At 43.5% G+C, this 57671-nt stretch carries 48 protein-coding genes and 1 tRNA gene (1 of these 49 running past the window's edge); 16 read left to right on the top strand and 33 right to left on the bottom strand.

Annotation, left to right across the window (positions count from 1 at the left end):
* On the bottom strand, window positions 1-4362 hold the 5' portion of the coding sequence (gene gltB, locus GMA13_RS00250; protein WP_255882167.1) for a glutamate synthase large subunit. It extends 201 nt beyond the left edge of the window; 4362 of the gene's 4563 nt are visible here — the first part of the coding sequence; its start codon is at window positions 4360-4362; its stop codon lies beyond the left edge, outside the window.
* A gap of 369 nt (window positions 4363-4731) precedes the next feature.
* Complete coding sequence (locus GMA13_RS00245; RefSeq protein ID WP_255882166.1) at window positions 4732-6309, bottom strand: leucine-rich repeat protein; 1578 nt, start codon at window positions 6307-6309, stop codon at window positions 4732-4734.
* Between the two features lie 274 nt (window positions 6310-6583).
* On the opposite strand from GMA13_RS00245, the gene GMA13_RS00240 reads away from it, so the two are divergent.
* The 4 genes from GMA13_RS00240 to GMA13_RS00225 all read left to right on the top strand — a co-directional run bounded on the left by GMA13_RS00240 (window position 6584) and on the right by GMA13_RS00225 (window position 10897).
* A complete protein-coding gene (locus tag GMA13_RS00240; protein WP_255882165.1) occupies window positions 6584-6772 on the top strand; it encodes a helix-turn-helix domain-containing protein in 189 nt (62 codons plus the stop codon).
* 340 nt (window positions 6773-7112) lie between these two features.
* Window positions 7113-8483, top strand: coding sequence for a magnesium transporter (gene mgtE / locus GMA13_RS00235; RefSeq protein WP_255882163.1), 1371 nt, complete (start codon window positions 7113-7115; stop codon window positions 8481-8483).
* Window positions 8484-8624: 141 nt separating this feature from the next.
* Window positions 8625-10136 (top strand): DHHW family protein, encoded by a 1512-nt coding sequence (locus GMA13_RS00230; protein WP_255882162.1) that lies wholly within the window; start codon window positions 8625-8627, stop codon window positions 10134-10136.
* 263 nt (window positions 10137-10399) lie between these two features.
* Window positions 10400-10897: a flavodoxin domain-containing protein gene (locus GMA13_RS00225; RefSeq protein WP_255882161.1), complete on the top strand. Its 498-nt coding sequence runs from the start codon at window positions 10400-10402 to the stop codon at window positions 10895-10897.
* Window positions 10898-11054: 157 nt separating this feature from the next.
* Here GMA13_RS00225 and GMA13_RS00220 read toward each other — a convergent pair whose 3' ends face one another.
* The 6 genes from GMA13_RS00220 to GMA13_RS00195 form a co-directional block, all read right to left on the bottom strand.
* Window positions 11055-13115 (bottom strand): translation factor GTPase family protein, encoded by a 2061-nt coding sequence (locus GMA13_RS00220; RefSeq protein ID WP_255882160.1) that lies wholly within the window; start codon window positions 13113-13115, stop codon window positions 11055-11057.
* Between the two features lie 282 nt (window positions 13116-13397).
* Complete coding sequence (locus GMA13_RS00215) at window positions 13398-15029, bottom strand: DUF4340 domain-containing protein (RefSeq protein WP_255882159.1); 1632 nt, start codon at window positions 15027-15029, stop codon at window positions 13398-13400.
* The gene (locus tag GMA13_RS00210) at window positions 15029-16666 is read right to left on the bottom strand and encodes a GldG family protein (protein ID WP_255882158.1); all 1638 of its coding nucleotides are present in this window, start codon (window positions 16664-16666) and stop codon (window positions 15029-15031) included. Before GMA13_RS00210 ends, GMA13_RS00215 begins: the two co-directional genes overlap by 1 nt.
* Window positions 16667-16679: 13 nt before the next feature.
* Window positions 16680-17381, bottom strand: coding sequence for an ABC transporter permease (locus GMA13_RS00205; RefSeq protein WP_255882157.1), 702 nt, complete (start codon window positions 17379-17381; stop codon window positions 16680-16682).
* Window positions 17381-18346, bottom strand: a complete 966-nt coding sequence (locus GMA13_RS00200; RefSeq protein WP_255882156.1) for an ABC transporter ATP-binding protein — start codon at window positions 18344-18346, stop codon at window positions 17381-17383. The genes GMA13_RS00205 and GMA13_RS00200 overlap by 1 nt, the downstream gene beginning before the upstream one ends.
* A 218-nt stretch (window positions 18347-18564) precedes the next feature.
* On the bottom strand, window positions 18565-19230 hold the full coding sequence (locus GMA13_RS00195; protein ID WP_255882155.1) for a CpXC domain-containing protein: 666 nt from the start codon (window positions 19228-19230) through the stop codon (window positions 18565-18567).
* Window positions 19231-19417: 187 nt separating this feature from the next.
* Between GMA13_RS00195 and GMA13_RS00190 the strand changes: the two genes are divergently transcribed.
* Window positions 19418-19951, top strand: coding sequence for a hypothetical protein (locus tag GMA13_RS00190; RefSeq protein WP_255882154.1), 534 nt, complete (start codon window positions 19418-19420; stop codon window positions 19949-19951).
* Window positions 19952-20206: 255 nt separating this feature from the next.
* Here GMA13_RS00190 and rpsT read toward each other — a convergent pair whose 3' ends face one another.
* The 7 genes from rpsT to rsxC form a co-directional block, all read right to left on the bottom strand.
* The gene (gene rpsT / locus GMA13_RS00185) at window positions 20207-20467 is read right to left on the bottom strand and encodes a 30S ribosomal protein S20 (RefSeq protein WP_255882152.1); all 261 of its coding nucleotides are present in this window, start codon (window positions 20465-20467) and stop codon (window positions 20207-20209) included.
* Window positions 20468-20555: 88 nt separating this feature from the next.
* Window positions 20556-21341 (bottom strand): RnfABCDGE type electron transport complex subunit B, encoded by a 786-nt coding sequence (locus GMA13_RS00180; protein ID WP_255882151.1) that lies wholly within the window; start codon window positions 21339-21341, stop codon window positions 20556-20558.
* Between the two features lie 49 nt (window positions 21342-21390).
* Window positions 21391-21999: an electron transport complex protein RnfA gene (locus GMA13_RS00175; protein WP_255882150.1), complete on the bottom strand. Its 609-nt coding sequence runs from the start codon at window positions 21997-21999 to the stop codon at window positions 21391-21393.
* Window positions 21992-22672 (bottom strand): electron transport complex subunit RsxE, encoded by a 681-nt coding sequence (gene rsxE, locus GMA13_RS00170; RefSeq protein WP_255882149.1) that lies wholly within the window; start codon window positions 22670-22672, stop codon window positions 21992-21994. Before rsxE ends, GMA13_RS00175 begins: the two co-directional genes overlap by 8 nt.
* Window position 22673: 1 nt before the next feature.
* Window positions 22674-23246 carry an RnfABCDGE type electron transport complex subunit G gene (locus GMA13_RS00165; protein WP_255882148.1) on the bottom strand — a complete coding sequence of 191 codons (573 nt, stop codon included), beginning with the start codon at window positions 23244-23246 and terminating at the stop codon, window positions 22674-22676.
* Window positions 23233-24180, bottom strand: a complete 948-nt coding sequence (locus GMA13_RS00160; RefSeq protein WP_255882147.1) for an RnfABCDGE type electron transport complex subunit D — start codon at window positions 24178-24180, stop codon at window positions 23233-23235. Before GMA13_RS00160 ends, GMA13_RS00165 begins: the two co-directional genes overlap by 14 nt.
* Window positions 24181-24189: 9 nt before the next feature.
* On the bottom strand, window positions 24190-25533 hold the full coding sequence (rsxC, locus tag GMA13_RS00155) for an electron transport complex subunit RsxC (RefSeq protein ID WP_255882146.1): 1344 nt from the start codon (window positions 25531-25533) through the stop codon (window positions 24190-24192).
* A 192-nt stretch (window positions 25534-25725) separates the two neighbouring features.
* On the opposite strand from rsxC, the gene spoVAE reads away from it, so the two are divergent.
* Window positions 25726-26079, top strand: coding sequence for a stage V sporulation protein AE (gene spoVAE / locus GMA13_RS00150; RefSeq protein WP_255882145.1), 354 nt, complete (start codon window positions 25726-25728; stop codon window positions 26077-26079).
* 97 nt (window positions 26080-26176) lie between these two features.
* Here the strand turns inward: spoVAE and thrS are convergent, their stop codons facing one another.
* Window positions 26177-28120: a threonine--tRNA ligase gene (gene thrS, locus GMA13_RS00145; RefSeq protein WP_255882144.1), complete on the bottom strand. Its 1944-nt coding sequence runs from the start codon at window positions 28118-28120 to the stop codon at window positions 26177-26179.
* A 312-nt stretch (window positions 28121-28432) separates the two neighbouring features.
* Window positions 28433-29650 carry a hypothetical protein gene (locus tag GMA13_RS00140; RefSeq protein ID WP_255882143.1) on the bottom strand — a complete coding sequence of 406 codons (1218 nt, stop codon included), beginning with the start codon at window positions 29648-29650 and terminating at the stop codon, window positions 28433-28435.
* A gap of 230 nt (window positions 29651-29880) precedes the next feature.
* On the opposite strand from GMA13_RS00140, the gene GMA13_RS00135 reads away from it, so the two are divergent.
* Window positions 29881-30891 (top strand): hypothetical protein, encoded by a 1011-nt coding sequence (locus GMA13_RS00135; RefSeq protein WP_255882142.1) that lies wholly within the window; start codon window positions 29881-29883, stop codon window positions 30889-30891.
* On the opposite strand, the gene GMA13_RS00130 is transcribed toward GMA13_RS00135, so the two are convergent.
* The 5 genes from GMA13_RS00130 to GMA13_RS00110 form a co-directional block, all read right to left on the bottom strand.
* Entirely contained in the window at window positions 30888-31694 is an 807-nt protein-coding gene (locus GMA13_RS00130) for a Cof-type HAD-IIB family hydrolase (protein ID WP_255882140.1), read from the bottom strand. The genes GMA13_RS00135 and GMA13_RS00130 overlap by 4 nt on opposite strands.
* Before the next feature lie 235 nt (window positions 31695-31929).
* A complete protein-coding gene (gene rlmH / locus GMA13_RS00125; RefSeq protein WP_255882139.1) occupies window positions 31930-32412 on the bottom strand; it encodes a 23S rRNA (pseudouridine(1915)-N(3))-methyltransferase RlmH in 483 nt (160 codons plus the stop codon).
* 7 nt (window positions 32413-32419) lie between these two features.
* Window positions 32420-33211 carry an MBL fold metallo-hydrolase gene (locus GMA13_RS00120; RefSeq protein WP_255882138.1) on the bottom strand — a complete coding sequence of 264 codons (792 nt, stop codon included), beginning with the start codon at window positions 33209-33211 and terminating at the stop codon, window positions 32420-32422.
* Between the two features lie 79 nt (window positions 33212-33290).
* The gene (locus GMA13_RS00115) at window positions 33291-34574 is read right to left on the bottom strand and encodes a UDP-N-acetylglucosamine 1-carboxyvinyltransferase (protein WP_255882137.1); all 1284 of its coding nucleotides are present in this window, start codon (window positions 34572-34574) and stop codon (window positions 33291-33293) included.
* A 385-nt stretch (window positions 34575-34959) separates the two neighbouring features.
* Window positions 34960-36489 carry a YifB family Mg chelatase-like AAA ATPase gene (locus GMA13_RS00110; RefSeq protein ID WP_255882136.1) on the bottom strand — a complete coding sequence of 510 codons (1530 nt, stop codon included), beginning with the start codon at window positions 36487-36489 and terminating at the stop codon, window positions 34960-34962.
* A gap of 289 nt (window positions 36490-36778) precedes the next feature.
* On the opposite strand from GMA13_RS00110, the gene GMA13_RS00105 reads away from it, so the two are divergent.
* The 7 genes from GMA13_RS00105 (at window position 36779) to GMA13_RS00075 (ending at window position 42176) form a co-directional block, all read left to right on the top strand.
* Entirely contained in the window at window positions 36779-37372 is a 594-nt protein-coding gene (locus tag GMA13_RS00105) for a sigma-70 family RNA polymerase sigma factor (RefSeq protein WP_255882135.1), read from the top strand.
* A gap of 102 nt (window positions 37373-37474) precedes the next feature.
* Window positions 37475-37753, top strand: coding sequence for a zinc-ribbon domain containing protein (locus tag GMA13_RS00100; protein ID WP_255882134.1), 279 nt, complete (start codon window positions 37475-37477; stop codon window positions 37751-37753).
* Between the two features lie 186 nt (window positions 37754-37939).
* Window positions 37940-38143 (top strand): DUF1858 domain-containing protein, encoded by a 204-nt coding sequence (locus GMA13_RS00095; protein WP_255882132.1) that lies wholly within the window; start codon window positions 37940-37942, stop codon window positions 38141-38143.
* 69 nt (window positions 38144-38212) lie between these two features.
* Window positions 38213-38923, top strand: coding sequence for a class I SAM-dependent methyltransferase (locus GMA13_RS00090; protein ID WP_255882131.1), 711 nt, complete (start codon window positions 38213-38215; stop codon window positions 38921-38923).
* Complete coding sequence (locus tag GMA13_RS00085; protein WP_255882130.1) at window positions 38910-39659, top strand: Nif3-like dinuclear metal center hexameric protein; 750 nt, start codon at window positions 38910-38912, stop codon at window positions 39657-39659. The genes GMA13_RS00090 and GMA13_RS00085 overlap by 14 nt, the downstream gene beginning before the upstream one ends.
* Before the next feature lie 245 nt (window positions 39660-39904).
* Window positions 39905-40990, top strand: a complete 1086-nt coding sequence (gene serC / locus GMA13_RS00080) for a 3-phosphoserine/phosphohydroxythreonine transaminase (protein ID WP_255882129.1) — start codon at window positions 39905-39907, stop codon at window positions 40988-40990.
* Between the two features lie 25 nt (window positions 40991-41015).
* Window positions 41016-42176 (top strand): 3-phosphoglycerate dehydrogenase family protein, encoded by a 1161-nt coding sequence (locus tag GMA13_RS00075; RefSeq protein ID WP_255882128.1) that lies wholly within the window; start codon window positions 41016-41018, stop codon window positions 42174-42176.
* Between the two features lie 217 nt (window positions 42177-42393).
* Here GMA13_RS00075 and GMA13_RS00070 read toward each other — a convergent pair whose 3' ends face one another.
* The 8 genes from GMA13_RS00070 to GMA13_RS00030 form a co-directional block, all read right to left on the bottom strand.
* Window positions 42394-42669, bottom strand: coding sequence for a hypothetical protein (locus GMA13_RS00070; protein ID WP_255882127.1), 276 nt, complete (start codon window positions 42667-42669; stop codon window positions 42394-42396).
* A gap of 406 nt (window positions 42670-43075) precedes the next feature.
* Window positions 43076-45988 carry a preprotein translocase subunit SecA gene (secA, locus tag GMA13_RS00060; RefSeq protein ID WP_370687027.1) on the bottom strand — a complete coding sequence of 971 codons (2913 nt, stop codon included), beginning with the start codon at window positions 45986-45988 and terminating at the stop codon, window positions 43076-43078.
* A gap of 306 nt (window positions 45989-46294) precedes the next feature.
* Window positions 46295-47680: a penicillin-binding transpeptidase domain-containing protein gene (locus tag GMA13_RS00055; protein ID WP_255882126.1), complete on the bottom strand. Its 1386-nt coding sequence runs from the start codon at window positions 47678-47680 to the stop codon at window positions 46295-46297.
* 29 nt (window positions 47681-47709) lie between these two features.
* A complete protein-coding gene (locus tag GMA13_RS00050; RefSeq protein WP_255882125.1) occupies window positions 47710-49407 on the bottom strand; it encodes an FtsW/RodA/SpoVE family cell cycle protein in 1698 nt (565 codons plus the stop codon).
* Between the two features lie 137 nt (window positions 49408-49544).
* Window positions 49545-50084, bottom strand: a complete 540-nt coding sequence (locus tag GMA13_RS00045) for a biotin transporter BioY (RefSeq protein WP_255882124.1) — start codon at window positions 50082-50084, stop codon at window positions 49545-49547.
* A gap of 86 nt (window positions 50085-50170) precedes the next feature.
* Window positions 50171-51739: a putative ABC transporter permease gene (locus tag GMA13_RS00040; RefSeq protein WP_255882123.1), complete on the bottom strand. Its 1569-nt coding sequence runs from the start codon at window positions 51737-51739 to the stop codon at window positions 50171-50173.
* A gap of 66 nt (window positions 51740-51805) precedes the next feature.
* Window positions 51806-52645: a carboxylating nicotinate-nucleotide diphosphorylase gene (nadC, locus tag GMA13_RS00035; protein WP_255882122.1), complete on the bottom strand. Its 840-nt coding sequence runs from the start codon at window positions 52643-52645 to the stop codon at window positions 51806-51808.
* Window positions 52646-52666: 21 nt separating this feature from the next.
* A complete protein-coding gene (locus tag GMA13_RS00030) occupies window positions 52667-54118 on the bottom strand; it encodes an L-aspartate oxidase (protein WP_255882121.1) in 1452 nt (483 codons plus the stop codon).
* Window positions 54119-54471: 353 nt separating this feature from the next.
* Between GMA13_RS00030 and GMA13_RS00025 the strand changes: the two genes are divergently transcribed.
* The gene (locus GMA13_RS00025) at window positions 54472-54813 is read left to right on the top strand and encodes a DUF4190 domain-containing protein (protein ID WP_255882120.1); all 342 of its coding nucleotides are present in this window, start codon (window positions 54472-54474) and stop codon (window positions 54811-54813) included.
* A gap of 86 nt (window positions 54814-54899) precedes the next feature.
* Window positions 54900-55709: a prolipoprotein diacylglyceryl transferase gene (locus tag GMA13_RS00020; RefSeq protein ID WP_255882119.1), complete on the top strand. Its 810-nt coding sequence runs from the start codon at window positions 54900-54902 to the stop codon at window positions 55707-55709.
* A 66-nt stretch (window positions 55710-55775) separates the two neighbouring features.
* Here the strand turns inward: GMA13_RS00020 and GMA13_RS00015 are convergent.
* From GMA13_RS00015 to GMA13_RS00005, 3 genes are all read right to left on the bottom strand, one after another.
* A tRNA-Arg gene (locus GMA13_RS00015) sits at window positions 55776-55852 on the bottom strand.
* A gap of 83 nt (window positions 55853-55935) precedes the next feature.
* Complete coding sequence (locus GMA13_RS00010) at window positions 55936-56802, bottom strand: helix-turn-helix transcriptional regulator (protein WP_255882118.1); 867 nt, start codon at window positions 56800-56802, stop codon at window positions 55936-55938.
* Between the two features lie 172 nt (window positions 56803-56974).
* Window positions 56975-57457 (bottom strand): DNA-deoxyinosine glycosylase, encoded by a 483-nt coding sequence (locus GMA13_RS00005; RefSeq protein WP_255882117.1) that lies wholly within the window; start codon window positions 57455-57457, stop codon window positions 56975-56977.
* Window positions 57458-57671: the final 214 nt, after the last annotated feature.

Genomic DNA, 57671 nt, shown 5'->3' with positions numbered 1-57671 from the left:
GATTTCCTTAAGCTCTACAACGTCATACTTTTCCGTAACGCCGCTTATAGATACCATCTCTTTATTCATATTGCGGTAAAGACTTGAATCCTCATCAAGAACATAGGCTATACCGCCGCTCATACCTGCCGCAAAGTTTTTGCCTGTTTTGCCAAGCACAACAACACGACCGCCTGTCATATATTCACAGCCGTGGTCGCCTACACCCTCAACAACTGCAATAGCGCCCGAGTTTCTTACGCAGAATCTCTCGCCTGCAACGCCGCTGATGAACGCCTTACCGCTTGTTGCACCGTAAAGAGCAACATTGCCGATGATGATGTTCTCATCTCTCTTAAAGGTTGAACCCTTCGGCGGATAAACTATAAGCTTACCACCCGACAAGCCCTTGCCGAAGTAGTCGTTGCTTTCGCCGTCAAGCTCAAGGGTCAGACCCTTCGGAATAAATGCGCCAAAGCTCTGTCCGCCTGCACCGATACATTTAACAGTGAAGTAATCGTCCTCAAGTGTGTTATCGTGGAAACGCTTTGTAATCTCACTTCCGAAGATTGTGCCAACTGAACGGTCGGTGTTAGTAACCTCAATTTCAATGGCTCTCTTTGTCTTGTTCTTAAGGGCAGTTGCCATTTTCTTGAGAATTACTCTCTCGTCAACAGTTTTTTCAAGCTCAAAGTCATATTTATCCTCAGGGATAAAGGTTCTCGGAGCGTCTGTATTAACATACGGGTTGTTGAGGATACGGCTTAGGTCAAGCTTAGACTCCCTCGAATTCTCCTCTGCTTTCTTAACAACAAGAAGGTCAGATCTGCCGACAAGCTCGTCAACTGTTCTTATGCCAAGGCGAGCCATATACTCTCTTAGCTCCTGAGCGATGAAGTGCATAAAGTTGATTATATATTCCGGCTTGCCCTTGAATCTCTTTCTAAGCTCAGGGTTCTGCGTTGCAATACCAACAGGACAAGTGTCAAGGTTACATACCCTCATCATTACACAGCCCATTGTTACAAGCGGAGCGGTTGCAAAGCCATACTCTTCAGCGCCAAGCAAAGCCGCAACAAGAACATCTCTGCCTGTCATAAGCTTGCCGTCTGTTTCTATAACAACCTTTGAACGCAGACCGTTCATAATAAGCGTCTGGTGTGTTTCCGCAAGTCCAAGCTCCCAAGGAAGTCCTGCGTTGTAGATTGAGTTTCTCGGAGCAGCACCCGTACCGCCGTCACAACCTGAAATAAGCACAACGCCTGCACCTGCCTTGGCAACACCAGCGGCAACTGTTCCTACGCCTGCTTCTGAAACAAGCTTAACGGAAATTCTTGCGTCCTTGTTTGCATTTTTAAGGTCATAAATAAGCTGTGCCAAGTCCTCGATAGAGTAAATATCGTGGTGAGGAGGCGGTGAAATAAGGCTTACACCCGGAGTAGAGTGTCTTGTCTTTGCTATCCACGGATAAACCTTCTTACCGGGAAGATGTCCGCCCTCGCCCGGCTTTGCGCCCTGTGCCATTTTTATCTGAATTTCCTTTGCGCTTACAAGATATTCTGAAGTTACGCCGAAACGTCCGGACGCCACCTGCTTGATAGCACTGCATCTGTCAAGTCCGTCCTTGCCAACTGTCAGTCGCTCGGTGTCCTCGCCGCCTTCACCGGAGTTCGACTTACCTCCGATTTTATTCATGGCGATAGCCATTGTTTCGTGCGCCTCCTGCGAAATTGAGCCATAGGACATTGCGCCTGTCTTAAAGCGGCGGCAAATGCTCTCAACGCTTTCAACCTCATCAATCGGAATTCCGCCGTCCTCGGGGAATTTGAAGTCAAGCAGACTGCGCAGGTTCATATGCCTATCCTCACGGGTAATAGCCGCAGAATACTGCTTGAACATATCGTAATTGCACGTTTTTGTCGATTCCTGCAAAAGGTGAATTGTTTCAGGGTTGTAAAGGTGTTCCTCCTTGCCGCTTCTCAGCTTGTGGCTGCCGGTGCTGTCAACCTCCAAAACAACATTGAGTCCAAGTGGGTCAAATGCAGCTGCGTGAAGTCTTTCACTGCGGCTGGAAATATCGTCAAGCGTAATACCGCCGACACGGCTTACCGTGTTGGTGAAGTACTTGTCGATAACCTCCTTTGAAATTCCGATAGCCTCAAAAATTTTAGAGCCAAGGTATGACTGAATTGTTGAAATACCCATTTTTGAAGCAATCTTAACTATGCCGTGAAGTACGGAATCGTTGTAATCGTTAACCGCCGCATAGTAATCCTTGTCGAGTGCGCCTGTTTCAACAAGATTGCGGATTGTTTCCTGCGCAAGATACGGGTTGATAGCACAAGCACCGTAACCCAGCAGAGTTGCAAAATGATGAACCTCGCAAGGCTCTGCACTTTCAAGAATCATTGATACTGATGTTCTTTTCTTAGTAGAAACCAGGTGCTGCTGCAAAGCTGATACCGCAAGCAATGACGGAATAGCAACGTGGTACTCGTCAACGTCACGGTCAGACAGAATGATGATATTTGCACCCTCCTTATACTCCTTATCAACCTTAAGGAAAAGGTGTGCAATAGCCTTTTCAAGGCTTGTATTTTTATAATAGGTTATAGGAATAACCGCTGTCTTAAGACCCGGAACATTCATATTCTTAATTTTAAGCATATCAGTGTTTGTAAGAATCGGGTTGTGTATCTTAAGCACATGGCAGTTTTCCGGCTTTTCAACAAGTATATTACCGTCGCTGCCAAGATGCACGCTTGTATCGGTAACAATTTCCTCACGAATTGAGTCAAACGGGGGGTTTGTAACCTGTGCAAAAAGCTGCTTAAAGTAGTTGAACAACGGACCATCGACCTTAGAAAGCGGCGGAATCGGGCTGTCGGATCCCATTGCGGCAATTGGCTCGCTGCCGTTTTTCGCCATCGGCAGGATGCTTGTTCTGACTTGCTCATACGTGTAGCCGAATGCCTTTTGCAGTCTTACAAGCTGCTCGTTGTCAATATGAACAACGCCCTTGTTCGGAATTTTCAAATCCTTGAGATATACAAGGTTCTGGTCAAGCCACTCGCCGTAAGGCTGTCTGGTGGCGTAGTAATCCTTTAAATCGGCGTCGTCAATAAGCTCGCCCTTTGTTGTGTCAACCAAAAGCATTTTGCCCGGACGCAGACGCTCCTTAACAAGAACATCTTCGGGCGGTATATTAATACAGCCAACCTCAGACGAAAGAACAAGGAAGCCGTCCTTTGTGATGTAGTAACGGGAAGGTCTTAAGCCGTTGCGGTCAAGCACGGCACCCATAATATCACCGTCTGAGAAAATGATAGAAGCAGGGCCGTCCCAAGGCTCCATCATTGTTGCGTAGTACTGGTAAAAATCTCTTTTTGCCGTTGAAATAGTCTTGTTGTTTTTCCACGGCTCAGGAATTGTAATCATAACAGCAAGCGGCAAGGGCATACCTGCCATCATCATAAACTCAAGCGCATTATCAAGACGTGCCGAGTCAGAGCCGTTTGTATCAACAATTGGGAAGATTTTATCCATATCATCGTCAAGCAAGTCACAGGACACAGATTCCTCACGGGCAAGCATTCTGTCGGCGTTACCTGTGATTGTGTTAATCTCACCATTATGAACGATAATACGGTTCGGGTGAGCCTTCTGCCAGCTCGGGTTTGTGTTTGTGCTGAAGCGGCTGTGAACAGTTGCAATAGCAGATGTATATTTTTCGCTTTGCAAATCAAAGAAAAAGCGGCGAAGCTCTTTAACAAGGAACATACCCTTATATACAATGGTTCTGCTCGAAAGGGATACAACATATGTATTCTCGTTACTCTGCTCAAACACACGTCTGACAATATAAAGCTTTCTGTCAAACGGCAGTCCCTTTTCAACATTTGTCGGGCGCTTAATAAACGCCTGCATAATGCACGGCATACTGTCGAGCGCCTTTTGACCGATAACAGAGGGTTCAGTAGGCACATCTCGCCAGCCGAGGAATTCAAGTCCCTCCTTACGGGCGATTATCTCAAACAGCTTCATAGCCTGTCTTCTTTTAAGCTCGTTCTGCGGGAAGAAGAACATACCTATGCCGTAGTCCCTCTCCTGCCCTATGTCAAAGCCGAGCTTTGCTGTTTCTTCCTTGAAAAACTCATGAGAAATCTGCAAGAGTATACCTACGCCGTCGCCTGTTTTGCCCTCTGCATCCTTACCTGCACGGTGCTCCAGCGTTTCAACAATGCTCAGAGCATCATCAACAACTCGGCGTGATTTTATACCCTTGATGTTAACCACGGACCCTATTCCGCAGTTATCGTGCTCAAAGCGAGGGTCATAAAGACCCTGCTTGACAAACGGTTCCTGATTTCTGAAGTTATCCATCAGTGTCACCTACCCCTTTATCCTTGATATATATTCAATTAAAAATTGAAAATGTAAAACAAATTTACGTTAAATTGCCTTATTTGCTGCGGCTTAATCTAAGCTGCACTTAACATATTAATGCAGGGCAACTCGCCTAAGATAAACTTTATCATATACATATAGCCTTGTCAAGATTTTTATGCAACAAAATTATTAAAAGTTGCAGAATAAAGAGTTTTTAAGGGTTTTATCACCATTTTTCGCAACTTTTTGCAGGAAATATTTATCTCCTTGCAATTTCGTGCAAAAACAACAAAGCCGCCTGTGCCAAAAAACACAAGCGGCTCTGCCGTAAATTATTAAAAATCCGGTATAACAAATTTTGAATTAAACTGCCATTCCAAGAGCTGTCTTTTGCGCCATAATAGCGTCAAGCACGCTGATTTTGCCGTCGCCGTTCATATCAGCATTAGATGCAGCCTGTCCTGTAAGCTCCTTAATTGTCAAGGCGGTTTTCTGAATATCTATTGCATCAACCAAAGACACCACACCATCGCCCGTTACATCGCCGAAAACAGGCTCTGTGTAGCCCAAAAGCTCCTTTGCCTCATCAAGCATATCAAAATTCTGATATTTCTCAAGTTCCGCAACAACCTCCGCAGCATTTGTATCCGCTTTACTCATAGCATTTTCAAGAACCTCTGTTGTTACATTATCAGGAGCAATCATAAGATTCCATACAATAAAGTCAGCAACCATACCTGCTCCGCTTTCTGTCGGACAGAGAACATCGCCGACAACATTTCCTTCTGAGGTTATTGCCATATGCGGTCCGTTAACACCGCTCTTCCACGTTGTTTTATTTTGAGTCAAATTTGGGTCTATCGGGTTTTCAATCATTTCATTTGTATCTGTTATTGCTGTATCTCCGATGTTTTCGTCCGTCAGTACAACCTCATAGGTCTGTACGCCTGTGTCGATTGAGAAGATAACCAAATCATAAGAACCTTCAGGTATTTCGTAGCTCCACAGACCGTTTCCCTCGTCTTTCATTTTTTCTTCATCTGTCTGCCAGTCATAAAGCCATGACCCGTCTGAGCCGAAAACATGGCAGTATGCAGCCTTGGCATTTTTCCAAGGACATTCCCAATATATCTTTCCGCCACTGAAATATGGCTGAGGTCTGTCAGGTTTGATTGGTTCAGGGTTATCAATATAAACAAGATTGTCAATAGCTAAATATAACTCATCAAGCATTGCCCCATAATCCTCATCGGTTGCATTTTCGTCAGCAAGCAGCTGCTCCGCTTTTTCTACTACCGCAAGATAAGCGTCATAACTTTCTTTTGTATAAATTGAGTACCAGTATTCAAGAGGATACTCGTCATTCTGAGCGCAAATTTCTAACATACTCTCTAAAGCACTGCGATTGTCCTGAGGCAACTGGCTTAAGTCAAAAAGCATTAAGCCGTTGTTATTTGCGTATTCCTCAGCCGCTGTTTTCGGAAATCCCATAATGAGAAATTCCTCAAATACTATGTATTCTCCGTCTAACAAGGTATAACCAAAAGCTTTTTCACCAATGCTTACAACACTGTTCGGAATTACAGCATACCCTAACTGTTCGCAATCAACAAATGCATAACTGCCTATATTTGCAACATTCTCAGATATTACTACACCTGTTAAGCTGCCGGAGCCGGCAAAGGCTCTGTCGCCAATTCTTGTAACAATTTTCCCATCCAATTCATCGGGTATAACAACCTCCATATCGGTTCCCTCATATCCGATTATTTCGGCAGTGCCATCATCAAGTACGGTGTATTGGTAATCACCGCAGCTCTCGACTTCAACAACTTCAACATCTCCAACCGCACCAACGCTTGCCGTACCTGCGCAGATAACACTAAGCATCATCACCGCCGCAAGCAGCACAGACACAGCTTTTCTTATTTTTGTTCTCATAAAATCAACCTCCGTTATTTGATTTTTTAGCCCTCGTTTTCAAAATCTGCATAAAACATATAGAAATATTAAAAATATTTTCAACAATATTTTATTATGTAACACTATAAAAGTCAATAAAATAATAACCATCATCTTATATTTTTTCAGCTTATTTTTATCAGCATAACCACTTACAAGTATATTTTAGGACAATTAGTCCTAAATGCCAATAGGACAAATTGTACTATTTTATAATCGTATTGGTGATGATACTTAATTAAGGATTAAGGATTTGCGTGAGGACCATGACTTAACGCAAAAAAAGATTTCAAAAATTCTTATGTGTGACCGGTCGCTTTACTCAAAGTATGAAAGGGGCGAGCGTGAAATTCCGCTGAGCCTTCTTGTAAAGCTTGCCGACTACTATAACACAAGCCTTGACTACCTTGTCTGTCGCAGTGAAAACCCCAAAAAAATTTAGCTGCCGTTTCCGAAAAGGAGGCGGCTATTCACTGAGTATTTTACAAAAAACACACCTGTATTTTATTTGACTTTTTTGCATTTTAAGTATAAAATAGAATAGTAAATATAAAGTCGTAGGGAAACGGCTTTTTATTATTATCTTTTAATTTAGGCAGGTGAAAAAAATGGACGCAGGAGGCAGCGGTAATACGGCGCCATACCGAAGTTGCAGGCAAATTTACGGTGCGTCTGCACCATTTTTTTGCCTTGCTGTAAATTATACAGCATTTATTTAAATAAATAACGGTGTGGTGCTCAGCCTAATTATTACCCAATTTTGTGAATTAGGAGGATGCATCATGGAGCAAAACACAAGCACAAGAGCAGTCGCATCGCTTCAGTCGTCAATTGAGCGGCTGCTTGAAAACAAAAGATACGCCACGCTGAGGGATATTTTTATAACGCTTCAGCCTGTCGATATAGCCACTATGTTTGACGAAATGCCTGAGGAGAGCCTGCCGCTTTTGTTCAGGCTTCTGCCAAAGGAACTTGCTGCTGATACCTTTGTCGAAATGGATGACGAAGCACAGGAAATGCTTATACACGGCTTCAGCGACACAGAGCTTAAAGAGGTTGTCGATGAGCTTTATGTCGATGATGCCGTTGACCTTATTGAGGAAATGCCGGCTAACGTAGTTATGAGAATACTCAGGCAGGCAGACCCGGAGGTTCGCAAGAAGATAAACGAGGTTTTGAACTACCCCGAGGACAGCGCAGGCAGCATTATGACAACTGAGTTTGTCAGCCTGCGACCAACAATGACCGTAAGCGACTCTATAAAGAGAATACGCAGAACAGGCGTTGACAAGGAAACAATCTACACCTGCTATGTAATTGACGATAACCGCAAGCTTATCGGAATGATTTCCATTAAAACTCTTCTCCTGTCAGACGAGGACGAAATTATTACAGAAATTATGGAGCCGAATGTTATCTCCGTAAATACGCTTGATGACCAGGAGCAGGTTGCAAAAAAATTCAACAAATATGACTTTCTCGCTATCCCCGTTGTTGACGGTGAAAACCGCCTTGTCGGCATTGTAACTGTTGATGATGCTATTGACGTTATGCAGGAGGAAACAACAGAGGATATGGAAGTGATGGCGGCTATTACGCCGAGTGATAAGCCGTATATGAAAACAGGAGTTTTTGAAACCTACGCAAAGCGTATTCCCTGGCTGCTGATTCTTATGATTTCAGCAACCTTCACAGGCTGGATAATCTCCTCCTATGAGGACGCTCTTGCCGTTCAGGTTGCACTGACCGCCTTCATTCCTATGCTTATGGATACAGGCGGCAACTCCGGTAGTCAGGCATCGGTTACAATTATTCGTGGACTATCCCTTGACGAAATAAAATTCCGTGATATGCCCGGAGTTATTTTTAAAGAGTGCCGTGTTGCACTGCTGTGCGGCGTAACACTTGCTGTTGCAAACTTTGCAAAGCTTATGCTTATTGACCAAGTGGGCTTTTATGTTGCACTTGTCGTTTGCCTGACCCTGATATGTACCGTGTTGGTTGCAAAAATAATCGGCTGTACCTTACCTATGATTGCAAAAAAAATAGGCTTTGACCCTGCGGTTATGGCAAGCCCGTTCATCACAACGGCTGTCGACGCAATATCGCTTTTAATGTACTTTCAGATTGCTAAGATTTTTCTTGATATTTAATAGTAATGTTTATAGTTTACGTCCGAGGCTTCACCGCCTCGGACGATTTTTATCCGCACAAAACGGCGATTTTTGTTGAAAACAATAAGCGCATATTGTATAATAATCAAAAGCGATTTCAAAATAAAAGGAGGAATTATTGTGTCAGACTATAATCACCGCAGACGTGACGACAGAAATGACCGAAACTACGATGAACGGTATATAAAGCGTGAAGAACGCAGGCGCAAAGAACGTCTGAAAAAACGCCGCAGAAACAGAATAATTATTGTAACAGCCGCAATTGCAATTTTAGTGGCAATTGTACTCATATTAATATTTTCCATAAACAGCTGTCTTTCCTGTTCAGGCAGCTCATCAGCTACAAACGCAACCAAGCCTACCTCAGCCGCTACCGAACCCCCAACCGAAAAGGCATCAAACTCATCTGTTAAAGAAATTGCCGACAATGGCAAGGAGGGTCAGCTTGATGAAAAAAGCTCGCTGTATTTTTGGGACAACAAGGCTTTTGAGCTTTTCTACGGCAGCAATAACACAGCAAAAAATTATGCCGACACTATAAACAGCCTCAAGGAAACGCTCGGCAGCGATATTACCGTTTACAATATGGTTGTGCCTAACCACAGCGAATTCGGCTTATGTCCGAGAGAGGCAAACAAGGTCAAAACAGAGCAGGGCGTAACCTCTCAGCGTGACAACACAACAGCCGTTTATAAGAACCTATCAAAAGATATCAAGCCGGTTGACGTTTACGATTCACTCAATTCTCACAAGACTGAGTACATCTATTTCAACACAGACCACCACTGGACAGGACTTGGCTCATACTATGCATACACAACCTTTGCAAAGGCGGCGGGAATTACACCGCTTCAGCTTACCGCAATGCAGAAAAGCACAATTGAGAACTTCTTAGGCTCTTTCTATACAAGCTCACAGTCAGATATTCTCAAGGCTAACCCAGACTACGTTGACTATTACACTTTTTCGGGTTATTACATCTGCAAGCTTTTTACACAGGGCAACAGCGACGCTATTGACGTTGGAATGTATAACGAAAATATTGAGTCCGACAGCAGTGCCTACGAAGTATTCCTTTGGGGCGACAACCCTTTAACTGTCATCGACAATCCCGACATCGCATCAGGCAACAAAATCGCTCTCGTTAAGGACTCCTACGGCAGCGCATTTGCTCCTTATCTTGCATACAATTATGACGAGGTTCACGTTATCGACTTCCGCTACTTTGACGGCAATCTTGCAGAATACTGCAATGCAAACGGAATAAAAAACGTACTCTTCCTTAACAGCATAATGTCAGCTAATGACAGCACCCAGCTCACTGCAATGAAAACACTTATCTCAAACAGCGGCACAGGCAGCTATAACACAGACTCAACCTCCACTATCGGCGGGGCTGATTCATCTGACTATCAGACAACAAACAGTTCAGATGAAACCTACGATGATTCCTCAACCAACGAAAACACAGATGGCAATTACTCCGGTGATAGTTCCGGTAATGATTACACAGACGATGAGTATTCATATAATGACGATTCCGGCTATGACAACTCAAGCGAAGATTACTCGTATAACGATGACTCCGGCAACGACTACTCCGGTGATGATTACTCTTACACAAATGAGTAATTGGTTGAGATTATACCGTATGAAATTACAAATCATATAAGCTCAGCTCTGTTCGGATAATTAAAGCTGATACAAAGCACTGATTAAAGGCTGCTCACCGCATTTGCGGCAGCAGCCTTTTGAATATCTTGACAGTTTTCTTGAATTTTAAATATATACGTTTTTTACTTTTTCCCTGTTGCTTTTCAGCCGATAAAATTGTAAAATATAATGGTACAAACATACACATATGACTATAAACAAATTTGAAATGGGGATTTATGATGTCCGTTCTTATTGTTTACGGAACAAAAACAGGCACATCTGAAAAATGCGCCAAATACATAGCAGACAAGCTGGGCGAACCCGTTACCTTGGTTAACGCACGTGACGGAATTAAAATTGAGCTTTCTCCGTACAGCACGGTAATCATTGGCGGTAGCGTCAGAATGGGGCACATCACCGCCGCTGTCAGTAAATTTATTGAAGAGGAGGAGGAAAATCTTCTCACAAAAAAAGTTGCACTGTTTATGTGCTGCGGCTTTACCGACGAGGAAAACATCAACCGCCAGCTTGAAATAAACTTTACTCCTGCTCTTAAGGAACACGCACTGTGCGTTAAGTGCTTCGGCGGCGAGCTTCATCCCGACGGCACAAACAAGATTGACAAGCTTGTTGCAAAGATGGCGTTCAAGGCAGACGGAGATATTGATTTAACTCCTGAGCTTGATTATAACGCAATGAACGAGCTTGTTGCTGCGGTTAAGGCTTCACTTGCCTAAACCATTATATAACAAATATAACACAATTTCACTGCAATGCCGTTAAGCTTACGGCATTGCTTTTTTTGCCCCAAAATGAAAGCAGCACAGGTCAAAAGGCCTGTGCTGTCAAAGGAGAGAAAATGAAAAAACGGTTTATCAAAAAATAGTTAGAATCTTATTCAGACTTTGCACTCTCTATAATCTTCTGCGCAATGTGAGCAGGTACGTCTTCATAGCGAACAAAATCAAATGTGAATGAGCCTCTGCCCTGAGTTACTTGGCGGATATACGTAGCAAAATCGTGCATCTCAGCCATAGGTACCTCTGCCTCAACAATCTGCATACCACCCTCAGCAGGATTCATTCCCAATACTCTGCCTCGGCGCTTGTTTACCTCGCCCATAATATCGCCCATATTACCGTCCGGCACAACTGCCTTTAGCGTTCCGATAGGCTCAAGCAATGTCGGGTTAGCGTTTGGCAAGCCGTTCTTGTATGCTATTGAAGCCGCAGTCTTAAATGACATTTCTGACGAGTCAACCGGATGATATGAACCGTCATAAAGCGTAGCCTTAATGCCCACTACCGGGTAGCCTGCAAGTACACCCTTTTTAATGGACTCACGCAGACCCTTTTCAACCGCCGGGAAATATCCCTTTGGCACTGCTCCGCCGACAACTCTCTCGGCAAACTCAAGGTCCTCGCAATCGAACGGCTCAAACTCAATCCAAACATCGCCAAACTGTCCGTGACCGCCCGACTGCTTCTTGTGTCTGCCTTGTGCCTGAACCTTCTTGCGGATTGTTTCACGGTAGGCAACCTTCGGCTCCTCAAGAAGAACGTCTACTCCGTACTTTGTCTTAACCTTAGCTACAAGCACATCAAGATGCTGCTCGCCAAGACCCGAAACTATCATTTGCTTTGTTTCCTTGTTGTTTGTCAGTGTGATTGTCGGGTCCTCTTCCATTATCTTCATAACCGCCTGAGCTACCTTATCCTCCTCACCCTTCGTCTTCGGGTAGATAGCCATAGAATAACACGGCGTTGGGTAATCAATCTTTTCAAGAACAACCTTTCTTGCAGGTGAACAAAGCGTATCGCCTGTCTTAGTGTTTTGCAGCTTTGCAACAGCGCCAATGTCGCCGGCGCCGACATACGGCACTTCCTCCTGCTTTTTGCCCTTTATTATAAGAACTTTATTTATGCGCTCCGACTCTCCTGTGCGCATATTCACAAGCGGCAGCTCAGGTGACACCTTGCCGCTGATAACCTTGAAATAAGAAAGTTTGCCGACAAACGGGTCAGCCACAGTCTTGAACACAAGCGCAGCTGTTGCAGCATTATCATTTACCGCAAGCTCCACAGGCTCACCGTTCGGGTCAAGCGCAAGCTCAGAGCTCTTGTCAGCCGCATTTGGTGCAAGCCATATAATTCCGTTTAATAGCTGATCAATACCAAAGGTATTTTGTGCGTCACCACAAAATACAGGGCTGATTGTGCCGTTTTTAATACCATGGCTTACTCCGACAATAATCTCTTCCGGCGTAAACTCCTCACCGCTGAAATATTTTTCAAACATTTCATCGCTTGTTTCTGCAACAGCCTCATTAATAGCTGTTCTGAGTCCTTCAAGGCGATCTCCCATATCAGGCATTGCTGTTTGAGTCATCTTTCCGTTTTCATACAGATAAGCCTTGTACTCAAGAAGGTTTATGTAGCAATTAGCCTGACCGTCAACTATATAAGGAACTACAACGGGGCAAACAGACGGACCGAACTGAGCCTTAAGTGTTTCAAAAACACGGTAGAATCTTGCGCTTTCGTCACAAAGTCCGTTTACAAAGAACACCTTTGTCAACCCTGCGTCAGTAGCTGCCTTAACAGCCTTTTCAGTGCCTACGTTTACTCCGCTTTTGCCGGAAACTACAATCATTGCGGTGTCAGCCGCACGCATACCCTCTCTGAGTCCTCCCTCAAAATCAAAGAGTCCGGGAGTATCTATTAAATTAATCTTGTAGTTTTTCCATTCCAGTGGTGCAACAGCCGTTACAATAGACGCCTTTCTTTTTATTTCCTCCGGGTCACAGTCAAGTACCGTGTTGCCGTCGCTGATTTTTCCAAGCCTGTCGTTTGCACCTGCAACATACAGCATCGCCTCGGCTACTGAAGTTTTACCTGAGCCGGAATGACCTGCTATTGCAATGTTAAGTATTTTTTTTGCTTCATACTGCTTCAATATCAGCAGCTCCTTTCGAAAATGCCGAGTATATTTTCGTTGATTTTATCGAATTATGGCATTTTTTACAATTACTTATTTAATTGCAATGTAATTGTAGCATAATTACACATAGTATGCAATCAATTTTTGTATAATAAAAGCATTTTCACCTATTTTACTAAACAGACAAGCATTATATTGTATATTTTGCACACAGTAATCTCAAGCTTTTTAACATACTGCGCATAAAAAAGCGGCAAAGCGAAAAAACGCCTTGCCGCTGATAATTGTAATATTAAATTATATCGGGGTAACAGTGCCGCCGCCTGCAAGCTTCTTAGCGTCTTCAATAATCTTGCTTGTGTAGGTTTCAAACACGTAAGTGTCGGATTTACCGTTAACCTGTGCAAGCATCTTTCTGTTTTCGGCTGAATAATAGTTTACAGTGTCGGAGGCTTTCCCGTTGTTGTAGTTATACTTAACAGTCAAAACCGCCTTGCCGCTTGGTTTTACGTTGCTTGCGTCACCGTTGCGCTGAACACTTGTGAGATTGTCAAAGAATGTGCTGAACTTGCTCTCGGCAATGCTCTTGCCGCCGCAGGTAATTTTCGTGCTTGTGGTTTCATTGCCGTCATCATCGGTCTTTGTCACCTTTTCAAGCCCAAACTTATATGTCTTGCCGTCTGCCGTAACCTCTATTGAAGAAAGCCTGTCCTGAATCGGCTTAAGCACATATTCATATTTCAGATCTTCATAGTCAATTGTGGCCCACGGAACGCTTGTGTCTGCAATCTGATATAGAATCTTTGTATCGTGGTTATAAATATACACATTGCCGCTGTTGTCCGGCGCAGAAGCTGAAAGCTTGTAGCTTGCACCGTCTGCATATGTTGCTTCAACAGTTGCAGCAGGCTTGCTAACACCATACTTTGACAGTTGATCGTCGCTCGGATGATATGCTGTAACGCTCGTTGCAGCAAGACCTCTTATAGAGCCCTTAACCGAGTCTCCGTTAACAACATTTGCAAAGCAGTTGTCCGGCGCCGTAATCTTATAATATGCGGCGCAGGTTTCGTCATCATTCGGCACCATAGTAACCTTTTCCGGGAAGTTTGCTCCGCTTAAAGTAAGAGTCTTGAGCGTTGCCGCCTCCTCAGTAGTAGTCTTATCAGTAATATCTTTGCTGAGAAAATCAAGGGTACTGAACATAAATGTATTTACCAAATCCTTCTCGGCAAGGTAAACCTCTTTCTTATCGGAATACTTAATGTATGTGCCTAAATCGTCGGGAGCATCATTGCCTATGTCCATTTGAACAACAGTGCCGTCTGTAAAGGTTGTTTTAACCTTTGCTCTCGGCTTGTCAAGACCATAATCAGAAAGATTCTCACCCTTTATGTCGATTATCGCAGTAGTTTCCATATTTGAAGCCTGGTTAGCAACACTGCTTGCAGCGCCCGTTTGCAGCTCGGCGTCTTCAAAGCCGACAAGAGTGTATATCGTATCCTGCGTCTGTTCAATTTCTTTTCCGTCTGCGTCAGTCGTTTTTTCAACCGGAGTTTCACTCAAAATTGTATATGTACCGGACTCGTTCTCAATATCAATCTGCTTTACAAGAAGCGGACCCTGATTAGTGATTTCAACAACACCGTCCACATAGATTTTGCCGTATTTATCCCTTTGAACGCCCTCGTCGTTTTCAATCTTGTTGCCCTTTGAGTCTACTGCATATTCCCTGCCGTTGGCATCGGTTGGATATGTTGCCTCAACCGGGTTTTGAGCATTCGGGTCAGAGCAGGTCGGCATAAGGAAAAGAACAGCCATCAAGCCGCCAACAAGCAGAACAACCGCCGCAATCACAGCGATAAGCATTTTAGTATTTTTTGAAATGCCCTTTTTATTATTCTTATTTTTCTTCTCGCCTTTAGCCATTATCTATGCCTCCTGCGGATCCAAATTACAAGTCCGAGCACAATAACTATTGCCGGAATAAGGTACATAAACAGCGAGCCGAGAACCAGAATCTGATCCGACATAATTCCAAGCTGAGCACTCTGCGTGTTCTTGCCTTCAATAACAAAGCCTGTATCCTGTCTGTTTGTGAGCTTGTTGAAAAGATTTACAAAATACTCGCCGTTTACATAGGTTGAGGAATTGAGAAGCGGTGAATAGAATGACATCTCGCTGCCCCAAACGGTAACTGTTGATTTTGCTTCATCCCCTGTTCTCACGCTTACTGCACCGGCATTAAAGCTGCCCTCAATGTGCTGGGTCGGATCCCAATCATCAGCTGCGTCAAAGCTGCGCAGTGCCGCACTTTGCGATGTTGTCGCAATAGCGGTGGCCTTTGCCCCATCATTGATAATAACAGGTCTTGTGTATGCACCCATCAGATATTTATTTGTATTCTTAATGTCATTTGTGTATTCATTGCCGCTGTAATCGAATATTGAGTAGTAATACTCGCCTCTGAACGGCATATATGCGCTGTCTGTTTCTGCAACAACACCCTGTCCAAGGCTTAACCCCCACTCCTCAAGTATAGAGTCAATGTTCGGCGCGTCAAGCTTTGTGTATGTGGGAACGTAGAAAAGGTTCTTTCCGTATTTTCCGTCATTGCTGAGGAAATCAGTAATGCGCTTTGCAGCTTCATCTGTCAGGTCTGAAATAGGCTGATACAAAATAGCCATATTGCTGTCCTGAGGTATATCCTCTGTGAGCAGGTTTATCTCACTTACATCGTAGTTATTGCTCTTTAAAAGTGCTGTAAAGCCTGACAGGTTACCCTGTGAGCTTGCGCTGAAGCCGCCCAAAACTGTAACCTTTGTCTGATCGTCAGATGTAACATAATATATCGCAGATGTAACTGCACTTTCAACATTTGACGACTGGACATAAGTGCTGCCTGTTGTAGCGTCTGTACCAAGCGTGAACAAATCAGACGCAACGTCAAGATATTTATATCTGTCGCCGCAGCTTACTATATAGCTGAAGCTTGAGAGATGTTCATTAGGGTATTTGTTTACGAAGGTCGGGTTTGACTGCAAATCCAGATACTCTATTGAAATCTTATCGTTTTCAACAGGGTATTTTTTAAGCAAAGCGTTAGCCTTAAGGAAGTTTTCGTCCGCCTGTGTATATGCATCTTCTTTGCCGAGCACGGTAATAGTAACATCCTTGTCAACGCTTCTTGCAAGCTCTTTTGAGCTGTCAGAAAGCTCATACAGGTTTTGTCCGGACATATCAATTGACATCATCGGCACCTTTGCCTGCAATACATTTACTATAATGTTGATAACTATCACGCCGACTATAACAAGGCAGGTCAGTATAATTGCAAAGCCGCCCTTTTTAAATTTGCGTGATGAGAAAGGATTCTTTTTCTTCGGCTTTTTCGGTTTTTTAGTATCAGAGCTTGCCTCGTTGTCATCTGTATTTTCTTCAATCACCTTTTCATCAAAGGTTCCGGCTTCAAGGGCACTTGCGGCTTCCTCAGAGATTTTGCTCTCCTCATTTTCAACAGCAGAGGTGTTCTCATTCAAATTCTCTTTTTCGTCTTTATAATTCATCCTAATCCCCTCCTCAGCTCCAACGCTTTCTGTCGATTACTCTTGTTGTGAGGAACAAGAACAATCCGATTACGCTTAAAAAGTATATTGCGTCAGCAATATTAAAAATTCCTGAATAGAAGTTCTGGTAACGTGTCATAAACGAAATCCAGCTGATAATTGCTGTAACAAAATCAACACCAATAGCGGCGGAGATATTGTCGAGCATACTGATAAAGAAGCCTGTGGCTATACCTGCAACAGCGGCAATAACCTGACTCTCTGTAAGAGATGAAATAAATACGCCGATTGCAATTATAGAGCTTCCAAGCAGGAACATACCGATAAGGTTGCAAAGTATAATTCCCCACTGCGGAGCAGTAAAGCAGGCAACAACAAGTGTCATCGGTATGTAAATAGCCATACAGCAAAGATAAATTATTTCAGCCGAAATAAACTTGCCGAGAACTATCTGCCAAACGCTTATCGGAGCGGTCAGTAAAGCCTGGTCTGTTTTCTGCCTTTTCTCATCGCTTAAAAGCTTCATAGTAAGCATCGGCAGAACGCACAGCGTTACCATAAACATTGATGAAAATACAATAATCAAATTCGAGCTGTCATAATACAGCATATTCCAGAAGAACATACCCGAAAACAGAAAGAACACCGCCATTACAACATAAGCAATTGCCGACGTAAAGTAGGCGCTTACCTCCCTTTTAATTATAGCACCCATTAACGCTTACCTCCTTTTCTGCTTACAGAAGCGACAGGCTCTGTAACCCTTAAGAACGCCTCTTCAAGCGAGAGCTCGTTGCTTCTCATTAAAACAATCGGGCTGTTGTTTTTAGCCATAGCATAAAAAATACCCTTGCTTGGGTCATTATCTTTATCCGTTGTAATTACATATTCATAGCAGCCGTCTTCAGACACCTGTGCACCCTTTTCAACTCTGACAACACCCTCAACCGCCTTTAATGCGCTCATAACGCCTGACGGAGAGCCGATAACCCTGAGTAAAAGACTGCTTGAGCTTGACAGAGTGTCTGAAAGCGAGCTTGTCTTGCTGTCGGCAACAAGCTTACCCTGATTTATAATAATAACTCTGTCGCAGGTTGCCTGAACCTCAGACAAAACGTGCGAGGACAAAATTACAGTGTGCTTTTTGCCAAGCCCCTTTATAAGGTTACGCATCTCGATAATCTGCTTTGGGTCAAGTCCGACAGTCGGTTCGTCAAGGATAAGCACCGGAGGATTGCCCAAAAGTGCCTGAGCAAGTCCAACTCTCTGCTTATAACCCTTAGAAAGGTTTTTAATAAGCCTGTTCTGCACGTCCTTAATTTTAACAACCGCACAAACCTCGTCGATATGCTCCTTTTTCGGCAGCCTTACCTTTTTAAGATTGAACATAAACTCAAGGTATTTTCTTACCGTCATATCAATATAAAGCGGCGGTATTTCAGGCAGATATCCTATTTTAGACTTAGCGCCTGTCGGGTCGTCAAGAATTTCACAGCCGTCAACCGTTACTGTGCCGGAGGTAGATGAAATATAACCCGTTATAATATTCATTGTGGTCGATTTTCCTGCGCCGTTAGGCCCTAAAAAGCCGAGTATTTCCCCGGCTTCAGCGGTAAAGCTGACATTGTCAAGCGCAGTATGATCACCGTATTTTTTCACAAGGTTTTTAACCTCAACCATTCATTGGTCACTCCTTCGCTTTATTATATTAAAACCATATATTATGGTAAGTTAAAGACAGTAAGCAAGTGTTAAGATTGTATGAATTTTTACCTTAAATTCGGTAAATAATAGCCCAATAAGTGCCTATTTTGCTTTCCTTTTGTGCGCTGAACACAAAATTTTCAGACTATTTTCGTCACTTGCAAGTCTTCGTCAAACTAAAACAAACCAAATTATTATTCGTCAAAGCCGTATCGCTGATAGCGGTGCAAAATCTCTTTTGCCCACGCCCTGTCAACATTAATAAAAGCCTTGCTCATTCTCTGCTTACGGCCAAGCCGTGCGGCTATGCCAAGCGACTTCTGATAAACCTGCATACCTGCGGTTTCAAGGTGCTTTTCCTTTGTGTCGGCATCAAAGAAGGTAAAGCCTATCTGCCTGCGGTCATAAAAAGAGAAATATCCGCAGTCTGTGTGTATGCCGAGCTTCTTTTCAGTCTTAATCTTAAGCGCAAGCTTTGTAAGCTCAATCGCCATATCGTCAAGACCCGACTCAAAAATTATAATTTTTTCCTTAAGGCTGTTATAATCGGACACAACACGCTTTTTTATCGGCGCAATTCGCGAACGGTCCAACTCAATCACTCTGTCAGTGATAACCCTTTTGTCACAGCCGGGAATAAAGTAAATCATAAAACGTCTGTTCACATCGTTATAAAGCACGGGATACGAAAGCCGAGCCTCATAGCCGCAGTGAATACAGGTGTATTTAAAAAGAGTATCGTTGAGAAGCGAATTTCTCAGCGATTCATCAGACGACGGTGAGATGCTGCTGTAAAATACAATCTTGTTGCTGCCGAAGCAGTGCGGACACTCAACCGCCTTAAGCTCGCTTATAGACATAGCAATGCCTCCATTTTTTCATCAAAATACGCTTAGTTACCACTAAGTATAACACATTTTCAACAATTTTTCATTCGGAATTATTAAAAAATTTAAAAAATTATTCCGTTTGCTTGACCCCGGCTGTTTTTTCTGCCATAATAAATACAAGGATTCCGTAAAGTCACAATAAATAGGGAGTGTTCATATGAATATTTTTGAATCAATAGGCAGTTGCCTTAGCGATGCTGTACAGACCGTAGTTGAAAAAAACAGAATTAAGGCTCAGGTTAACAGACTTCGCCTTGTTATGAGAAGCGAAGCTAAGACAATCAACAAGGCTTATATCGAGCTTGGCAAAGAGTATTACAGAAAGATAAAGGATAACGAACTTGCAGCAAGCGACGAAGCAAAGGAGCATTGTCAGTCAATCGTTAATTCAAGCAAGAGATTTAAAAGAGCAATCGCACGCTACCATGAGCTTATCGACTCACAGGTTATCGCAGAAAGCGAGCTTACGTCCGATGATGAAGAGGACGAAAGCGGTGACATCACACTTTGCTGCTCGTATGAAGAAGCATCTACATCTGATGAAGCGCCAAATGACAAGCTTGACGCTCAGCCTTCACAGCCGCTTGATGATGAAGCAGACAGCGAATTCAAGGCTGATGATATCCAATCTGTCAAGGATAAGCTGGACGAGATGACAGACAGCACAAGCAAAGCTTCGGAAGAAGAATAAACTGAAAAATATTTTTTAAAGGACTGAAACAAAATCACGGTTTTAACCGTTTGGTTTTGCATCAGTCCTTTTTTATTCCTATCTTGTCGCTGAGCTGCTAAAGTCTGTACACAAAGCGGCACAATCAAAACGTTACTTGTAAATACGTTGCTGACTACTGCAATTCAAGAAGCATTATTAGTTATCTGCGGCGCCGGCTCTTAAAAATACGCAAAAAAATAAGACGGGAAAACCCGTCTTAATCTTTTATAAAATTTAAGCTGAAGCGTTGAGCTTGCGAGCAAGTGCGGACTTACTTCTTGCCGCTGTATTCTTGTGAAGAATACCCTTAGCAGCAGCCTGATCAATTTTCTTGTATGCTGCGCTCACTGCCTGAGCCTTGTCGGCTGAGTTAGCCTCAATAGCTGCGTTAGCCTTCTTTACAACTGTCTTTAAAGATGACTTGAAGGCCTTGTTTCTTGCAGTTTTAACTGCTGTAACCTTAACTCTCTTTTTTGCTGACTTAATGTTTGGCATTTGTCCTACCTCCTTTTGCTCATACTCACAGTAAGATATATGATAACACCTTTTCCCCGAAAACGCAAGACTTTTTTCAAAGTTTTTCCTAAAAAATCGAAATTACACCTTTCGGGCAAGCCTCGGCGCACTTTCCGCACTGTGTACAAAGCTCCGGATTGACAGTCGCCTTAAAGTTTTCAACCTTAATTGCACCTGTTTCACATACCTTTTGACACTTCATACAGCCGATACAGCCAATTTTACAGTCGTCCTTAGTCTGTGCGCCTTTATCAAAATTACTGCACAAAACAGCGGCGCTTTTCTTCGGAACAATTGAAATAAGGCTCTTTGGGCAAGCGGCGGCGCATTTTTTGCACGCCTTACACAAATCTTCATTCACAACAGCAACGCCGTTACAAACTTTAATTGCGCCAAACTCACAGGCATTAACGCAGTCGCCCATACCAACACAGCCATAAGCGCACTTACCGCCTCCTGCAAGCAGCTGAACAGCCGCCGCACAGGAGCGTATGCCGCTGTAATTTATTTTTTTCTCCGTATTGTCACAGCTTCCGCTGCACATAACACGGGCGGTTTTCGGCTCAGAGTGAGCCGCCTTTACGCCGAGTATCTGTGCAACCGTTTTTGCAACATCGTCACCGCCAACAGGGCACTGCCCAGGCTCGGCGTCGCCCTTAGCAAGCGCCTGGGCATAGCCTGAACAGCCTGAAAAACCACAGGCTCCACAGTTTGCTCCCGGCAAAGCCTCGGTTAGCTTTTCAACCTTTTCGTCAACAGGAACAGCAAAAAACGCCGACGCAAACGAAAGCACAACAGCCACAACAAGACCTATTGCTCCAACCACCAAAACGGCAATCAAAATTGTATCCATATGATTTCCTCCATTAAACCAATCCAATGTCATTAAGCTGCGACATTGCCTATCCCATCAAGCCTTCTACAAGGCCTGCAAAGCCTAAGAATGAAACCGAAACAAGGCTTGCGGAAACAAGTGTAATCGGTAAGCCCTTAAGCGATTTGGGAATATCAGCTGTTTCAAGACGACCTCTTACTCCTGCAAAAATAACCATAGCCACAAGGAAGCCAATACCTGCGCCCAATGCGTTCACCAATGCGGTAACATAGGTGTAGCTCGGATCCTGAGCCGCTTTTTCAAGTACAAGCATTGTTACGCCCAAAACAGCGCAGTTTGTTGTGATAAGCGGCAGATATATACCCAAGGAATTGTAAAGCGGCGGCATATATTTTTTAAGAATAATCTCTACCAGCTGAACAAGTCCGGCTATTACAAGAATAAACACTATTGTCTGCAAATACTCAAGACCGCTCGGAACAAGAATATTCTCATAAATCGGGTAAGTAACAGCGGTAGCCAACACCATAACAAAAGTTACTGCGGCGCTCATGCCGAGAGCCGTGTTGACCTTTTTTGAAACGCCCAAAAACGGACAGATACCAAGGAACTTCGACAGAACGTAGTTTTCCGTCAATATAGCCGCTAAAAACACGGCAACAAGCTGTTTAACCATTGCACTGTCCCTCCTCCTTAAGCTTTGAGCAATTCTTGTTCATCGGGCATTTTGCACAGCTTATGTCCTCCGCTGTCTTTTGCTTGCCGCTAAGCTTTGAGGAAAGCGCAACAAGCATACCAAACACGAAAAAGCCGCCCGGCGGAAGAATGAATATAAGTATTGGGTCCATAAAGGCAGATGTCACCGGAAGCCCGAATATCGTTCCGGCACCAAGAAGCTCTCTGATAGCACCCATAAGAAGCATTGCAGCTGTAAAACCAACACCCATGCCGAGCCCGTCAACCATTGACGGAACAACACTGTTCTTGCTTGCGAACATCTCGGCTCTGCCAAGGATAATGCAGTTTACAACTATAAGCGGCAGATAAATTCCAAGAGATTCGTCAATAGCCGGCGCAAACGCCTTCACAAGCATCTGAACCATTGTAACAAAGCCTGCTATTATCGTTATGTATGCCGGTATTCTCACCTTGTCGGGAATAACCTTTCTTAAGAGAGATATAGCCGCATTTGAACATATAAGAACAAGTGTAGCCGCAACGCCCATGCCGATTGCGTTTGACGCCTGTGTTGTAACGGCAAGCGTCGGGCAGGTACCAAGCACAAGACAAAGCACTGGATTTTCCTTAATTATGCCCTTTGAAAATTCCTTAAAAAGTCCTTTAGCCAAGTTATTCCCCTCCCTTTAATATTTCTTCGTAAGCCGCAACAGCACTGTTTACGGCATTTGTTACCGCTTTTGAGGTTATTGTTGCGCCTGTCAGCGCCTCAATCTCGCCGTCTTTCGGTTCGGCATTTTTTATAACGGTTATTTCCTTTGCCTTTTGCTTGTATTGGTCGGTAAACTCGCTGTTTACGGCATTTGCACCAAGTCCCGGTGTTTCGCTCTGAGAAAGGATTGAAACACCGCTTATCTCGCCGCTTTTGCTGTCTATTCCAACCATAACCTCAACTGCTCCGCCGTAGCCGTTGGAGCTTGCCGTAAAGGTATATCCGACTGTTTCGCCGTTTATAATGCCCTTGTAGCTGTCGCTGACGCCCTCAAACTTGGACTCAAGCTTTTCAAAGCTTTCGGCATTCGGCAGAACAACTGCTCTTGCCTGCTCTGCTTTTTGCGCTGACTGCTGTGCAATAGGCTCCTTTGTCAGATTATTAACAGCCGCCAGAATCGCAGTTACTCCAACGCATATTATAAGCAAAACGATAATCGGCATTATAATTTCCTTTGGATTAAGCTTTTTCATTCTTTTTCTCCTTTCCAAAGGGTCTTGGCTTTGTCAGGTTCTCAATATGCGGAACGAGAATGTTCATAAGAATGATTGAGAACGAAACACCCTCAGGCAGATTTGCGTAAAGCCTGATAAGCACCGTAATAATTCCGCAGCCTATGCCGAAGATAACTTTGCCCCAAGTATTCATCGGAGAGGTTGTGTAATCGGTAGCCATAAAGATTGCGCCAAGCATAACGCCGCCGCTTAAAATATGGAACACAGGGTCCTGACCCAAAACAAAAGAAAGCACAAAAACAGTGCCAATAAAGCAAAGCGGAATTACAGGTGATATTACACGCCTTGCAACAAGATAAATTCCACCGAGAACAAGAGCGATAACGCAGGTTTCGCCCAGACAGCCGCCTGTGTTGCCAATGAGCAAATCAAAATAGCTTGTTTTCTCACCTTGAGCCATCATAGCAAGCGGAGTTGCACCGGTAACACTGTCGGCTGTATTAAGCCACTCAAACGGCTTTTCCCACGTTGTCATATGAACAGGGAACGAAACAAGCAAAACTATTCTTGCTGTGATAGCCGGATTTACAAAGTTGTTTCCAATTCCGCCGAACATCTGTTTAACCGCAATAATTGCAACGGCACAGCCGAAAACGGCGATAAGCGGATTTATACCTGACGGCAGATTCAGCGCTAAAAGCAAGCCTGTTACAACTGCGCTCAAATCGCCTATTGTGTTTTTCCTCTTCATCACCCTGCGGCAGATATATTCCATTACAACACAAGAGATAACGCACACTGCGATAAGCATAAGACTTTTCCAGCCAAAGAAAACAGTCGCCGCTATTGACGCCGGCACAAGAGAGATTATGACGTCAAGCATAATTTTTCTTGTTGTCGCACCGCTTGACAAATGCGGTGACGATGAAACAGTAAGCATATTTTCCATCATTATCCCTCCTTAATTTTTCTTGCTGTTGCGCACAATGCTTTTGCCAAGGCGCATATTCTGAACAATCGGTCTGTTTGCAGGGCATACAAACGAGCAGCAGCCACATTCCATACAAACCATCAAGCCGCTTTCAAGCATAGAGGGTATATCCTTTTGCTTGATAAAGCCGCTTATTCTTGGCGGTACCAAGCCCATAGGACAGGCTGACGCACATCTGCCGCAGCGAATACAATCACTCGGCTCAAGTTTTGCAGCCTCTTTTTTAGAAAAGGCAAGAACGGCATTGTTTTGCTTTAAAAGCGGCATTTCGTCATCAGGCAATGCAAGACCCATCATCGGGCCGCCGAAAATCAGCTTTTCCGGCTGTTCCTTATATCCGCCGCAGAACTCAATTATATCCTTAATCTTAGTGCCAATCGGCACAATTACATTTTGCGGTCTGTTAACCGCCTGACCGTCAACGGTAATTCTCTTTGTAATAAGAGGCATACCGGTTTTAAGATATGAAGCAATAAACGCAACCGAGCCGATATTCATTACAACACAGCCAACATCGGCAGGAAGCTTTCCCTCAGGAACAACACGATTTGTGCAAGCCTTTATTATAACCTTCTCAGCTCCCTGCGGATATCTCGCCTTAAGCGGCAGAACACAAACCTCGCCCTTCATGTCACGGTTTGCGGCGGTGCATACCTCCTGCAAAACCTTGATTGCTTTCGGCTTGTTGCTTTCAATGGCTATAATCGCTGTGTCAATCTCCATAAGCTCCATAACCGACTTTATTCCGCTGATAACTCCCCAGGAGTTTTCGAGAGCTTCACGGTTATCAGCCGTAATATACGGCTCACATTCTGCTGCATTGATGATAAGAGTATCAACCTTATCCTTTTCAACACTCAGCTTAACGTGCACAGGAAAGCCTGCACCGCCAAGACCAACAACGCCGCTGTCCCTTACAGCTCTAATAAAGTCCTCTCTTGAGTTGATATTAGGCGGAGCTATGCCCTCAAACGGCGTCATAAGTCCGTCGCTCTCAATTCTGACCGCCTGAACCTTTGTGCCATTCGGCATAGTCACAGTTTCTATCTTTTTCACCTTGCCCGAAACTGAAGAGTGCATCGGTACCGACACAAAAGCATCGCTGTCGCCTATCAGCTGACCAACCTTAACCACATCGCCTGCCTTCACAACCGGCTTACAGGGTGCGCCGATGTGCTGACTCATACAAATAATCACCTCATTCGGCGGCGGCATTATTACGCTTTCACACTCTGCCGTGTGCTTCCTGTGCGGAGCCTTGACCCCTCCTCTTGTATGAAATGGCTTCAAGGGCAATTTACTTTTATCCTCCATTCCAATCCCCCATTCTTAATTTATATTTTGCAAGTATTACAAAACAGCGTATAAACATTATTATTTTAGCATTTTTCGACCTTTAAAGCAACACCGCAGGCTCTTATTTTCCAAAGGAATAATATGTATAAAACGCCGAAAATATTTAATAATAAACACATAGACCAAAAGAAATTAAAGGGATATGATAAGATGGACTATATAAATGCGTTTTGGGTCGGCGGCCTTATATGTGTAGTAGCGCAAATTTTAATAGACAAAACAAAGCTCACACCTGCAAGAATACTTGTAAGCTATGTTTGCGCAGGCGTGCTTTTAAGCGGAATAGGAATATATGAACATTTAGTTGACTTCGCCGGAGCAGGAGCAACCGTCCCGCTCAGCGGCTTCGGATACACGATGACAGAGGGTATTAAAAAGGCAATATCCGAAAAAGGCTTTCTCGGAGTGCTTACAGGTGGTTTAACCGCTGCGGCGGCAGGTATATCGGCGGCTGTGGTGTTCGGCTACCTTGCGGCACTTGTTGGCAAAAGCAGAGAAAAATAAGCGTAAAAACGGCGTATTCCGAACTGTTGTGGAATACGCCGTTTTGTAAATATAACAAATTAGCTATATATAGTTTTCCGTTTTTCGCAAAGCTTTATCACTTTATAGCCTTTGTTGCAATCTCCTCAAGTGCCATTGACAAGAATTCATCAACGCTCATAGAGCCTATGTCGCCCTCCTTGCGTGAACGAACAGAAATTGTTCCGTTCTCAATGTCCTTGTCGCCCATCAAAATCATATACGGCACCTTCTCAAGCTGTGCTTCTCTGATTTTATAGCCGATTTTCTCGCTTCTATCGTCAAGCTCACAGCGGATTCCTTTTGCCTCCAAGGCTTCTTTAACCTTTGAGATAGCCTCAATGTGTCTGTCTGCAATCGGCAAAAGCTTTACCTGAATCGGAGCAAGCCACATTGGGAATGCACCTGCGTACTTTTCAATAAGCAGAGCAAGTGTTCTCTCATAGCAGCCGATTGAAGTTCTGTGAATAATGTACGGATTCTTCTTTGTGCCGTCCTTATCAACATACTCCATACCGAATTTCTCGGCAAGCATCTGGTCAATCTGAATTGTAATAAGAGTGTCCTCCTTGCCGTAAACATTCTTTATTTGAATATCAAGCTTCGGTCCGTAGAAGGCAGCCTCGCCAATGCCGATTGTATAAGGAATTTCAAGATGCTTCAGGATTTTCTCCATTGTACCCTGAGCCTCGTCCCACTGTTCAGATGTGCCGATATATTTTTCACGGTTGTTTGGATCCCACTGTGAGAAACGGTAGGAAACGTCCTCGTAAAGGCCGAGTGTTTTGAGCATAAAGGTTGTAAGCTCAATACAGCTTTTAAACTCGCCCTCAAGCTGTTCAGGAGTACACATCAGGTGACCCTCTGATATTGTAAACTGGCGAACACGGATAAGCCCGTGCATCTCGCCACTCGCTTCATTTCTGAAAAGTGTTGAGGTTTCGTTATAGCGCAGCGGCAAATCACGGTATGAACGGCCTCTGTTCAGATATGCCTGATACTGGAACGGGCAGGTCATTGGACGAAGCGCAAACACCTCTTTGTCCTTTTCCTCATCACCTAAAACAAACATACCGTCCTTATAGTGATCCCAGTGACCCGACAATTTATAAAGGTCGCTCTTAGCCATAAACGGAGTTTTTGTAAGCAGCCAGCCTCTCTTCTGCTCCTCGTCCTCAACAAAACGCTGCAAAAGCTGAATTACTCTTGCACCCTTTGGCAAAAGAATAGGCAAGCCCTGACCGATAATATCTGAGGTTGTGAAAAGCTCAAGCTCACGTCCAAGCTTATTGTGGTCTCTTGCAATAGCCTGCTCTCTCTTTACAAGATACTCCTCAAGCATACTTGCCTTCGGGAATGCAATACCGTAAACTCTGCAAAGCTGGGCCTTGCTTGCATCTCCTCGCCAATATGCGCCTGTGCAGTTTGTAAGCTTAAATGCCTTTATCGGCGATACATTCATAAGATGCGGACCTGCGCACAAATCAACAAACTCGTCCTGCTTATAGAAGCTTATGTCCTCGCCCTTGCCTGCGTGCTCCTGAGCAAGCTCCACCTTGTACGGCTCTTCTCTTTCCTGTAACAGAGCAACAGCCTCATCAATCGGCTTTGCAAAATGCTCAAGCACAACACCGCTTTTTACAATAGCCTTCATTTCTTTTTCAATTTTTTCCAAGTCCTCATTTGAAAACGGCTTTTCAACGTCAAAGTCATAATAGAAGCCGTTGTCAATAGCAGGTCCGATTGCGCACTTTGCATTCGGGTAAAGGCGCTTTACAGCCTGTGCAAGAACGTGTGAAGCTGTGTGCCAGAAAGCTTTTTTGCCGTCCGGATGGTCAAATGTAAGCACCTCAAGTTCACAGTCGCTTTCAACAGGTGTTCGCAAATCCTTAAGTTCTCCGTTTATCTTACATACGCAGGCGGTCTTAAAAAATCCGCCGCCCATGCTCTTTACAATTTCTGCAACGGCTGTGCCGTTTTCAACTTCCTTAACACTGCCGTTTGATAATTTTACGTTTACCATTTCTATCTTCCTTTCAAAATAATAAAAGCCCCGTCCCAAAATGGGACGAAGCTTAATGTCCGTGGTTCCACCCAATTTCAGCAGATAACTCTGCTCTTATACAGCCTTTAACGGAGCCGCCCGTCACACCTTATTTCGGCGTGCCGCTCAAGGGTGGTGTGGAAAGTTCGTGCACGGTGTGTCTTTCAGCCGGTGAACACACTCTCTGAACCAGCAACTTGAAAATTCCCGTCCCTTTCATAGCCTTTGTTGATTGTGATTATTATGCTATCACTATTTTAATTCGTTGTCAAGCAAATTTTTCTGTAAAAATTATTGCTCGCCCGTCAACTCACTTATCAATCTGTTTATACTGTCAAGGTCAATGTCTCCGAGTCCGTCGTCTGTCTTTGACGGTTCGTTATTCTCTTCGCTGTGTTCCTCATCAACTTTTTCCTCATCAACTTTTTTCTCTTCAGCTTTTTCCTCTTCCTGCTGCATAGGCTCTTCATTTTCGGCTGCGGCGTCCTCAGCAGGCTCTGCGTCAGCATACCGGTCATAAATTTCATTCTTATATTGCTCAAGCTTCTCAGCGGCGGTTGTGGTTGAATACTCGTCAACACTGAACATTGTCATTTCAGCCTGCTGCATAATCGGGTCGTCGGTAAGCTCTATTAAGGACTCAGGGTCGATATTCTCGTCAAACTCAACAACGGGAGATTTAACCTTATTCAAATCAATGCCGGCCTCCTCATACTCCTTCTCAGAGCGCTCAAGCGCGTTCTTGGAAAGCTCAATGAGGAAGAACAGAGCAAACAGTGAAAGCATAAAGAACTCATATGTTCTTACGTTTTCAATAAAGCTGAATGTACCGTTTTTCATCTGTGAGATAGTATGTGAAAGCGTGTAGGCTGTGCTGACAAGAATTGCCGGCATACCATAGATAAAGCAAGCCTTAACTGCGTGTCTGCCTTTAACATTGATATACACCATAGCACAGTTGAGCAGGAAAAGAGTCATAAGCACCATATAAACTATATCGGTCATATCTCGTGACTCAGGCGAAATTGTTTTATCTCTTAAGAATGTAAGGAATGTTCTTGCAAAGCCCCACAGAGCAGGCATAACCATCAAGCCCGACAAATCCTTAGCCTTATTGTTGCCGGAAAACGATGATATGCCCATAATTATAATAGAAACACCGCCGACAACTGATATAAGCGCATCGACAATTACGGTTACATCAACGCTGACCATAACAGAGGTAACGGCGTCCGCAAACAAAAAAGCTCCTGCGGCAATGGCGAATATTCCTGCCGGAACATTCTTGCCTATATCATAGTAAGCAGATGTTCTGCGGTCAAGCATTGACATAACGGCAAGAACCAAAATTGTTACAATAACAATTGCCGCAAAGCCCAGAGTTATTGCTCCTCCTGCCATAAGTCCGGTATCTGCACCCTTCGGGTCAAACATAGCCTGATAAACCCTGAGCAATACTCCGCCTACAAACAGCGGAATAAACGGTATCCACATTAATTTAGTTTTCAAATACAGCACTCCCTTAGAACACAACTCAAGTAAGCGGCTGAATTTAAACTTCAGTGCCTGCTTAAGTAATAATTATTTTTCCCATTAATATAATCTAAGTGTAGGGCATGCTGTAACCCGGCACTGCCCCATAATTGACTATACGGTTTATATTTTAATTCAAAACCTTGTCAATGTCAATAAAAGCCAAGTAAGTAAGCAATAAAATATAACAAAACAAAGGGATAGATATGAAAAAGCTTTTTATCGGTATAATCGTTCTATTCGCCTTAATGGCGGCAATACCTGCAATAATCAGCATACCCAAGGCTGATATTAGCTCTCTGTTCATTAAAGCGCAGAGCAATGCTGACAATACCGCAGAAAAAACAAAGCAGACGCACTCTGATGACAAGCACAGCAAAACTGAAAAGGACGGCTTCTTGCTATTGGAGGAAAACGGCGATAAAACCTCTTATTCACAATTAGAGATGCTCTGCGGCGCTCTTGCGGCGAAAATGCCGCAGGAATACAGCGAGGAAAGCGCATACGCACTTGCGGCGGCGCTGTATTCTCAACTTTGCTATATGAAGGAAAACCGAAGCTCAAACGGTCTTGACGGAGCAGATCTTGCAAAAAAAGACAACGGCGGCTGCAATTTTCTTACAAAACAAGAGGCGGCGGAAAAATACGGCGGCGATTTCTACGAGCTGTGCAAAAAATACGCTGAACACGGCATAAAAACGAGTATTACCAATGACAAAAAAAGGATAAACGCACTTGTTTTCAGGTCTTGCAACGGCAGCACAAATTCAGCCACCGAGCTTTTTCCGAAAAAAAAGCTTTCATACTGCCAAATTGCACCGAGTCCTTGGGATAAGTACGGCAATATATATTCCGAAAAAAATTTTTCACGGGAGAAAACGGAAACATTAATCACAGAAAAGCTGAAAATAACCAAATTCCCCGACAAGCTGTCGGACTATATAAAAATCAAAAGCACCGCCCAAAACGGTACGGTGCTTGACGCTGAGCTTTGCGGAAAAGCTGTAAGCGGTATTGATATTATGAATTTATTCTCACTGAAAAGCCCATGCTTTGAAATCGAATACGGCGAAAAGCAAATCCATTTCACTGTAATCGGCGAGGGAATACCCGTTGGAATGAGCATTTCAGGCGCCGACGGTATGGCAAGGCAGGGCGCACAAATGAGTGAAATTCTGTCGCATTATTATACCGATTGTGAGATTAAGAGCAATTAAGACACGAATTTCTCAATAGCGTAAGCCACGCCGTCATCATCGTTCGACAGAGTAACAAAGTCTGCCGCAGCCTTAACTTCTTTGTTCGCATTGCCCATTGCAACGCCAAGTCCCGCATATTTTATCATTGTCAAATCGTTATAGCCGTCGCCGCAGGCAATACATTCCTCTCTTTTGCAGCCAAGGCTTTTAAGCAGATAATCAATCGACTGCGCCTTGTCAACGCCAAGCGGAACAAGCTCAAGGAAGAATTCTTCTGAACGGTAAACACCAAGCTTTCCCTCATACTTTTTCTTTAATATCTCCTCAAGCTTTAATATGTCCTCAACCTCACCTGAAAGCAGACATTTATTAACTTCAAATGTAACATATGAAGCAAAGTCGTCAACAAAGTTTGTTTCAAGTCCGATAATGTCAGCCTCTACGTTTGAATATTTATTGACATTGCCGCCTGTAACAATAGTATCGTTTTCATAGGTGTTTATAGTCACCCTGTAATCCTTAATTATTTCGCAGATTTCCGGCAGATATTCGTTTGGGAAACACCTGTTGTAAATTGTTTCGCCGCTTTTAACCTGTGTGATTCTTCCGCCGTTGTAGGAAAGAATATATCCGCCCTGCTTGTCAAAGCCAAGCTTTTTTGCATACGGCATAACACCCTGCGGCGGTCTGCCGCTTGCTATTACAACAGCCTTGCCCTCGTCCTGCATTTCTTTCAGAACGTCAAATGTTTTTTTAGTAATCTTCTTTTCGGAATTAACAAGTGTTCCGTCTATGTCCAAAACAATAACCTTATAACTCATTATAATCACCTGCTGATTAACTTTAAATTTTGTGTTTGTTTGCAAAACCTAAATTTTACGTTCTTCATTGCCTATAATATATTGCCTGAACCCGATATTGTCAACACTTTAACAAGTAACGAAAAAAAGTTCGGATTGATGTATTATTTTAATAAAAACCTAATAATTCTTTTGTGCAATTAATCTACATAATTTTCCAAAAAAATGCCTGTCTGTTCATCTCAGACAGGTTTAATTATTTATGATATTTTCCTCCGCTTGAAATCTGAAACGCCCTGTAAAGCTGTTCAAGCACCATTACCCTTGCCAACTGATGAGGAAACGTCATTTTTGACATTGAAAGCTTCAGCCTTGACTTCGCCTTAATTTCATCGCAAAGTCCGTATGAGCCTCCTATCACAAAAGCTATGCTGCTTACCCCGGAAACCGCCGTTTTATCGATGAATTCGGCAAGCTCTGGTGATGAAAGCTGCTTTCCTTCAATGCACATCGCAATAATGGCGTCGCATTTTTCTGCCTTTTGCAAAAGTCGTTTGCCCTCGGCTTCAATCACACGGTTTATTTCACTTTGAGAGGGATTGTCGCTTATCCTCTCCTCCGCAAGCTCTGCTATTTCAAGCCTGCAAAATGCGCCCAGCCGCTTTGAGTATTCAAGGCAGGCGTCTCTTAAATATTTTTCCTTTAGCTTTCCTACGCACAAAATCTTTACGCTTAACATTTTCCACCTATATTATTACGCTCTCGCCGCAAGTTTCCGGCGGCGCAACCATAAGCGTAAAATCCCTGTTTTTCTTCATTCCGCACTGAGCAAGCTCATACAAAGCTGAGTTCTCGGCTATCATTGGTATATTGTTGTCACGGCTCAAATGAGCAAGAATAAAGCGTGTTGCTCCGCTTTCAACAAGCTCAGGCAGAAGCTTTGAGCAGGCATCATTTGAAAGATGACCACAGTCAGACAAAATTCTTCGCTTAAGCTGGTACGGATAAGCACCGTTCATAAGCATACCTATATCATGGTTCGACTCTAAAATCACAGCGCTGCAGCCTGTTATGGCTCTGCGTATTTCATCGGTTATGATTCCCGTGTCGGTTGCAAGCGCAACCTTTACACCATTCGACATTTCAACAGTGTAGCCTACGCTTCCTATGCAATCGTGTGAGGTGGCAAACGGCTTTATCAGCATACCGTCAATAGCAACTCCCCGACTGTCAATTTCATTTCCGTCAACCTTTTCGTTTACAACGCCCATCTGCTCAAGCGTGTGCATTGTATCATATGAGGCATAAACCTTAATTTTATGGCGAGATGAGAAAACACGCAGACCCTGAATGTGGTCGGTATGCTCATGTGTGACAAAAATTGCACGGATAGTATCAATATCAATTTGGTTTGCCGCAAGTGCATTTTCAATCTGCTTTGCGCTTCGCCCTGCGTCAATCAGTATGCCGTTGCCTGCCGAGCTTATGTAATAGCTGTTACCTTGGCTGCCGCTGAAAAGCGGACAAATTTTTGCCATATTAACACCTCTTTTGCTGAGAAAAAGGCCGCAGCAAAGCAAAGCCCGCCGTAGCCTTTAAAACTATCATTCAAAATTATTATGCTATAATCACCTGTGTAGTAGTGGTTGTTCTTTTCTTTACAATGTCTGCGCCAAGATTCTGAAGCTTCTCAATAATATTCTCGTATCCTCTCTCAACGTAGCCGATGTTCTCTATCTCCGTTATACCTCTTGCACAAAGACCTGCTATAACCATAGCGGCTCCTGCTCTTAAATCAGTTGCCTTAACAGGCGCAGCCTCAAGGTGGTCAACACCCTCAATAAACGCTCTTTTCCCCTCCACGGTTATCTTTGCGCCAAGCCTTGCAAGCTCAGATACATACTGAAAGCGGTTTTCCCACACGTTCTCGTTTACTATGCTTATGCCCTGTGCCGTAGTAAGCAGAGCCGCAAACTGCGGCTGCATATCTGTCGGAAATCCGGGATGCGGCATAGTCTTAATCGTACATTTTTTGAGTCTGCCATCGCTTATTATTCTTACAGCCTCGTCATATTCCTCAACCACAACGCCAATTTCCCTCAGCTTTGCGCTTATTACCTCAAGGTGCTTCGGAATTACGTTGCTTACAACCACATTGCCCCCTGCTGCCGCAGCAGCAACCATATATGTCCCGGCTTCAATCTGGTCGGGTATGATAGAATAGGTAGTGCCGTGAAGCGACTTAACACCTCTGATTTTGATTGTGTCTGTACCTGCTCCCTTTATGTTTGCGCCCATTGAGTTTAAGAAGTTCGCCAAATCAACAATGTGCGGCTCCTTTGCGGCGTTTTCAATTTCAGTTAAGCCCTCAGCCTTAACAGCGGCAAGCATAGCGTTCATAGTTGCACCGACAGAAACAACATCAAGATAAATGCTACTGCCTGAAAGCCTGTCTGCGCTAACGCTTATTACGCCGTTTTTAAGTGTGTGCTTTGCACCGAGTGCCTCAAAAGCCTTGAGATGCAAATCAATAGGGCGAACGCCAAAGTTACAGCCGCCGGGCATTGCAACCTCAGCCTTTCCGTATTTACCCAAAAGTGCTCCCAAAAGGTAGTATGACGCTCTCATACCTTTAACCTGATCGTAATTTGCAACGTGGGTAAATATTGTGGTCGGATCTATTTCAAGGGTAGTTTTTTTGACATTTCTTACGGTAGCACCCAAACCCTGCAAAATGTTTGCAATAAGCGTAACATCGCTTATATTAGGAACGTTTTCAATTCTGCAGGGAGAATCGGCAAGAACAACCGCCGGAATAATTGCAACAGCCGCATTCTTTGCGCCGCCTATTTTGACCTCGCCATACAGCTTGTTGCCGCCGTTTATCACATATTTGTCCAAATCGGAACACTCCCATTATATATTAACATTTGAACTATATATCTAAAATTTCGGTATCTTTCAAAATCTGTAGTAATCGTTTTGAGCAAATCCCAAAAATCGAACATCTTATTCAAAATCTTCTAATTTAAAATGATAATACAAACGTCAAACAATGTCAATACAATTCGAATTATACAAAAGTAATTTAACTATTTTGGTTACATTTATCACCGTCAACAGGCGTAAATATATTGAATATTTTTTTAAGTTTTTTTGTTAGTACGCTAAGTTAGAGCCTGCGGCACAGACCGTTGTGTTTTTGCTAAACTCAAATTTGCACACAGAGCAGTACATATTTTAATCAAAAAACGAATATCCCTATTATTTAATTGCTGTTTGTTTTCTACACGCCTTGCCAATACTTTCTGTCAAGGTTTCTATATTGTATAGCTTCGGCAATATGACGGGAATTAATCACCTCACAGCCGTCAAGGTCAGCTATTGTTCGTGCAACCTTAAGCACCCTGTCATACGCTCTTGCTGAAAAGCCCATTTTCTCAAACGCTGTTTTAAGCATAATTGACGCACGGTCATCCATAACACAAAACTGCTTCAGCGTTGACGGAGTAAGCCGTGCATTGCACCGCACGCTTGTTCCGACATACCTCTGCCTTTGAAGCTGTCTTGCGGCGTTTACCCTCGCCTTTATTTCAGCCGAGCTTTCGCTTGGCAAATCAGAATTAAGTTCGTCATAATTAACAGCCGGAACCTCAACGTGCAAATCAAGCCTGTCAAGAAGCGGCCCCGACACCCTTGAAAGATAACGGTGTACAGCCCCCTTAGCACAGGTGCAGTTTCTTGTAGGGTGTCCGAAATATCCGCACGGGCAGGGGTTCATTGCGGCAACAAGCATAACCGAACACGGGTATGACAGAGAGCCGCTGACCCTTGAAATTGTCACAACTCCGTCTTCTATCGGCTGCCTAAGCACCTCAAGAGAGCTACGGTTAAATTCCGGCAATTCATCCAAAAACAGCACGCCGTTATGCGCCAGCGAAATCTCACCCGGCTTTGGAACAGTACCGCCGCCGGAAAGTCCTGCCGCAGACACCGTGTGGTGCGGTGAACGAAACGGTCTGTGCTTAACAAGCGGAGCACCCGGCGGCAACACACCTGCTATTGAATGTATTTTTGTTGTTTCTATCATCTCTTCAAAACTCATATCAGGCAATATTGACGGCAATCGTTTTGCAAGCATACTCTTGCCGGAGCCGGGAGGTCCTATAAGCAGAATATTATGCCCTCCTGCAGCGGCAACCTCCATTGCACGTTTAGCCTCAAGCTGCCCCTTGACCTGTGAAAAATCCGGATACTCATTCAAATCCTCGTCCTGCGCATCAAGCGGCTTTGCAGGCGGAATCTCACGCCGTCCGCTCAAATCATCGTAAAGCTGAACAATATCTTCAACAGGCTTTACCTCAATGCCTTCCACCACAGCTCCTTCAGCGCCGTTCTCAGCAGGCACATAAATACGCTCAAAGCCGCACTGCCTCGCCTTTATAACCATCGGCAGCACACCTCTTACAGCACGCAGCCGACCTCCGAGCGATAACTCGCCGATAAATGCGTATTTTGGATTAACGGGCAGAAGCTGACCTGTTGACTGCATAATCGTTACCAAAATCGGCAAATCGTAAAACGGACCTTCCTTTTTCGTGTCGGCAGGAGCCAAATTAATTGTTATTCTCCCAAGCGGAAAATCAAATCCCATATTTTTCATTGACGCCCTTACCCTGTCACGTGATTCCTTAACAGCCGTATCCGGAAGTCCAACTATATCAAAAGCCGGCATACCTCCGGTTACATCTGCCTCTACATCTATAACATACGCATCAAGTCCAAACAGCCCCATGCTCTTGCTCTGTACTACCATATCCTACAACTCTTTTCTGAATTTTATACGTTAGAAAATATACTTAAATTTTATCATATATTCTAAAAAAATTGCCTGCGCAATTTTGACAAATTTTGAATTAAGATTATGTAAAAATTAACATCAAGGTTCAATGTAAATCTACCAAACTTTGTCGATTTTTAAACTATTGAATAGATTTTATTAACATTTACAACAGTCTGTGATATATATTCAAAAAAACCATTGACATTTTTGCCCATTTAAAGTATGATAAGCTTATAAAAGAGTTCTCTGCGAGGTTAATTATATGTATAATGACAAAATCGGCTGTAACGGTGACGATAGCTTAAGCGATGAACAGCTGATTGAGAGAATTCGCAACGGTAATGAAACAGCCTTTGAGTCGCTGTCAAAACGATATGCCCCGTTAATTTACGGCAAATCGGCTGAATTTTCAAGAAGCATTAGTTTCGAGGATAAGGACGATCTTGTGCAGGAAAGCTACATAGTATTTCTGCACGCCGTCAACAGTTACCGAACAGATAAAAACGTCAGCTTCAAAACATACGTAAACCGCTGTATTTTCAACAAGCTTTCATCGGTTTACGCCAACGAAAAGCGAAAAAAGAAGATTCCATACAACTGCATAGTCCCGATAGACAGCGGCGAGCTTTCAGACATCGGCGGCGGAGCAAACCCCGAACAGCAGTATATTGACAACGAGGGCTTTGCCGATTTGCAGAAAAAAATAAAAAAATCTCTTTCCTCCTTTGAGCAAAAGGTTTTGTCCCACTATTTAAGCGGCAGCTCTTATGTTCAAACGGCACGTTCGCTTAACACAACAGTTAAGGCAGTTGACAATGCATTATCACGCATACGCAAAAAGCTGAGATGCATTTGACTGATATATGTCCCCGTAGCTCACGAAGAGCGTTGTAAAACAAAGGCAGTGGTGCAACTCCACTCGAGGGATAAACAAATTCACCAAAGTGAGGTAAAACAAATGTACGAAGACAAGACTCTAACCTGCAAAGAGTGCGGCAGCGAGTTCGTGTTCACAGCAGGTGAGCAGGAGTTCTATGCGGAAAAGGGCTTTGTAAACGAGCCGCAGAGATGCAAGGCTTGCAGAGATGCCCGCAAAAACGCTAACAAGACAGAGCGTGAGATGTTCACGGCTACATGTGCATCATGCGGACAAGAAGCAAAGGTTCCTTTCAAGCCAAGAGAAGACCGTCCTGTATATTGCAGCGATTGCTTTGCAAGAATGAAGGAGCAGAATTAATTACTTCTGATAAAGGTTTCTTAATGCGCAAACTATCCCCCGAAATTATTCGGGGGATTTTTTGTGTTTTTTTGTATAATTCTTTGTAAATACAGGCGTTATTTTTGCTTTGTACTTTTATGTTGATTTTATATTCTTTTTAGGATATAATATTATCCTAAGATTAACAAAACGGAGGAATATATAATGGCTGAAATTAATAAAAACACAATAATCGGAGATATTCTCGACCTTGACTCAACAACAGCACCATTCTTCTTTGAAATGGGAATGCACTGTCTTGGCTGCCCTGCATCAAGAGGCGAAACCCTTGAGCAGGCTTGCGCTGTTCACGGTGTTGACGCAGACGAAATGGTTGAGAAAATCAACAATCACCTTGCAAACAAGTAATACGGCAGTTTTGCCGAACAAACTTCCGGCGTGCCTTTATGACACGCCATTTTGTTTTGGAGTGATTATTTGAACAGTAACGAAATAAAGCTTGACCGCAGGCTATCGCTTTGCGCCGAATTTGTCCGTCAGGGTGCGACTGTTGCCGACATTGGAACAGACCACGCATATCTGCCAGTATACCTTATACAAAGCGGAAAAATAAATTCCGCCATAGCCGCCGACATAAATGAAGGTCCGCTTAAAAGCGGAATTGAAACAATTAAGCAATACTCCCTTTCGGATAAAATATCGGCAAGGCTTTCAAACGGACTTGAAAAAATCAGAGCTGATGAATGCAGTGATATTGTAATAGCAGGCATGGGCGGCGAGCTTATCTGCTCTATTATAGAAGCCGCACAGTGGCTCAAAAGCAGTGACAAACACCTTATTTTACAGCCGATGACTCGTCCTGAGGTTCTTCGTTCCTACCTTTGTCAGAACGGTTTTGAGATTATGCGTGAGCAGGCTGTTGAAAGCGACGGACGAATTTACACCGTTATGCTTGTCTGCTTTTGCAACACGACTGTTGTTCTTTCTGATTTTTCGGCGAGGGTCGGCAAGCTGAATCCGGCTGAACGGAAGCTTGACAGAATGTACCTTGAGAGAGTGGTGGCGTCACTGCAAAAAAAGCATAAGGGTCTTCTTTGCGGAGGCAACAAAAATATAGCCGCTGATTTGGCGGACACAATAAACAAAATAAACAGCTTTATTAACGGAGGGCAAAATGACTACTGTTAAGCAAATTTACGGATACATAGACAAAATAGCACCGTTTTCAAGCGCTATGGATTTTGACAACGTCGGTCTGCTGGTTGGCGATGAAAGCGCAGCTGTAACAAAAGCGCTTGTATGCCTTGATATTACCGCTTCGGTTGTTGAGGAAGCGACCAATCTTGAATGTGAGCTTATAATAAGCCACCACCCCGTTATCTTCAATCCGCTTAAGTCGCTCAACAGAGGCAGTGTTCCCTATATGCTCGCAAGCAGAGGAATAAATGCAATATGCGCTCATACAAACCTTGACATTTCACCGCTCGGCACAAACGTTCAGCTTGCAAAAAAGCTTGACCTTGCAGCTATTGAACCTATTGAAAACGAGCCGATTGCGATAGGTATTTTAAAATGCGAAATGTCGGCTAAAATCTTTGCAAAGCACGTTAAGGAAAAACTCGGCTGTAAGGGGCTGCGCTATATGGATGCCGGCAAACGCATAAAAAAAGTTGGTATTTGCACAGGAGCAGGCGGAGATGAGCTTTATAAAATCGCAAATAAAATCGACGCCTTTGTAACAGGCGAAATCAAGCACAATCAGCTTATTGACGCCTATAATGCGGGTATCAGCATTGCCGACATTGGACATTACCGTTCTGAGTTTATTGTATGCGCACCTTTTGCTTCAATTCTCTCAAGCCGCTTTCAGGATGTTGAATTTGTTGTTTCAACCGGCGATACAGAATTAACTGAATATATCTGACGAATATTTTTCGACGTTAAATTATCACATTTACTCATCCTGCGTCTATTATATAATATGGCGCAGGATATATTTTTACACTCTAATATACACTGACTAAAGTTTATTCTTGCATATTGCCGCAAATTTCGTGGTTTACAGGCATTTTTTGTGTTGACTTCACCCTTTATAAAGCTTATAATTAGAGTGTTAGCAATTTGGCAGACTTTGTCTGCTTTTATTAGAAGATGAAAGGATATGTTATCATGAGCAGAGTTTACAACTTTTCTGCAGGCCCGTCCATGCTGCCTGTATCAGTGCTTGAAAAAGCTGCCGCACAAATGCTCGATTACGAGGGAAGCGGACAATCGGTTATGGAGATGTCACACCGTTCAAAGGTGTACGGCGGAATTATTGAAACTGCAGAGGCTCTTTTAAGGGAAGTAATGAATATTCCCGACAACTATAAAGTATTATTCTTGCAGGGCGGTGCTTCGTCACAATTTGCAATGGTTCCGATGAACCTTATGACAAAGTCCGGCAAGGCTGACTATGTTATCACAGGTCAGTGGGCTAAAAAGGCATATAAAGAGGCGTCTCGCTACGGCAACACAAATGTAGTTGCTTCTTCTGAGGATAAGACCTTCTCTTATATCCCGAAGCTTGACCCGAAGACCTTCACAAAGGATGCGGATTACTTCCACATCTGTATGAACAACACAATCTACGGTACAGCATACCACGAGCTGCCGCAGACAGGCGATGTTCCGCTTGTTGCCGACATTTCATCATATATTCTCTCTCAGCCGATTGACGTTTCAAAGTTCGGCGTTCTTTACGCAGGTGCTCAGAAGAATATGGCTCCGGCAGGCGTTACAATCGTTATTATCCGTGATGACCTTATCGGCGACGCAATGGATATTACCCCGACAATGTTCAACTACAAGACTCACGCTGACAACGGCTCAATGTTCAACACACCGCCGTGCTACACAATCTACATTGCAAAGCTCGTTTTGGAGTGGGTTAAGAACGAGGTTGGCGGCCTTGAGGCAATGAAGGAGAGAAATGAGAAGAAGGCAAAGCTTCTTTACGATTTCCTCGACAATTCAAAGCTGTTCAAGGGCACAGTAGTTCCTGAAGACCGTTCACTTATGAATGTACCGTTCGTAACAGGCAATGCAGACCTTGACGCACTCTTTGTTAAAGAGGCTTCTGCAAGAGGCTTTGAAAATATTAAGGGTCACCGTTCGGTCGGCGGTATGAGAGCGTCTATCTACAACGCTATGCCTTATGAGGGTGTTGACGCACTCGTTAAATTTATGGCTGAGTTTGAAAAGGCAAACGGCTAAGCTTGGCTGAATAAGGAGTATCACAATGTATAATATCAAAACCTTAAACAAAATCTCTCCGATAGGTCTTAACCGTCTTGGCGACGGCTTCACCTGTGGCGACGATATTGAAAATCCGGATGCAGTGCTCGTAAGAAGTGCATCAATGCACGATATGGAGCTGCCCAAAAGCCTTCTTGCTATTGCAAGAGCAGGCGCAGGCGTTAACAACATTCCAATTGACAAGTGCAGCGAAAACGGCATTGTTGTGTTCAACACACCGGGTGCTAACGCCAACGCAGTTAAGGAGCTTGTTATTGCAGGTCTTCTGTTAAGCTCAAGAAAGATTGTTGACGGCATTGAGTGGGCAAAAACACTCAAGGGCAACGGCGACCAGGTTGGCAAGATGGTTGAAAAGGGCAAAAGCGCATATGCAGGCCCTGAAATCAAGGGCAAGACGCTCGGCGTTATAGGTCTTGGCGCAATCGGCGCTTTGGTTGCAAACGCTGCTGCAGCTCTCGGAATGAAGGTTTGCGGCTATGATCCGTTCCTCTCTGTTGACGGCGCACTCAAACTTTCACCGTCAATGGCTCACTGCATAACACTTGATGAGATTTTCGCGCAGAGCGATTATATTACTGTTCACGTTCCGCTTACGCCGGACACAAAGCACGTTATCTGTGCTGAGAACATCGCAAAGATGAAGGACGGCGTAAGAATTCTCAACTACTCAAGAGCTGACCTTGTTAACTCAACAGACGTTCTTGCAGGAATTGAAAGCGGCAAAATTGCAAGCTATGTTACAGACTTTGCAACAGACGATCTTCTTGGTGTTCCGGGTGTTATCGCAATGCCGCACCTTGGTGCATCTACTCCGGAAAGCGAAGAAAACTGCGCCGCTATGGCTGCCGACGAGGTTAAGGATTATCTTGAAAACGGCAACATTACAAACAGCGTTAACTTCCCGCAGGTTAACATGGCAAGATCGGGCGATATTCGTTTCTGCATTCTCCACAAGAATGTTCCTTCTGTTTTACAGCGTTCACTCCAGGTTCTCAGCGACAAGGGCGCAAATGTTGAAAATATGGAGAACAAGTCAAGAAAGGATTACGCTTACACAGTAGTTGACGCAAGCGGAGCTGATGAATCTCTCAGCGAAGAAATTGCAAAGATTGACGATGTTGTAAGAGTAAGAGTTATTAAATAAGTCAATTTATACTAATCGTCAATAAAAAGATTTATATATGTTTTATTAGATATAAGTATTGTATAACTAACAACTAAACGGACTGTATCATTGTTTGCTAAGCTTTGATACAGTCCGTTATTTTTTCCGCAAAAACCACAAGGGACCCGCCGAAGCGAGCCCCTTGTGGTATAGGATTTCTTGAAATAATGGTAAAACAAAAAATGGAGAAATCTGATTAATCTTTGTTCTCGATTACTGCATCGCCTGTGTCACCAAGCAAATTGAATCTGAACAGTTTTGACTCATCGTCTTTGTTTTCGCAAACGATGTAAGCCTCTGCAATTTTACCACCCTCAATAAGCTGCGTTAAACCAACAAGCTGGCAAAGCTTACTCTTCAGGTTGAGGTGGTCGCCTTCCCTTGTAACCAAAAATACATTGCCCTCGCAAGTGTCAAGCACGGCGAGGAATTTAGTTACGTCGATGTCATGAAGTTCAAGAATCGGTGTCATAAAACATTCCTCCTTAAATATTCGTGCCTACTCTGGACTTGAATCACATTTCGGATTTTATCTTCAGGCTTTTCTCTTGCCTGTGATTATATTATAGCAGGCTTTTCGGAATTGTCAACAAAAGATTTGTATAATTTTTGTAAAATACGCCTTAACAATTAGCAATATGCCGATTTTACAGCATCATTTTTAACAATTATCAACAAAAAACAATTCCTCTTTTATGCAAATCTAATTTTGTCCCCTGAAGATTTTATTAAAAATACGCAAAGTTGAAATCTTTAAAATAAATTATCTATCAGAGTTTACCAAAGTTTTACTATTTCAAAAAAAACTGCATTTTCAGATAAAAATAAGGCGAAAAACCGCTTAATTAAGCTGTTTTTCGCCTTATATAATTTATCTTTTACTCATCCCTGCCGCAGCACTTCTTATATTTTTTGCCGCTGCCGCACGGACACGGGTCGTTGCGCCCAACCTTTTGCTTTGCTGTTTTTCTTACAGTCTTATTTGCGCTGTCTGTTCCGTCGCCGCTTGTTGCGGTTGGCTTTGCAACCTGCTCTCGCTTGAACACAACATTAAGCTTCTGATTCTGCTGTGTCTGAGCCGCTGCCTGACGAGCCTGCTCCTGCACAGCCGCCTGTCTTGCCTGTGCCTGCTTAGCTGCAGCCTCCGCCTTTGCACGTTGTTCCATTGCAAGGCGCTGCATCTCAGCCTGCTGCTTTTGTATTGCAAGAATTCTCCTTGGTGCTACAAGCACCATCTTGACAGTATTCTCACGAATTGTTGCAATCATCTGGTCGAACATATCAAAGCCCTCGAAACGGTATTCAACAACCGGATCTCTCTGACCGTATGCACGAAGTCTAATGCCCTGCTTAAGCTGCTCCATAGCGTCAATGTGATCCATCCAATAGGTATCAACATTTTTTAGCAGATAAACACGCTCCATCTCACGCATTGTTTCCTCAGGCAAAATCTCCTCGTTGCCCTTGTAAAGCTCCGTCGCCTTATCGTTAAGATCACGGATAAGGTCAATTTGCTCAAGACCCTCAAGCTCGTCGGCAGAATACTTCATCTCTGTTTCATCAATAAGCCAGCCAAGGTAATAATCCCTGAGGCTTTCAAGATTCCACATATCATGTGAAACATCCTCCGGGCAGAAAGATTTAACTGTGCTTTCAATTGTCTGCTCAATCATCTTTACAATCTGATCCTTTATGTTCTCACCGTCAAGCACCTGATCACGCTGAGCATAGATAATCTCTCTCTGACGATTCATAACATCGTCGTACTGAAGTACGTTCTTTCTTATTGCAAAGTTACGGCTTTCAACCTTCTGCTGTGAGCTTTCAATAATATTTGAAAGCATCTTGTTTTCGAGGGGAACATCGTCCGGAGCATTAAGACGTTCCATAATAGCCTTCATTCTTTCTCCGCCAAACAGACGCATTAAATCGTCCTCTGTTGACAGATAGAAGCGGCTCTTACCCGGGTCGCCCTGACGGCCTGAACGTCCTCTGAGCTGGTTGTCAATTCGTCTTGACTCGTGGCGCTCTGTACCCATAATGAACAGACCGCCTGCGGCTCTTACCTCTTCTGCCTCGTCCTTAATTTCATTCTTATATTTTGCATTAAGCTCGGCAAAAATTCTTCTTGCCTCCAAAATCTCTTCGTCATCAGTATCTCCAAATGCGGTTGACTCGGCAATTATCTCCTCCGGCATCTGCATACGGCGCATTTCAGCCTTTGCAAGATACTCAGCATTACCGCCGAGGATAATATCAGTACCACGACCTGCCATATTTGTGGCAATTGTAACAGCGCCCTTTTTACCTGCCTGTGCTACTATCTCTGCTTCCTTTTCGTGGTGCTTAGCATTCAATACGTTGTGCTTGATTCCTCTGCGCTTGAGCATTGCGCTCAAATGCTCAGACTTCTCAATTGATATTGTGCCTACAAGTACCGGCTGGCCCTTTTCATGGCACTCGATAATATCGTTGATAACTGCGTTGAACTTGCCCTCCTCGGTCTTAAAGATAGCGTCCGGCAAGTCCTCGCGGGCAACAGGCTTGTTTGTTGGGATTTCAACAACATCAAGCTTGTAAATCTCTCTGAATTCCTCCTCCTCTGTCATAGCGGTACCGGTCATACCGGAAAGCTTCTTGTAAAGACGGAAGTAATTCTGGAAGGTTATTGTAGCAAGAGTTTTGCTTTCGTTTGCAATCTTAACGCCTTCCTTAGCCTCAATAGCCTGATGAAGTCCCTCATTATAACGTCTGCCGTACATCAGACGACCTGTGAATTCGTCAACTATGATAACCTCGTTGTCCTTAACAACATAGTCTATATCCTTCTGCATAATTCCGTAAGCCTTGATAGCCTGATTTACGTGATGCTGAATTGTTAGGTTGTCCGGGTCTGTGAGGTTTTCAATGCCAAAGTAACTCTCAGCCCTTTTAACGCCAAGGGGAGTCAGTGTTGCGCTCTTAGCCTTTTCGTCAACTATATATTCAATTCCGTGCTCCTTGTAGTAATCGTCATTGTCCTCCTTGCTGTCGATTTCAGCAAACTTCTTGCACTTCATAGTTCTTGCAAGAGCGTCTGCTCTCTCATACAAATCGGTTGACTTGTCGCCCTGACCTGAAATAATAAGCGGAGTTCTCGCCTCGTCTATGAGGATTGAGTCAACCTCATCGACAACTGCAAAGGCGTGACCTCTCTGAACCTTTCTATCCTTGTAAACAACCATATTATCACGCAGGTAGTCAAAGCCAAGCTCATTATTTGTGCCGTAGGTAATGTCAGCGGCATAAGCTTTCTTTCTCAAATCGTTCGCCAAATCGTGAACAATAAGTCCAACGCTTAAGCCAAGCCAACGGTAAAGCTTGCCCATCCACTCTGAGTCACGGCGTGCAAGGTAATCGTTGACCGTAACAATATGAACACCCTCGCCTGTCAAGCCGTTTAAGTATGCCGGCAGAGTAGCAACCAAGGTTTTACCTTCACCTGTTTTCATCTCTGCAATTCTGCCCTGATGAAGTATGATTCCGCCAATAATCTGTACCGGAAAGTGCTTCATACCTAAAACTCTGTATGAAGCCTCACGGCAAACGGCAAATGCGTCTGTCAGAATATCATCTGTTGTTTCGCCGTTTTTAAGTCTTTCCTTAAGTATGCTGGTCTGCTCCTTAAGCTCCTTATCGCTCATCGGCTGATATTTGCTTTCAAGCTCAAGAACCTTGTCGCAAAGAGGCTTAACTCTCTTTACTTCTCTCTTACTGTAATTGCCAAACATGGCTTTAAGAAAATTCGCCATAGTATCATTCCTTTTCTCTTTATATGAACAAGCTCAATAATCGTTTTTACAGGCTCCAAACAGTGCTTGCCCACACTAATACGTTTAATTATACCACATCATTTCGTAAATTTCATTACTTATTTAAAAAAACGCATAAATTAATTGTTAACATTTTGAATTTTATACTTTGCCGAAATATTCTGCCTAAAAAAACAGGTGCAGCTGCCAATTTGCTGACCGCCGCACCTGTAATTTATTTTACTTCAAAGTCCAACTGCACAAGCTTTTTGCTGTTTGAAGCGGCTAAGCCTTGCCTGAAAGCTCTTAGTTTCTCAGCGTTTGAGCGCAAGCCTGAATTGCCGCCGAGGCAACCGGCCCTGCTGTGGTAAGTCCGAAGTTGCCGTCCTCTACCACTACCGCAAAGGCAAGCGGTACATCCTCGTCACGGGTGAAGCCTACTATCCATGCGTCGTTGCTCTCACCCTCCTTAACCTCTGCTGTACCTGTCTTAGCGCAGACAGTAAGGTTTCCGCCAAACATATAATCGCCGTAATTTGATGATACGGTATATCTCATCATATCGTTAAGCTTCTGTGCCGTACTGCTTTTAAGCATAGCCTTTCCGCTTTGCTCTGTGCCGGTAAAGGGCGAATAATCGCTGCCGCTTATGCTCTGTACATAATACGGCTCGGCACGGTTGCCGCCGTTGGCAATAGCACTCATCAAAATACACATTTGCATTGGGTTTGTAAGGTCGGTGTACTGTCCTATACCGCTCCACGCAAGGTCATTGTCACTTGCATTTTTAACGTCATACTGACCCTTCACTGTCGGAGCGTGACCTATATCATAGCTTGAATTAACTCCAAGCTCGTTAGCCGCTGCCGTCATCTTATCTCTGCCAAGTTCATATGCAAGCTGTGCAAAAACGATATTGCACGACTGCGCTAAGCCGTCGTCAAGGTTAATCGTTCCGTGATGCGCCATACAGGTAACTTCCTCGCCGCCTATTATAGCACTGCCGTTACATTCAAAGGTACGGCTATCAATATCGGGCATATTCTCTAAAGCAGCCGCCGCTGTCACAATCTTAAAAATTGAGCCGGGCGTATAGCTTGATGAAAGCACATGATTTAAATATGCGCCGTCATACTCGCTCTCGTTTTCCTCAGTTAGCTCCGGCGGATTCTGCGGGTCATAGGTCTTACAGCTTACCGAGCAAAGAATTTCACCAGTTTTATAATTCATTACCACAACTGCGCCGTTCATACCGCCAAGAGCGTTGTAAGCCGTTTTGCAGGCATCACTGTCAATTGTAAGCGTAAGATTATTGCCGCCCCTGAAGCTCTGCGGCATCTCAAGACCCCAGATGTACGAAAAGCCTGTCAACTCCGAACGGTAAACGCTTTGAACCGCCGTTGAAATATTAAGACTGTTGTCGCCAACAACGTGGAGCGTTGACAGTCGAGTATCATAATCCTCGTTGTAAATTCGGCTGCCGTCAACCGTCTGCGCAAGAACAACACCGTTGCGGTCAAAAATCTTTCCTGCCTTTTCAAGTCCGCCACTGCCCGAAGTATGACCGTTGTAGCTGTGCTGAACCCATGAATCGGCATTAATGCATATATTTACAGTAAAATAGATTATTCCGGCAAAGAACAAAAGCACAAGAACAAACACAAACATTGAGCGTGTTCTTACCTGTTTCATTATACTCTCACATTCCTTCCCAAATTAATTTATCTTTTCTTTATCGAATATGTTCTCTCGTCAGCCGCCTTTATAAATGCAAGCAAGCCCCAGCAGGCTATCATACTTGAACCACCAACGCTGATAAACGGCAGCGTAACGCCTGTAAGCGGCAGAATATCCGTTGCGCCGAAGATATTTAGCGACGACTGCAAAACAAGAAGCCCTGCGGCGCAGCAGGCTGAAATTGAATAGAAGGTTGAGCGGCTCTTTGTTGTGATAGCACGGGCGTAGAAGAACAAGCCGCCGATTGAAACAGCAATAGTCAAGGCAACTATAAGCCCAAGCTCCTCACAGACAAGTCCGAAAACAAGGTCGCTTTCAGACGCACCGACATATTTTAAATAACCATTGCCAAGTCCGCATCCGAAAAGTCCGCCGCTTGCGGCATAAGTAAGCACCCTTGCAGTCTGATACCCAAGGCTATTATCAGAATTTTCAAACGCCTTGCCCCAACCTGAAAAGCGGTCGGCAATGTACGGCTTGAAACGCAAAATAAGTAATCCGCCAAATATTGCGCCGACTATTGACACAACAACAGTTTTGTAGTCGCCCGAACGCACTATTGAAATCATAATAAATGTGCCGAAGAAGATAAGCGCTGTGCCGAAATCGCTCATTATAAACAGTGCGCCGATGCATATTGCCGAGAATATAATAAATACAATAAAGTTCTTTTTCGTCTGCAATTGGTCAAGTGCAGACGCACCTACAAATATATACGCTATCTTGACAAACTCGGACGGCTGAATTGACACTCCGCCTATCATAATCCAGTTTGCCGCACCGCCTCTTATAGTACCGAAAACAATATTAACCGCCAAAAATCCTACTGCTATTATCATTATGGCAAGCCGCCATTTATTAACTCTGTCGGGATTTTGCAGGAATTTTATCATAAAACAGAAGAATGCCATACCGATAGCGCAGGCTATTATCTGAACATAGGTCTGGTGAAGCCCCTGCCGTACCGACAGCATTACGCCTATGCCGGTCAAAAACAGGGCAAGTCCCTCAAGCTCAAAGCCGACTCGCTTAAACACCTTTGTTGAAACAATATAGAAAATCCACGCTACCGCCATAAACGCTGCATAAACCACAAGCGGCTGAAAGTCGTTAGCCTCTATCGACAAGCAAGCCTCGGCAGCCATAAACAGAGTAAAAATAGAGATGAGCATCATCAGCGCAAACGGCGCAATGCCCTCCTTGCTGCCCTCTTTCTTAATAAACCATGAACGGTTCGTTATTGTATAATCCTGTGCGCGTTTTAAAATGAAGGTATCCTTGCCGATTTTTATTTCATCGTTTATAAAAATCGGTACTCTGCCCTGCGTTTGCTCGCCGTTAACAAACGTACCCGTCTTTGAGCCGGTGTCACTGATAAACCAGCCTTCCTTACGGCGCAAAATAACGCAGTGCTCTCTCGAAACAGCAAGGTCATCAGCAATTACAATATCGTTTCTATTAGCTCTGCCAATAGAATTTTCCCAGCAAAGCACAGGCAAAACCTCTCCGGTTGCAGTATTTTCAAGCATTATAAGCGGCTTTTCGTCCCTACGCTGGCGGCGCATTGACGAATAGCACTGAAACACAACGATTATCCCAAGCAACGGGATTAATATTCTAAGCGCAACAATTGCGATGTCGGTAATAACCTGAATATTTAAGGATTGCAGAAATTCATCCACCGGGTATACCTCCTCATCATACTTACTTATGATGATATAATTAATCCCATAAAAAGTCAATAGAATTTATGTGAACATATTTTGAGCGCAAAAACTCCCGTGCCAAAGCACGGGAGCGAATAAAGTTTTTTCAAATTTTAAACAATCTTTTTAAGCCTTGAACAAAGCAAAACCGCAGCTATAATCTTTGCTGCATCGCCCGGAAGGAACGGAAACACGCAAATTGTAAGCGAATACCAAAGCTGCGAGCCTGTTGAAATTACAAACCACGCTGTACCGAAGGAATAGCAAACAGCAAGACCGACAACCATTGCAACGGCAAGAGCCACAATCTTTTTGTTCCAAAAACGGCAGATAAGCGCTATTGTTCCTGCGGCAAGGATATATCCGATTATGTAACCGCCCGTCGGACCTGCAATAGCTGCAAAGCCACCCTTAAAGCCTGCAAAAACAGGAACACCGACTGCACCGAGCAAAACATAAACCAGCTGGCTTATCATTGCACGTCTTATTCCCAGAAGTCCGCCTGCAACAAAAACCGAAAACATTGCAAGGTTAATCGGCACAGGACCAATTGGAATAGCAATCTGTGAAAATACTGCAGTTAACGCAGCGAATAACGCTGTGAGCACTATTGAATATGTAGCGCTTCTTTTTACTGTATTTGCTGTATCCATAATTATTCCCCCTCGAAGTTTCCTGATATATTATATATCTCCGAGGAGGAATTGTCAACTATATTTTTGCAATTTTAAGATTACAATTATTTTTCTACAAAATCTCCGCTTCCGTCATCGTACCTCATATGCGGATAAATCATTTCAATGTACTCATCCGGAAACTGCTCGTCAAGGAACTCCTCAATAACATTTGACGGAGTAGGGTTGGTCTGCCTTTCATTATATCTCCATTGTGCAAGGCAGGAAATAACACAGTCATAAACCATAAACACGCACAAAACAATACTCAAAAGCTTGCCCATTCCCTTTGGCAGCTTTTCGATAAGCATTGAAACAAACGGGTAAATAAACTTTGCCCACGCAATGCCGAGAAGCCCCCAAATTATCGCATAGTAAAGGCTTGTTCTGCCGTAAAGGTTAAAAAACTGTTGTGAATAGTCCCAGGATATGGTGCCAAAAAGCAATTGCTGGAAATAGCTTGTCAGGTACTCAAAGGTTGCGCCGACAAATGCACTGACAAGGAATACTATCCATATTCTTGCTCGGCTGAATTTATAAAGCGCAAGCGTCATCATAACGGCGCCTATACCGTAAACGGGTATAAACGGTCCGTATACAAGGCCTACACGGTATTCAAACACGCCGCCGTTATAAATAAAGCCTACTATTGTTTCCATAATACAGCCGATAAGTGAGCCGATAACGAACAGCCAAAAAAGCTTATAGAAATTTACGCCGTATGCAAACGGCTTTTGCTCCTCGGTTTGAAAGTAGCCTTCATATTCCCTGCGGTTAAGCTGCTTTGTTCCATCAGCAATTTTATTGTAAAGTTTAGTGAGCTGCTGGTCATTTTCAACGCTTTTGCTGTCCATATTTTTAACGGCTCGCTTCTCAAAGAAGCCGTTATCGTTAAGAAGCTTTTCATACTTAATATCAAGCTGTTTTTTTATCTCTTCAATTTCTTTTTCATTGTAGGTTTGGCGGTTTTTGGCGATTTCTGCCTTTGTCACATATTCGTTTATTTTACCGTCAAGCCCTAAATTGTCGCCCGTTTTTATTGAAGCCTTGGCTACGGCTCTGCCCCAGCCATGCGAAATTTTTGCAAGCTTTTCCGAAATTTTGTTAAGCTGTCTTACCTTGAGCCTGATTTCAAGGTATGAAACCGTTGAAACAACTGTGTCGATAAGCAGTATGCTTCCGAAAACAGCAAAAATAAAATACATCCATGTATTCGGTATGTACTCAAGCAGATGGTCGGTAAGCGGCAATACGTTGCCCACAATTATAGTCAGCACAATTCCCCATACAACGCTCAGCGGTACTGTGATAAAACCCTTAATATTAAGCGGCATTGTCGAATAATCCCAAAGCCTGCAATGCAGAACTTTTTGCAGGAAAATACCCGTACAGAACACAAAGGCGCTAACTGCTATTGTGAAAATAATAAGCTGAGCATACCACTCATCAATAATAAGCTCGCTTATAATGTAGCAAATTGTCACACTTAAACCGTAAATAGGGCAATACGGTCCGTTCAGATAGCCGACATTTGCAATTGTTTTTTTCTCAAACGAGGTAATTGCCTCCTCTACCGCCCAACCGAGTATTGAGAATAAAATAAAATAAAATACGCAGTTATCCCAATGAAACATAAACTCACCTCCGATTGAACAGCTGTGCCGTTCAACACTGAAATTTATCTTAAAATATTTACTTAATTACTTTTTTATCTTCATTGAAATATCAAAAGCCTTAACCGAATGTGTTAATGCTCCGATAGAGATTATGTCAACGCCTGTTTCGGCAACGCCTCTGATGGTTTCAGACGTGATACCGCCGGAGGCTTCAAGCAAGGCTCTGCCGTTTGTTATTTCAACAGCTTTTTTCATCGTTTCGTTATCCATATTGTCAAGCATAATAACGTCAACTCCGGCTTCAAGTGCCTCTTTAAGCTCGTCAAGATTTCTGACCTCAAGCTCAATCTTAGTCATATGCCCTATTCTTTTCTTAAGTGCGGTTACAGCGTTTTTTATGCCGCCGCCTGCGTCAACGTGGTTATCCTTGAGCATAGCCGCATCACTTAAATTATAGCGGTGGTTTCTGCCGCCGCCAACCGTAACGGCATACTTCTGAATAGGCCTTAAACCCGGAAGCGTCTTTCTTGTGTCTGCTATTGAAGCCTTAGTACCCTCTACAAGCCTTACCACCTCGTTTGTTGCAGTAGCAATTCCACTCATATGCTGGATAAGATTCAACGCTGTTCTCTCGCCCTTTAACAGCGTTTTTGTTGAGCCTTTAACCTCAGCTATAACATCGCCGTACTTTACGCTGTCGCCGTCGTGCTTTAAAATATTATATTCAAATTTTCCTCTGTTAATTATCTCAAATACACGCATTGCAATATCAACACCACAGACGATGCCGTCTGCCTTAGCCATAAACACAGCCTCGTTGCACTGCTCGTCTGAAATAAGGTTATCTGTCGCTGCGTCAATGTAGTTTATATCCTCAAGCAAAGCCTCTTTTATCAAATTATCTATGTAAATAGGGTTAATCATAATATATTTTTCCTTTCCGCTTCAAACAAGCTCCTGTAAAATAATGCAGGCTACGGTTGCAAGGCTCTTAGCCTCAACAAGGTCCGGCGTCAGCATATAGCCGGAGCATTTAAGCTCGTTTAAAATTCTCTTCGCTCTCTGCAAGCCCTCCGGAACAGCGTCCGGCGTTGGAAGAACAAAATGAGCGCTCTGCATAATCTCTCTTATCTCTGTTCTGTAACCGTGCGGCAGCTGTGCTCCGCTCGGCTGCTTAGGCGTTTCAGGAACAGCAAGCTGTGCTCTGCCCTTTTTGAGCCTACGCATAATATCCTCTGCTGCTCGGCGTGAGAACACAAGAGCCTCAAGCAGTGAATTGCTTGCAAGCCTGTTTGCGCCGTGAACACCTGTGTGCGAACATTCACCGGCAGCATATAGTCCGTCAATTGTCGACTGAGCGTTCAAGTCAACGTCTATTCCGCCCATTAAATAGTGCTGACACGGGAAAACAGGGATTCTGTCCTTTGTTATATCAACATTTTCTTCTAAGCACTTTGCGTATATCATTGGGAAACGGTTTCTTACAGACTCCGGATCCTTGTGGGTTATATCAAGATAGAAATTCTCGCTGTTTGTCTTTTTGGCTTCAAGCATAATTGCCTCAGACACAACGTCACGGGGAGCAAGCTCTCCTCTTTCGTCATAATCAAAGGCAAAGCGTTCGCCCTTGCAATTGAGCAGAACTGCTCCCTCGCCTCTGACAGCCTCGCTTATTAAAAATCTTTCTCTGTCCTTCTCAGCTGCAAAGGCTGTTGGGTGAAACTGAATCCAGCTTAAATGCTTAATTTTTGCACCGAGGTTATGCGCCATTGTTATGCCGTCGCCCGTTGCAATTGCACTGTTTGTAGTATAAGCATAAACTCTGCCAACGCCGCCTGTCGCCATTATGCAATAACGTGCATTAACGCAGTCAGTCTGTCCGTCCTTAAGCAGATACGCCGTAAAGCCGCCGTCAACCTTTTTCAAATCGTAGAGCATTGTATTCTGTGCAATATCAACATTCCGGCGCAGTTTAACATTTTCAATAAGTACATCGGTAATAGCTTTTCCTGTTGAATCCTTATGGTGAACGATTCTGTGTCTTGAGTGTCCTGCTTCAAGCGTCATTTGAAGCTTGCCGGAGTTATCAAGGTCAAAGGCAACGCCGAGCTTCTTTAGATTCAGAACATCCTGCGGACCTTCGGTAACAAGCACCTCGATAGCCGCCGGGTCATTCTTGTATTTTCCCGCAATAAGCGTGTCGGCTATGTGCAGCTTGAAGTTATCGTTATCCTTATCAAGAACAGCGGCAACCCCGCCCTGAGCAAGTGAGCTGTTTGAAAGGCTCAATTCCCTCTTTGCTATAACAAGCACCCTCACGCTTTCATCAAACTGCAAAGCAGCATAAAGACCTGCGGCACCCGAACCGACAATAACAACATCATATATTTTCTCCATATGTCATACCCACCTTGTATGTCACAATAAAATTCCAAACGACAGCTACCGAAAATTGCCGTTTTATGTACACATTATCATTTTATCACAACCCTCTGATTATATCAACAAAATTCTAAAACGTAACCATAATCACAATTCTAAAACGCTTACATAATCGCATAGAATAAAAAGCAGGCTCTATTGAATTATTATTGATGATTTCTTGACAAAACTGAAACTGTGTCAAAACATTCCTTGACATAACTCGACGTCTTATGATATAATTTTTTTAAAGTATTTGTTAATCATTACTTGACTATTGGTATTTATGCCTTACGGCTTGATACATATATTTTTTAGGAGGTATCATTATGCAGGACAATTCAAAAACATTTTCAATCGTAGCTCTTGTATGCGGCATTATCGGAATCGTTGGTACGTGGATTCCGTATCTTAATTTCGTAGCACCTATCATTGCAATTCTCGGTATTGTATTTGGTGCTATCGGAATGAAGAAGTGTAAAGAGGTTGGCGGCAGCAAAGGCCTTGCTATTGCCGGCTTAGTTTGCGGCATCATCGGAACAGCTATTACTGTTATTGCAGTTCTCTGCGTTGTATGCGCTCTTTGCACAGCAGCAACTGCTGTTGGTTCTGTTGCAAACACAAACGACATAAACTCACTTGCATCTGCACTTCAGTCAGCAGTTCAGTAATTGACTGATAATTAGTTTTTCTCGAACAAAAAGCACCTGTTGCGGCAGGTGCTTTTTAAATTTCAGTAAAAATCGGAGATTAAATTATGATAGGCAGTTTTACATTATTTGGAAAAGAAATAGGTACATACGGTGTTGCGGCTATAATAGGAATACTTGCAACAGGCTGCTTTGCTTATATTAAAGCTATGAGAAACCGCCTTGACGAAGTCAGAATGGTTTTTATGCTGCTGTTCAGTGCAATAGGAGTATTCGTCGGCGGTCATATTCTTTACGGCATTACAAACATTCAGTATATAGGGCTTCTCTTTCAGGCGAAGAATTTTACGCAGTGGCTTAACATTGCCGGTATGTTATTCGGCGGACAGGTATTTTACGGCGGTTTGCTCGGCGGTATAGCGGCAGCTATTATATATGCAAAGGCAACTAAGCTTGAAAACCTCGGCGGCTATGCCGATATTATGGCGGCAGGCGTTCCGCTGTTTCACACCTTCGGCAGAATCGGCTGCTTTTTGGGCGGCTGCTGCTACGGAATAGAAAGCAGCTTCGGTTTCACATTTCACAACAGCCTTATCGAATCAGCCAACGGAGTAAACAGATTTCCCGTTCAGCTTTTTGAGGCAGGCTTTAACCTGATTTTGTTTTTTGTTATGTGGGCGTTGCTTAACAAAGGAATTTTGAAAAACAAGCTGTTTTTCCTATATCTTGCCGTTTATTCGGCAGGCAGGTTTGTTCTGGAGTTTTTCAGAGGCGACAGCTACCGAGGATTTCTGTTTGGGTTGTCCACCTCACAGATAATAGCATTAATGATAATAGCTACGGTATTAATTTACACCGCTGTGTGTATTGCTAAAGGACGAAACAAAAAAACAGAAAATCAAGAACAAACGCCTTAATTATGTTCAGTTTAAAATTTAAATAAGCGCATACAAAAAGCCTATTGCTTTCGCAATAGGCTTTTCTGGCGCGCTGCAAGGGACTCGAACCCCTGACCTCTTGATTCGTAGTCAAGCACTCTATCCAGCTGAGCTAGCAGCGCATTTGTGATTTGTCACTACGTTATTTTATCACAACAAAATCAGAAAATCAAGTGTTTTGTCCTATTTTTTTATTATTCTTATATTAACTATTCTCTGAATGACTAATGACTGAACATATAAAATAGTAAATTGGAATTGTTAAAAATACAATCCAGGAAATTGCAAAGCCTCCAAGTGCACCGCCCCAAAAGCCCCACACAAAGAAGATAATAAGCGCACAAACAGGATAGCAAAAGCGGTTAGGCTTTTTCTTGATTATTGCCTCAACAAGCGTGTAATAAATCGGAATAGTCAGAAATGCCATCCAAGAATAAGCAAAGCCACCCAAGAATCCGCTGAAACCCCATGCAAGAAAAACACACAGAGCAACTATCGGATAAGGGAATTTATACCAAATGCTCTTTTTATAGCTGTGATTTTTTTTGCAGCAATCGTCATAAATAATGTGTCCGTTTTCATCGGTATAAGCCTTACGCTCGCCCTTTTCTTCAACAAACACTCCGTTTTTGTCAACGCTCACCTTTGTGCCGTCCGAGGAGTCAACGTGAATACCACTCCAGCCAACGTGAACATGTTCTCCGTTTTTAGAGTCAACGTGCAGACCGTTGTCAAAATAAACTCTGTCGCCGCTGCGTGAATCATATGTATTGTTTTCCTGAGCATTGACGTCGTTATCATTAGCTGCCGTGCTTTCACTATTTTCGTTGCCGCTTTGCTTCTCTTGTGTTGTTTCTTCCTCAACTTTCTCCTTGCCTGTCAAAAGCTCATCAAGAGTTACGCCGTAAATCTGAGCAAGAAGAATTAAATTGTCAGTGTCGGGCGAAGCCTCGGCTCTCTCCCATTTTGACACAGCCTGTCGGCTTACTCCTATTTTAGCCGCAAGCTCCTCCTGTGAAAGTGAATGCTTTTTTCTGTACTGTAATAATCTGTTCGCTGTTTCTATGTTCATAATGTCCTCCTGAATCTGCCCTCACAATCTGTGAGGGTCTGTATCCTTTCCTTTATTTGCAAGGGTATTATAGCAATCCAAATAAAAACACGCTATACATTTTAGTTTTCAATTACGCAACTACCGGTTGCAGCCAGCTATTTTCCACGGTTGCGGAGGTTTTTAACGAAGTTTAAATGTACTCTGCTATTATTCCCCACTCCTGTGTAAGATGTCCGAGCGAAAAGGCGGCATTCGCCGGACTTGTTGACGGCAGACGAATTGCCGTTATTCCCGTTTCTTTTTCGCAATATTTTTTATACAGCTTGTCCGCAGCAGCACCGTTTGTAAATATTTTATCAACCGAACTGTTCGACAGAATACTGTTTAAATCATTCGGTACTGCATTTTTTATTGAACTGTCGGCAGAGCCGGTTATATCGCACGATTTGATAACATCCCACAACGCTATGCGACAGTTAAGAAGCATATTTTTCTTTTCATCAACAGATTTTGCAAGCGGTGTGCCTGTTACTGCTGCAACAACTCGCCAAAACCTGTTTTGAGGATGAGCATAAAAGAACTGCTCACTGCGTGATTTTACAGACGGAAACGAACCGAGTACAAGTATTTTAGAGTTTTCATTCCACACAGGGTCAATATTGTGTATCTCCATTCTATCCCTCCGCATTACAGTATGCTTATATTATTACATTTTTTACAGATTAATTCAAGTAGCCGCACAGCAAAAGGGGCGGCAAAATGATATGCACCCCAAAAGTTAGACACTTTTGGAGGTGCATATTTTTATGGGTAAAACAGGAAGAAAAAACAAAGTATATAGTGCAGAATTCAAAATAGGTGTTATAATGGATATGCGAGAACACCAT

This window comes from Ruminococcus sp. zg-924, assembly GCF_024433635.1.
Lineage (GTDB): Bacteria > Bacillota > Clostridia > Oscillospirales > Acutalibacteraceae > UBA7067.
This window is presented reverse-complemented; position numbering and strand designations above follow the sequence as displayed.

Excerpts from the sequence above, each read along its gene's own strand:
- GMA13_RS00245 (WP_255882166.1), bottom strand. The coding sequence starts at position 6,309 with ATGAGAACAAAAATAAGAAAAGCTGTGTCTGTGCTGCTTGCGGCGGTG.
- rlmH (WP_255882139.1), bottom strand. The coding sequence starts at position 32,412 with ATGTTAAGCGTAAAGATTTTGTGCGTAGGAAAGCTAAAGGAAAAATAT.
- GMA13_RS00085 (WP_255882130.1), top strand. The coding sequence starts at position 38,910 with ATGACTACTGTTAAGCAAATTTACGGATACATAGACAAAATAGCACCG.
- GMA13_RS00005 (WP_255882117.1), bottom strand. The coding sequence starts at position 57,457 with ATGGAGATACACAATATTGACCCTGTGTGGAATGAAAACTCTAAAATA.
- GMA13_RS00225 (WP_255882161.1), top strand. The coding sequence starts at position 10,400 with ATGTCCGTTCTTATTGTTTACGGAACAAAAACAGGCACATCTGAAAAA.
- GMA13_RS00210 (WP_255882158.1), bottom strand. The coding sequence starts at position 16,666 with ATGAATTATAAAGACGAAAAAGAGAATTTGAATGAGAACACCTCTGCT.
- rsxC (WP_255882146.1), bottom strand. The coding sequence starts at position 25,533 with ATGGAGGATAAAAGTAAATTGCCCTTGAAGCCATTTCATACAAGAGGA.
- nadC (WP_255882122.1), bottom strand. The coding sequence starts at position 52,645 with ATGATTAACCCTATTTACATAGATAATTTGATAAAAGAGGCTTTGCTT.
- GMA13_RS00165 (WP_255882148.1), bottom strand. The coding sequence starts at position 23,246 with ATGAAAAAGCTTAATCCAAAGGAAATTATAATGCCGATTATCGTTTTG.
- GMA13_RS00030 (WP_255882121.1), bottom strand. The coding sequence starts at position 54,118 with ATGGAGAAAATATATGATGTTGTTATTGTCGGTTCGGGTGCCGCAGGT.
- secA (WP_370687027.1), bottom strand. The coding sequence starts at position 45,988 with ATGGCGAATTTTCTTAAAGCCATGTTTGGCAATTACAGTAAGAGAGAA.
- GMA13_RS00190 (WP_255882154.1), top strand. The coding sequence starts at position 19,418 with ATGAATATTTTTGAATCAATAGGCAGTTGCCTTAGCGATGCTGTACAG.
- thrS (WP_255882144.1), bottom strand. The coding sequence starts at position 28,120 with ATGGTAAACGTAAAATTATCAAACGGCAGTGTTAAGGAAGTTGAAAAC.
- GMA13_RS00105 (WP_255882135.1), top strand. The coding sequence starts at position 36,779 with ATGTATAATGACAAAATCGGCTGTAACGGTGACGATAGCTTAAGCGAT.
- GMA13_RS00110 (WP_255882136.1), bottom strand. The coding sequence starts at position 36,489 with ATGGTAGTACAGAGCAAGAGCATGGGGCTGTTTGGACTTGATGCGTAT.
- GMA13_RS00160 (WP_255882147.1), bottom strand. The coding sequence starts at position 24,180 with ATGATGGAAAATATGCTTACTGTTTCATCGTCACCGCATTTGTCAAGC.
- rpsT (WP_255882152.1), bottom strand. The coding sequence starts at position 20,467 with ATGCCAAACATTAAGTCAGCAAAAAAGAGAGTTAAGGTTACAGCAGTT.
- GMA13_RS00200 (WP_255882156.1), bottom strand. The coding sequence starts at position 18,346 with ATGGTTGAGGTTAAAAACCTTGTGAAAAAATACGGTGATCATACTGCG.
- GMA13_RS00215 (WP_255882159.1), bottom strand. The coding sequence starts at position 15,029 with ATGGCTAAAGGCGAGAAGAAAAATAAGAATAATAAAAAGGGCATTTCA.
- GMA13_RS00095 (WP_255882132.1), top strand. The coding sequence starts at position 37,940 with ATGGCTGAAATTAATAAAAACACAATAATCGGAGATATTCTCGACCTT.
- GMA13_RS00195 (WP_255882155.1), bottom strand. The coding sequence starts at position 19,230 with ATGTCTATAAGCGAGCTTAAGGCGGTTGAGTGTCCGCACTGCTTCGGC.
- GMA13_RS00135 (WP_255882142.1), top strand. The coding sequence starts at position 29,881 with ATGAAAAAGCTTTTTATCGGTATAATCGTTCTATTCGCCTTAATGGCG.
- GMA13_RS00055 (WP_255882126.1), bottom strand. The coding sequence starts at position 47,680 with ATGAAACAGGTAAGAACACGCTCAATGTTTGTGTTTGTTCTTGTGCTT.
- GMA13_RS00205 (WP_255882157.1), bottom strand. The coding sequence starts at position 17,381 with ATGGGTGCTATAATTAAAAGGGAGGTAAGCGCCTACTTTACGTCGGCA.
- GMA13_RS00175 (WP_255882150.1), bottom strand. The coding sequence starts at position 21,999 with ATGGTTAAACAGCTTGTTGCCGTGTTTTTAGCGGCTATATTGACGGAA.
- GMA13_RS00045 (WP_255882124.1), bottom strand. The coding sequence starts at position 50,084 with ATGGATACAGCAAATACAGTAAAAAGAAGCGCTACATATTCAATAGTG.
- GMA13_RS00070 (WP_255882127.1), bottom strand. The coding sequence starts at position 42,669 with ATGACACCGATTCTTGAACTTCATGACATCGACGTAACTAAATTCCTC.
- GMA13_RS00130 (WP_255882140.1), bottom strand. The coding sequence starts at position 31,694 with ATGAGTTATAAGGTTATTGTTTTGGACATAGACGGAACACTTGTTAAT.
- GMA13_RS00120 (WP_255882138.1), bottom strand. The coding sequence starts at position 33,211 with ATGGCAAAAATTTGTCCGCTTTTCAGCGGCAGCCAAGGTAACAGCTAT.
- GMA13_RS00025 (WP_255882120.1), top strand. The coding sequence starts at position 54,472 with ATGCAGGACAATTCAAAAACATTTTCAATCGTAGCTCTTGTATGCGGC.
- GMA13_RS00075 (WP_255882128.1), top strand. The coding sequence starts at position 41,016 with ATGTATAATATCAAAACCTTAAACAAAATCTCTCCGATAGGTCTTAAC.
- mgtE (WP_255882163.1), top strand. The coding sequence starts at position 7,113 with ATGGAGCAAAACACAAGCACAAGAGCAGTCGCATCGCTTCAGTCGTCA.
- spoVAE (WP_255882145.1), top strand. The coding sequence starts at position 25,726 with ATGGACTATATAAATGCGTTTTGGGTCGGCGGCCTTATATGTGTAGTA.
- GMA13_RS00180 (WP_255882151.1), bottom strand. The coding sequence starts at position 21,341 with ATGGATACAATTTTGATTGCCGTTTTGGTGGTTGGAGCAATAGGTCTT.
- GMA13_RS00040 (WP_255882123.1), bottom strand. The coding sequence starts at position 51,739 with ATGTTTCATTGGGATAACTGCGTATTTTATTTTATTTTATTCTCAATA.
- serC (WP_255882129.1), top strand. The coding sequence starts at position 39,905 with ATGAGCAGAGTTTACAACTTTTCTGCAGGCCCGTCCATGCTGCCTGTA.
- GMA13_RS00100 (WP_255882134.1), top strand. The coding sequence starts at position 37,475 with ATGTACGAAGACAAGACTCTAACCTGCAAAGAGTGCGGCAGCGAGTTC.
- GMA13_RS00020 (WP_255882119.1), top strand. The coding sequence starts at position 54,900 with ATGATAGGCAGTTTTACATTATTTGGAAAAGAAATAGGTACATACGGT.
- GMA13_RS00010 (WP_255882118.1), bottom strand. The coding sequence starts at position 56,802 with ATGAACATAGAAACAGCGAACAGATTATTACAGTACAGAAAAAAGCAT.